General features: G+C 55.5%; 46 protein-coding genes, 1 pseudogene and 2 riboswitches. Of the genes and pseudogenes, 14 read left to right on the forward strand and 33 right to left on the reverse strand.

From position 1 onward, the window contains the following. The 3 genes from AB3175_RS12420 to AB3175_RS12430 all read right to left on the reverse strand — a co-directional run. The coding region (locus tag AB3175_RS12420) for a hypothetical protein (RefSeq protein ID WP_367361264.1) at nucleotides 1-362 on the reverse strand (362 nt) is incomplete at its 3' end. Beyond that, on the reverse strand, nucleotides 355-1,623 hold the full coding sequence (locus tag AB3175_RS12425) for an AAA family ATPase (RefSeq protein WP_367361265.1): 1,269 nt from the start codon (nucleotides 1,621-1,623) through the stop codon (nucleotides 355-357). The genes AB3175_RS12420 and AB3175_RS12425, both read right to left, overlap by 8 nt. A 289-nt stretch (nucleotides 1,624-1,912) precedes the next feature. Beyond that, nucleotides 1,913-4,771 (reverse strand): SNF2-related protein, encoded by a 2,859-nt coding sequence (locus AB3175_RS12430; RefSeq protein ID WP_367361266.1) that lies wholly within the window; start codon nucleotides 4,769-4,771, stop codon nucleotides 1,913-1,915. Between the two features lie 219 nt (nucleotides 4,772-4,990). Between AB3175_RS12430 and AB3175_RS12435 the strand changes: the two genes are divergently transcribed. Then, on the forward strand, nucleotides 4,991-5,440 hold the full coding sequence (locus tag AB3175_RS12435; protein ID WP_367361267.1) for a CBS domain-containing protein: 450 nt from the start codon (nucleotides 4,991-4,993) through the stop codon (nucleotides 5,438-5,440). 105 nt (nucleotides 5,441-5,545) lie between these two features. Here the strand turns inward: AB3175_RS12435 and AB3175_RS12440 are convergent, their stop codons facing one another. The 21 genes from AB3175_RS12440 to AB3175_RS12540 form a co-directional block, all read right to left on the reverse strand. Further along, nucleotides 5,546-7,084, reverse strand: a complete 1,539-nt coding sequence (locus tag AB3175_RS12440; protein ID WP_367361268.1) for an ATP-binding protein — start codon at nucleotides 7,082-7,084, stop codon at nucleotides 5,546-5,548. A gap of 141 nt (nucleotides 7,085-7,225) precedes the next feature. Continuing rightward, on the reverse strand, nucleotides 7,226-7,792 hold the full coding sequence (locus tag AB3175_RS12445) for an MORN repeat-containing protein (RefSeq protein WP_367361269.1): 567 nt from the start codon (nucleotides 7,790-7,792) through the stop codon (nucleotides 7,226-7,228). 5 nt (nucleotides 7,793-7,797) lie between these two features. After that, entirely contained in the window at nucleotides 7,798-10,713 is a 2,916-nt protein-coding gene (locus AB3175_RS12450; protein ID WP_367361270.1) for a hypothetical protein, read from the reverse strand. Nucleotides 10,714-10,777: 64 nt separating this feature from the next. Continuing rightward, nucleotides 10,778-11,845: an iron-containing alcohol dehydrogenase family protein gene (locus AB3175_RS12455; RefSeq protein ID WP_367361271.1), complete on the reverse strand. Its 1,068-nt coding sequence runs from the start codon at nucleotides 11,843-11,845 to the stop codon at nucleotides 10,778-10,780. A gap of 204 nt (nucleotides 11,846-12,049) precedes the next feature. Then, complete coding sequence (locus tag AB3175_RS12460) at nucleotides 12,050-12,238, reverse strand: PEP-CTERM sorting domain-containing protein (RefSeq protein WP_367361272.1); 189 nt, start codon at nucleotides 12,236-12,238, stop codon at nucleotides 12,050-12,052. 980 nt (nucleotides 12,239-13,218) lie between these two features. Further along, complete coding sequence (locus AB3175_RS12465; RefSeq protein ID WP_367361273.1) at nucleotides 13,219-14,385, reverse strand: ABC transporter permease; 1,167 nt, start codon at nucleotides 14,383-14,385, stop codon at nucleotides 13,219-13,221. Continuing rightward, the gene (locus AB3175_RS12470; protein WP_367361274.1) at nucleotides 14,385-15,542 is read right to left on the reverse strand and encodes an ABC transporter permease; all 1,158 of its coding nucleotides are present in this window, start codon (nucleotides 15,540-15,542) and stop codon (nucleotides 14,385-14,387) included. Before AB3175_RS12470 ends, AB3175_RS12465 begins: the two co-directional genes overlap by 1 nt. Continuing rightward, on the reverse strand, nucleotides 15,517-16,236 hold the full coding sequence (locus AB3175_RS12475; protein ID WP_367361275.1) for an ABC transporter ATP-binding protein: 720 nt from the start codon (nucleotides 16,234-16,236) through the stop codon (nucleotides 15,517-15,519). The genes AB3175_RS12470 and AB3175_RS12475 overlap by 26 nt, the downstream gene beginning before the upstream one ends. Nucleotides 16,237-16,244: 8 nt before the next feature. Next, on the reverse strand, nucleotides 16,245-17,462 hold the full coding sequence (locus AB3175_RS12480) for an efflux RND transporter periplasmic adaptor subunit (RefSeq protein ID WP_367361276.1): 1,218 nt from the start codon (nucleotides 17,460-17,462) through the stop codon (nucleotides 16,245-16,247). Nucleotides 17,463-17,831: 369 nt separating this feature from the next. Continuing rightward, complete coding sequence (gene groL, locus AB3175_RS12485) at nucleotides 17,832-19,472, reverse strand: chaperonin GroEL (RefSeq protein WP_367361277.1); 1,641 nt, start codon at nucleotides 19,470-19,472, stop codon at nucleotides 17,832-17,834. 18 nt (nucleotides 19,473-19,490) lie between these two features. Further along, on the reverse strand, nucleotides 19,491-19,778 hold the full coding sequence (gene groES, locus AB3175_RS12490; RefSeq protein ID WP_367361278.1) for a co-chaperone GroES: 288 nt from the start codon (nucleotides 19,776-19,778) through the stop codon (nucleotides 19,491-19,493). A 305-nt stretch (nucleotides 19,779-20,083) separates the two neighbouring features. Further along, nucleotides 20,084-20,590: an Hsp20/alpha crystallin family protein gene (locus AB3175_RS12495; RefSeq protein WP_367361279.1), complete on the reverse strand. Its 507-nt coding sequence runs from the start codon at nucleotides 20,588-20,590 to the stop codon at nucleotides 20,084-20,086. A 28-nt stretch (nucleotides 20,591-20,618) separates the two neighbouring features. Then, nucleotides 20,619-21,023, reverse strand: coding sequence for an Hsp20/alpha crystallin family protein (locus tag AB3175_RS12500; protein ID WP_367361280.1), 405 nt, complete (start codon nucleotides 21,021-21,023; stop codon nucleotides 20,619-20,621). A gap of 20 nt (nucleotides 21,024-21,043) precedes the next feature. Further along, nucleotides 21,044-21,454 (reverse strand): Hsp20/alpha crystallin family protein, encoded by a 411-nt coding sequence (locus tag AB3175_RS12505; protein WP_367361281.1) that lies wholly within the window; start codon nucleotides 21,452-21,454, stop codon nucleotides 21,044-21,046. A 456-nt stretch (nucleotides 21,455-21,910) separates the two neighbouring features. Beyond that, the gene (locus AB3175_RS12510; RefSeq protein WP_367361282.1) at nucleotides 21,911-23,668 is read right to left on the reverse strand and encodes a murein L,D-transpeptidase; all 1,758 of its coding nucleotides are present in this window, start codon (nucleotides 23,666-23,668) and stop codon (nucleotides 21,911-21,913) included. A gap of 73 nt (nucleotides 23,669-23,741) precedes the next feature. Next, on the reverse strand, nucleotides 23,742-24,446 hold the full coding sequence (locus tag AB3175_RS12515; RefSeq protein ID WP_367361283.1) for an FHA domain-containing protein: 705 nt from the start codon (nucleotides 24,444-24,446) through the stop codon (nucleotides 23,742-23,744). Between the two features lie 3 nt (nucleotides 24,447-24,449). After that, nucleotides 24,450-25,253, reverse strand: a complete 804-nt coding sequence (locus tag AB3175_RS12520) for a Stp1/IreP family PP2C-type Ser/Thr phosphatase (RefSeq protein WP_367361308.1) — start codon at nucleotides 25,251-25,253, stop codon at nucleotides 24,450-24,452. A gap of 15 nt (nucleotides 25,254-25,268) precedes the next feature. Continuing rightward, entirely contained in the window at nucleotides 25,269-27,725 is a 2,457-nt protein-coding gene (locus AB3175_RS12525) for a CHASE2 domain-containing protein (protein ID WP_367361284.1), read from the reverse strand. Between the two features lie 339 nt (nucleotides 27,726-28,064). After that, a complete protein-coding gene (locus AB3175_RS12530) occupies nucleotides 28,065-29,867 on the reverse strand; it encodes a protein kinase (RefSeq protein WP_367361285.1) in 1,803 nt (600 codons plus the stop codon). A gap of 67 nt (nucleotides 29,868-29,934) precedes the next feature. Next, entirely contained in the window at nucleotides 29,935-30,780 is an 846-nt protein-coding gene (locus tag AB3175_RS12535; protein ID WP_367361286.1) for a chemotaxis protein CheX, read from the reverse strand. 120 nt (nucleotides 30,781-30,900) lie between these two features. Then, a complete protein-coding gene (locus tag AB3175_RS12540; protein ID WP_367361287.1) occupies nucleotides 30,901-31,272 on the reverse strand; it encodes a response regulator in 372 nt (123 codons plus the stop codon). A 521-nt stretch (nucleotides 31,273-31,793) separates the two neighbouring features. Between AB3175_RS12540 and AB3175_RS12545 the strand changes: the two genes are divergently transcribed. Further along, complete coding sequence (locus AB3175_RS12545; RefSeq protein ID WP_367361288.1) at nucleotides 31,794-32,291, forward strand: cyclic nucleotide-binding domain-containing protein; 498 nt, start codon at nucleotides 31,794-31,796, stop codon at nucleotides 32,289-32,291. A 67-nt stretch (nucleotides 32,292-32,358) separates the two neighbouring features. On the opposite strand, the gene AB3175_RS12550 is transcribed toward AB3175_RS12545, so the two are convergent. Then, the gene (locus AB3175_RS12550) at nucleotides 32,359-32,721 is read right to left on the reverse strand and encodes a response regulator (RefSeq protein ID WP_367361289.1); all 363 of its coding nucleotides are present in this window, start codon (nucleotides 32,719-32,721) and stop codon (nucleotides 32,359-32,361) included. A gap of 211 nt (nucleotides 32,722-32,932) precedes the next feature. On the opposite strand from AB3175_RS12550, the gene AB3175_RS12555 reads away from it, so the two are divergent. Next, nucleotides 32,933-33,808, forward strand: coding sequence for an EamA family transporter (locus AB3175_RS12555; protein ID WP_367361290.1), 876 nt, complete (start codon nucleotides 32,933-32,935; stop codon nucleotides 33,806-33,808). A gap of 221 nt (nucleotides 33,809-34,029) precedes the next feature. On the opposite strand, the gene AB3175_RS12560 is transcribed toward AB3175_RS12555, so the two are convergent. Both AB3175_RS12560 and AB3175_RS12565 read right to left on the reverse strand, forming a co-directional pair. Next, nucleotides 34,030-34,524 (reverse strand): zinc ribbon domain-containing protein, encoded by a 495-nt coding sequence (locus tag AB3175_RS12560; protein WP_367361291.1) that lies wholly within the window; start codon nucleotides 34,522-34,524, stop codon nucleotides 34,030-34,032. A 160-nt stretch (nucleotides 34,525-34,684) separates the two neighbouring features. Then, nucleotides 34,685-35,941, reverse strand: coding sequence for a M48 family metallopeptidase (locus tag AB3175_RS12565; RefSeq protein ID WP_367361292.1), 1,257 nt, complete (start codon nucleotides 35,939-35,941; stop codon nucleotides 34,685-34,687). Nucleotides 35,942-36,258: 317 nt separating this feature from the next. Here AB3175_RS12565 and AB3175_RS12570 point away from each other — a divergent pair, with 317 nt between their 5' ends. The 8 genes from AB3175_RS12570 (at nucleotide 36,259) to AB3175_RS12605 (ending at nucleotide 43,939) form a co-directional block, all read left to right on the forward strand. Next, on the forward strand, nucleotides 36,259-37,839 hold the full coding sequence (locus AB3175_RS12570) for a DEAD/DEAH box helicase (protein WP_367361293.1): 1,581 nt from the start codon (nucleotides 36,259-36,261) through the stop codon (nucleotides 37,837-37,839). 426 nt (nucleotides 37,840-38,265) lie between these two features. Next, on the forward strand, nucleotides 38,266-38,397 hold the full coding sequence (locus AB3175_RS12575) for a hypothetical protein (RefSeq protein ID WP_367361294.1): 132 nt from the start codon (nucleotides 38,266-38,268) through the stop codon (nucleotides 38,395-38,397). Beyond that, nucleotides 38,394-40,241, forward strand: coding sequence for a bifunctional homocysteine S-methyltransferase/methylenetetrahydrofolate reductase (locus AB3175_RS12580; RefSeq protein ID WP_367361295.1), 1,848 nt, complete (start codon nucleotides 38,394-38,396; stop codon nucleotides 40,239-40,241). Before AB3175_RS12575 ends, AB3175_RS12580 begins: the two co-directional genes overlap by 4 nt. A gap of 144 nt (nucleotides 40,242-40,385) precedes the next feature. Beyond that, the gene (locus AB3175_RS12585) at nucleotides 40,386-41,225 is read left to right on the forward strand and encodes an MBL fold metallo-hydrolase (RefSeq protein WP_367361296.1); all 840 of its coding nucleotides are present in this window, start codon (nucleotides 40,386-40,388) and stop codon (nucleotides 41,223-41,225) included. A 110-nt stretch (nucleotides 41,226-41,335) separates the two neighbouring features. After that, a complete protein-coding gene (locus AB3175_RS12590; protein ID WP_367361297.1) occupies nucleotides 41,336-41,740 on the forward strand; it encodes a response regulator in 405 nt (134 codons plus the stop codon). A gap of 63 nt (nucleotides 41,741-41,803) precedes the next feature. Beyond that, a complete protein-coding gene (locus AB3175_RS12595) occupies nucleotides 41,804-42,103 on the forward strand; it encodes a hypothetical protein (RefSeq protein ID WP_367361298.1) in 300 nt (99 codons plus the stop codon). A gap of 37 nt (nucleotides 42,104-42,140) precedes the next feature. Beyond that, the gene (locus AB3175_RS12600) at nucleotides 42,141-42,968 is read left to right on the forward strand and encodes an HDOD domain-containing protein (protein WP_367361299.1); all 828 of its coding nucleotides are present in this window, start codon (nucleotides 42,141-42,143) and stop codon (nucleotides 42,966-42,968) included. After that, nucleotides 42,962-43,939, forward strand: coding sequence for a diguanylate cyclase (locus AB3175_RS12605; protein ID WP_367361300.1), 978 nt, complete (start codon nucleotides 42,962-42,964; stop codon nucleotides 43,937-43,939). The genes AB3175_RS12600 and AB3175_RS12605 overlap by 7 nt, the downstream gene beginning before the upstream one ends. Before the next feature lie 355 nt (nucleotides 43,940-44,294). On the opposite strand, the gene AB3175_RS12610 is transcribed toward AB3175_RS12605, so the two are convergent. From AB3175_RS12610 to AB3175_RS12625, 4 genes and pseudogenes are all read right to left on the reverse strand, one after another. Continuing rightward, on the reverse strand, nucleotides 44,295-45,158 hold the full coding sequence (locus AB3175_RS12610) for a cation:proton antiporter (RefSeq protein WP_367361301.1): 864 nt from the start codon (nucleotides 45,156-45,158) through the stop codon (nucleotides 44,295-44,297). A 359-nt stretch (nucleotides 45,159-45,517) separates the two neighbouring features. Further along, nucleotides 45,518-45,580: riboswitch (Fluoride riboswitch) on the reverse strand. A gap of 116 nt (nucleotides 45,581-45,696) precedes the next feature. Then, entirely contained in the window at nucleotides 45,697-46,017 is a 321-nt protein-coding gene (locus AB3175_RS12615) for a hypothetical protein (RefSeq protein WP_367361302.1), read from the reverse strand. 278 nt (nucleotides 46,018-46,295) lie between these two features. Beyond that, a pseudogene (locus AB3175_RS12620) lies at nucleotides 46,296-47,054 on the reverse strand (phosphopyruvate hydratase); the annotation flags it as partial. A 53-nt stretch (nucleotides 47,055-47,107) separates the two neighbouring features. Beyond that, a complete protein-coding gene (locus AB3175_RS12625; protein ID WP_367361303.1) occupies nucleotides 47,108-48,781 on the reverse strand; it encodes a dynamin family protein in 1,674 nt (557 codons plus the stop codon). A 91-nt stretch (nucleotides 48,782-48,872) separates the two neighbouring features. Next, a riboswitch (Fluoride riboswitch) is annotated at nucleotides 48,873-48,941 on the reverse strand. Between the two features lie 109 nt (nucleotides 48,942-49,050). Here AB3175_RS12625 and AB3175_RS12630 point away from each other — a divergent pair. Further along, nucleotides 49,051-49,713 (forward strand): hypothetical protein, encoded by a 663-nt coding sequence (locus AB3175_RS12630; RefSeq protein ID WP_367361309.1) that lies wholly within the window; start codon nucleotides 49,051-49,053, stop codon nucleotides 49,711-49,713. Nucleotides 49,714-49,715: 2 nt separating this feature from the next. Next, complete coding sequence (locus tag AB3175_RS12635) at nucleotides 49,716-50,363, forward strand: acetate--CoA ligase family protein (RefSeq protein ID WP_367361304.1); 648 nt, start codon at nucleotides 49,716-49,718, stop codon at nucleotides 50,361-50,363. Between the two features lie 298 nt (nucleotides 50,364-50,661). On the opposite strand, the gene AB3175_RS12640 is transcribed toward AB3175_RS12635, so the two are convergent. After that, nucleotides 50,662-50,970 carry a hypothetical protein gene (locus AB3175_RS12640; RefSeq protein ID WP_367361305.1) on the reverse strand — a complete coding sequence of 103 codons (309 nt, stop codon included), beginning with the start codon at nucleotides 50,968-50,970 and terminating at the stop codon, nucleotides 50,662-50,664. After that, the gene (locus tag AB3175_RS12645) at nucleotides 50,967-51,443 is read right to left on the reverse strand and encodes a hypothetical protein (RefSeq protein WP_367361306.1); all 477 of its coding nucleotides are present in this window, start codon (nucleotides 51,441-51,443) and stop codon (nucleotides 50,967-50,969) included. The genes AB3175_RS12640 and AB3175_RS12645 overlap by 4 nt, the downstream gene beginning before the upstream one ends. Before the next feature lie 307 nt (nucleotides 51,444-51,750). Here AB3175_RS12645 and AB3175_RS12650 point away from each other — a divergent pair, with 307 nt between their 5' ends. Then, complete coding sequence (locus tag AB3175_RS12650; protein WP_367361307.1) at nucleotides 51,751-52,455, forward strand: hypothetical protein; 705 nt, start codon at nucleotides 51,751-51,753, stop codon at nucleotides 52,453-52,455. The last annotated feature ends 475 nt before the right edge of the window (nucleotides 52,456-52,930 follow it).

Consider the following 52,930-nt stretch of genomic DNA (forward strand, 5'->3'; position numbering starts at 1 on the left):
AGGGCTTGACTGTCCAGGAGATACCATCTTTCAATATGAGGATCCGGAACCGCTGAGATAATCTCCGGATAAGAGATGCCGCTGGAGGCATTGAGAAGTTGCTGCTTCCTTTTCACAAAGCCATTGCAGTTTCCGTCCGATCCAACGATCAGGACATCGGCATCAAGATAATTTCGTTTTTTCGCCTGTTTGAGAAAATCCTTATAAGCGCGGATGGAACCGCCGCCTCGTGCGCTGAGAACGCGAAGGTCGAAGTCGCGGATATCTTTTCCTTCATCCTCGATCAAGCGTTCGACAATGGAGGGTATGAAGGACTCCTGGGCCGTATCCTCGAGAAAGAAAAAGATTTTATATTTAGCCACCGAAATCCCCCCGCACGATTTCCTCTTCGAGGTATTGCTCAATGTTTCCGGAGCGGAACAGCGGGCCGAGTGTCGAAAAGGGAATAAAGACCGTTCCGGTTTCCGTCCGTTGGCATACCAGCAGGTCTTTGTCGCTGAAGTAGGTCGGCAGAATGGGCGAGTGGGTATTGATGAGAATCTGCCGATTGTTGTCGGCGGCATTTTTTAACAGTTCCGCGATATTTTTCAATCTTCTCGGGTGAACGCCGTTTTCCGGCTCCTCGTAGCCGATCATGGTTGAGCCGGTCACCGGAGACAGGACCGCCAGCAGTCCCAATACCCGCAGGGTTCCTTCCGAAATCAGACGATTTGAATAAAAGGCATTGTCTTCACACAGTCGAAGAAACAATTCCGCCTCATCGGTGCGTTCGATTTCCAGGTCCTTCAGCCGAGGTAGGATCTGCATGGCGGCAAGTTTTACCGCCTTGAACTGAGGGGGGTGCATCTCCCGAAGGGTAAAATAAAAGGCCGCCAGATCTTCGCCGCGAGGCCCGATGTTGGTCACTTTGGCGACGGCATTGCCCTGACGCATCAGTTCACGGGGTTCCAGAAAATAGAAATGGCACCGGGACAGCTCTTCGCGGAGCGCCGTGATATGAGGGTAATGCGGCGCATAGAGAGACGTCGATGCGATGGCATAGTCAAGTCCGATATCGTGGAATGTCGGATGCGCCTGCCCTTCCATGCGTAGGCTGATTTTGCCGTTTACTTTTTCGATAAAAGGGGTTCGTGTTTTTTCAGAGCCGTCTCGTCGCAGTGCGGTAAGGCGTTCATTCATGACCCGCACTTGACCGGAGCGAGAAGAGATTTGAAGGTCAATCTCATAACGGAGAAAACGGTGCGTGATGATGCTTTTTCCCTGGGGTGCAGAATCGGCGCTCTCGATGCCGCGCCTCAATTCCCGGATGCGCGCCTCAACGTCACGAACAACGGGATCGCTGATTTCAATATCGCCGATGAAGGATACATCATGATATTCTTTTTCCTTCAGTCCTGAAATTCCTCCGGATGCATAGTGAACAACTTCCAGGGGAACGCCGCGATGCTCGGCAAAAGCCTCTTTCAGATTTTTCTTGGTGACCATCTTGGAAAACAGATTCAGCGCATCGAAGAGATTGCTTTTACCGGCGGCATTCGGTCCGAAAATCACGACAAGATTGGGCAGACCGACATCTACGTTTTTAAGTGATTTGTAGTTGATCACCTGGAATCGTCTGATCATATTCCATCTCCCTTTTTATTATCCCGTTCTGCTTTTCCGTACTTGCTGTCAATCTCAATCCGAATGGCTTAAAACCTAATCACCTTTTTTATGCCCTGCACAATCTAAAGTCAAACTAATGTCAAGCTAAATATGCTGCTCCAGATTGAAGTGAATTTCTGTTTTCATATTTAACATCAATGATTTCCAGACGAGGCGTCGGTTTATTTCCAAGCTGATTTATAGATTCAGTATCCTATGGAAGGGAGACTTCAGCTTGGTCTTTAATACAAGCGATATTGTGCTGATTCTAAGACTTCAATGACCAACATATTAAAAAAAGCGGTAGGACGGTTTCCCTTTGCCTCAACTTGCCCTCAATCTGTGCGATGAGCGCTTCCCGCTGCCGGTCCACATCATCCTGGGCATCGAATAGCGACCGGCGCTTCTGGTTGCGCTGGGATTCCAGAACCTTGATCTGCTTCTGCCCGGCAAGCTTTTCCTCCAGTGTACACGCAGCGGTGGCGGCGCGGCGCGCCTCTTTGATCTGTTGATCCAGTTCTTTTATTTCTCGCTCCAATCCCACTTTCAGATCATCGGCCCAGCCGTCGAGTTTTTCCGCTTCGGCTTCGAAAAAACGGGCATTGCGCGCGGAAATCTCTTTCTGAATAACGGACTGACGCTGTCGGGCGGCATCCTCTAAAATTGCCATAGGGGGCGGTTCGGATACATAACCCGTCACCTGAGCCGGTATGCTGAGGAGACGAACGGCCGTTTCTTCTTCCAGCATGTGACCCTGGTCGGTCAGGGCGGTCACGATAAGGTGGTCTTCTGCCTGATCGAGGGATTCAATCGTGAAGATCGACGCCGTCAACCAGCCGGCCCGGCCAATAAGGGATTCCAAAACGGAGACCTTGCCGTCATGGCTGGAATAATCGAAGGCAAGTTCGGCAGGTCTCAGTTCCCGGCTTTTGGCCCGTTCCAGCAGTGCTTCGGCAAGGGGATGGGTCCGTCGGTAGAGATGGGCCTCTCCGGAGCGTCGCGGCAATTCATAGAGGCCTAAAGGGATCTGCTCCGCCTTTTCGGGAAAGGGCGGAGTGTTCAATCGGAAAACCCCATCGGCCAGGAACTCGGCATGCCCGTTCAGCTCATGGCGGGTCAGCTGCATGAGCTGACGTTCGAAATGATTCAGGCAAGCCCTGGAGGCTTCGTCACGGATTCTGAGCTTTTCCCTGACCTCATCATCAAAGTTTTCCAGCAGCTGCTTACGTGTGTAGGCCATGGCCTCGTTGATTTCCATAGTGAGTTCGAGCTGAAGCTGATCGAAAGCGTTCTGAATTTCTTCCGGTTTCCGGCAGCGTTGATAAATGGCGGCGATGCGCTTTTCGAAATCCACCCCGGACTCGATGGCGCCGAGGACTTCGTCACTTGCGCCGAAAACTCCTTCGAAGAGCTTGAACTTTTCGGAAAGAAGCTCAAAAACCCGCAGATCGGCGGCATTTTTGCGATTGAGGAAGTTGACCACGACCACGTCATGCTGCTGGCCGTAACGGTGGCAGCGTCCGATGCGCTGTTCAATCCGTTGCGGGTTCCAGGGGAGATCGTAATTTACGACGAGGGAGCTGAACTGGAGGTTGATGCCTTCGGCCCCGGCTTCGGTGGCGATCATGATCCGGCCCTGCTCACGGAAATAATCAACCAGCGCCGAGCGCAGATCGGCGGTGCGCGACCCGCTGACCCGATCCGTACCCTGATGACGTTCCAGCCAGTCCAGATAAATCTTACGGGAGGATTCGTCGGCATTGGAGCCGTTGAAAAGGACAATTCCTTCTGAAAAGGGGCTGTCTGCAAGCAGGCGTAACAGGTAACTCTGGGTACGGCGCGATTCGGTGAAAATGACGGCTTTTTGTGCCGCGCCGATTTCGGTTGCCTTGGCAAAGGCAATTTCCAGTGCTTTTAACAGAGCCTTTCCCTTGGCATTGTGCTCGATCGATGTAGCCAGCCGGGCAAAGGCATCGAGATCAGCGATTTCCTGTTCAATGATTTTCCGATCTTCCTGGGAGAGGGATTCTGCTGGCTCATCTTCACTCCATTCATCGGCCGTTTCTCCCAATGCTTCATAATCCTGCCCGAGTTCTTCTTCGAACGATTCGGGAAAGGAGTCCTTTCGGATCTTGGCTTTAAGTCTGCTGGACATTGAAACTAAAGCGCCCGCAATGGCGAAGGTGGAGGATGCCAGAAGCTTGCGCAGGACCAGCGTCATCAGAGAACGCTGACTTGGCGGCAGGGCTTGCAGGTTGTCCCTTTGTAGATATTCCGAAACCAGGTTGTAGAGTCTGTCCTCACTTTCTTCCGGTGTAAATTCCTGAACGATGGGCAGCCTCTGAGTGTATTTGATGTAGGGCAAAACCTGCCGCCGCAGCGTGCGATGACAGACCGGTTTCAGCCGTGTTTTGAGAGTTTGGAAGACTTGCTCTTGATTGAGCTTGGTGAACTGTTCCCGGAAACTTTTCAGGTCTCCGAAGGTGTATTCGTCGATGAAGCTGACCAGACCAAAGAGCTCCAGCAGGGAATTCTGCAGCGGCGTGGCTGTGAGAAGCAGCTTGTCTTTCCCGGCCAGGGCCGTCTTCAATGTGCTGGCGATCACATTGGAGGATTTATAGACGTTGCGCAGGCGATGCGCTTCATCAATGACCACCAGATCCCAGGGAACGGATTGGACATCGCTCGCCTTGCTTCTGGCAAAGTGGTAAGAGCAGATAACAATTTCCGGCGCCTCGAAGGGACGGAATCGGCCCTGCCTGCAATGATCATTGTATGATTTGGACTCCAGCAGGCGGCAGGGCAGGAAAAACTTGTCCGTCAATTCCTGATACCACTGTTTCCGCAAATTGGATGGAGTTATGACGAGAATGCGACGCTTATGTTCAGCCCACTTCTGAGAAAGCACAAGACCCGCCTCGATGGTTTTACCCAGCCCCACTTCATCGGCCAGTAAAGCGCCCTTGGAAAGGGGCGATTTAAAGGCAAAAAGGGCTGCATCGATCTGGTGGGGATTGAGATCAACCTGGGCATCGACCAGGGTGGCGGTCATTTTTTCCACACTGTCCGGAGGAAATCGGCGGGTCAATTCGTAAGCAATATATTTTGCCTGATAGTCGGTGAACATCAGAGATCTGCTTTCCTGTGGGGTGCTTATTCAAGCATTCCCGTTTTGCCAGCACAGGGGACGCATAGCACAAATATGTAAAGATAACAACAAAATAGATTCCATGTTCCTGGCGGTCTTGCTTTTTCCCTGTGATCCTGTTTCCCGATTTGATGTTGTGCCAGCCGCCTCTTGCCTGTATAATGCTAATGCGTTTACTATTTTTATGGAGGTGACGAGATGCCGATCGGAGAAATTTGCAACCGCGATGTGGTCATCGTGAGGCGGAAGGACAGCATTCTGGACGCGGCAAAACTCATGCGCCAGTATCATGTAAGAGGACTGGTCGTCGTGGAAGACCGGGACGGCGAGGTGGCGCCCGTGGGGATCGTCACCGATCGGGATCTGGTCGTGGAGCTGATCGCCAAGGAAGTGCCGCTGGACAGCGTTTTCGTCGAAGATGTGATGAGTCCCGAGCTGTTTTCCGTGTCGGAGAGCCGGGGCATCTGGGATACGATCCAGTATATGCGGGGAAGAGGGATCCGGCGGGTCGTTGTTGTCAATGAGAGGGAAACCCTGCTGGGGATCCTCTCCATCGAGGATCTCCTCGAATTGCTGGCCGATGAACTGTCCGACCTGGCAAGGCTTTTCGTGAGGGAGCGCGACCGGGAAAAAGAGACCAGGGAATGAAAGTAAGCGATCAGCAGCCTCGGATCGTCCCGTCACGTAACGATTGCGGCGTGCTGGTTTACAGTTTGGAGGTTTACGATTAGCGCCTTTTAGCTTTACGATTACTTAACGATCCCTGCTTTTCAGGCGGTAGCGGGTGGAGCGGCCTCCTCCCAGCTTTTCCGCCAGGCCCAGATCGACCAGCAGCCCGAAGTCGCCGGCGGTGATCGGGCGGGAAACGCCGAATGCCGCCTCGCACTGGCGGCTCGTCAGCTCCTGCCCTTCGGCCAGCCATTGCAGCATCTTCCGCTGCCGCTCATTCAACTGCGCCTCCACGGCCGGGGAAACTCTGAAGTGCCGCTCCGGAACGCGCAGGAGATCGATGTCTTCGCCGGGCCCCGGAAAGGTGACCTGGAAATATCCCATGTCCGTGCTCAGAAGGGGCAGATCGAGCCCGTGGTTGAGCATGTGGTCGCGCATCCGGCGGAAGCCGCTGCCCCGCTCCTCGATGCGGTGAAAATAGGAGAGGCACTGGGCCAGGACGGGATTGCGCGAACAGGGCCGGTACCTGCCCCGGCGCAAGCTGGCCAGGGTGATCGGTCGGGGCGGGAGGCCGGGGCTGGAAATCACGACCCGGTCGGGAAAGACTTCGAGGATGATCTTGCGGCCGGCGTCTTCGTACTGCCGATGCGCCACGGCATTGACCAGCGCCTCGCGCAGCCCGTCGACGGGATATTCGTCAAGGCGGATGCGGTTGAGGCCGACCACGCGCATCGGGTGGCGGGTGTTGCGGTCGATGAAGCCGATCGCCCGTTCAATGACCACCGGCATGGGACCCCGGATGTCCTCGTGGTCCCGCGGGTCCCCGTCGGGCACCGCGCTCCTGTAGGCGTCCGCCAGGATGCGGCATTGGGGAAAGACGGCCGAGGGGTCTTTGGCCAGCAGGACAATTCCGGCGGCGGTGGCATAGTGTTCGCCGGAGGAGGAGTCGTACCAGGCCAGCCCTCTCAGGATCGCACCGGCGAGGAGGTCCTCCTCGGACAGCTCGCCGGGGCTGCACTTCTGGGCCGAGGCGAGAAGGGTGCGGGCGACGTTCATGTCGAGATCGCACCAGCGGACCCGGTCAAGGGGGCGGGATTCGAAAACCGAGGTGGCCTCGATGGTCGATTCCGCGATGTCATCCTCGTCGCTCGTCGGTGAAATTTCGTACCGATCCCGAAGCAGCGCCACCAGCGCATCCCGGACTTCCTTCTGGAGTTCGATGATATTGCCGAAACCTCGGCATTCCAGCCCGTCCGCATCGAGTTCCTTCAGCAGCCCGGCGGTTTCCCCTTCCCTCCGGATAGAGCGGTCGCCCTTGATGAATGCGAGGATGGGAAGCCCCCTTTCCCTGGCACGGCGGTACTCGGCATGGGGGATGGAGAGTTCGTGCGCCGCCGCTGCCGATTCAACTCCAATGAGAAGCAGGCAAACCTGGCAGCCATCGAGGCATTGCAGGCATCCCTCCAGGGCTTTGCCCGGAGAGGCCGGCTCGCAATCTGAGAGGAGGGGTATGCAGGAAGCGGAAAGAAAGGGGTCCGTGTTCATCAGGTTCTGGAGGATCAGGCGTTCGTCTTCCAGTTCCATCGAAACCGAACCGACGTAAATGCGGAGCTTCGTTGTCATCGTGATTCGTTCTTTCCCGCTCTTTATGCTGTTTCGTCACGGGGACGGGTCCGTCGGCATCCCTGTGAAATCCGTGGGTCATCCGATTGGCCTTTCAGGACAGGCCGTTCATTCATCGGAAAAGACCGGCGGGAGAACCGGTCACGCTGTAAATTTGAATTTATCGCCCTCCCATTGACCATTATATTGAGAACCGTCGGGAAAGGTCAAGATCCCCTTTCCGTAAAACTGGTCTTCCTTCCATTCTCCTTCGTACCGGGAACCGTCGGGAAAGGTCAGGATTCCCTGCCCGTGGAACTGGTCGTTTTTCCACTGCCCTTCGTACCTTTTCCCGTCGGGAAGGGAAATGACTCCCTGTCCTTCTTTCCGGCCGTTTTTCCACTGCCCTTCGTAGCTCGTTTCATCAGCCAGGATCAGGGTCCCCGTTCCCTCGATCGCGCCTGCGCTCCATTCCCCTTCATATCGGCCGCCGTCGGGAAGGTTCAGGATTCCCCGGCCGGATGGAAGCCCGTTCTCCCATCTGCCCGAGTATTCGCTGCCGTCGGGCCATTTGAAGGAGCCATCCCCTGAAAAGCGCCCCGCCGAAAAATGTCCTTCATAGCTGCTCCCATCTGGATGGGCGTAGAGGCCCTTCCCCAGGTGGGAATCCTCGCCCCACTGAAACTCGATGCCGCCGTTTCCGGAAAATAACCTGATGAGCTTTTGCAACGTTTCTATTTCCCTCGAATCTTCTTGTCGGCAAACTGGCCGTTTCGAAACTCGCCGATGTATTTTCTTCCATCCGCGAGGATCATGATGCCCTGGCCATGGGGAAGGCCCTTTTCCAGTTCGCCCGTGTACTTCCTCCCGTCGATCAGGGTCAGCGTTCCCTGGCCGTGATACTGGTTGTTCCTGAACTCGCCTTCGTAGCGGTCGCCGTTGGGGTACTTGAGAATGCCCTTCCCACTTGACAGGCTGTTTTTAAACTCCCCGGTGTACCGTGTTCCGTTGGCCAGGGTTAAGGTCCCCCGGCCGTCGTACTTGCCCCGCTTGAATTCCCCTTCGTATCTCTTTCCGTCAGGGTGGATCTCGATCCCCTTGCCGTCGGCCAGGTTGTTTTTCCAGGTCCCCATGTAGGTCCGCACCTCCGGGACGATCAGAATGCCTTCACCGGACATGACATCCCGTTCCCACTGGCCGGCGTAGGAGGAGCCGTCCGCGGAAGTCTGGGTCCCCCGGCCGTTTCTCTCTCCGGCACTCCACTCGCCGACGTACCGCCCGCCGTCCGGATAGGCCATGACCCCCAGGCCGTCGGGCAGATCCTCCTTCATCTCTCCCTGGTAACTTCTGCCATCCTCATAGACCCGGGACCACTGCCCCTGGGAAAGGACGGAATCGGTCCCCGTGGACGCCATCTTCCGCTGCAGGGAAAGGTTCCGGGCATCCGCTTCGGCCAATTGCCGCGCCAGTTCGGTAATGGTTTTCGACTGGTTCTCGATGGTGGTTTTCAGCTCTGCCGCGCCCTCGCTTTCATGCCGTTCGGAGGATTCGAGCCGTTCTTCAAGGGAGTTTTTCTCAGCCTCCAGAGCGTTGCACCGGTCTTCGAAATCCGCAGCCGATGCTGATGTCTCCCGGGTGGCCGTCATCTGCACGGCGAGCTGTTTTTTGAGATCGGTGATCGTCTTTTTCTGGTTCTTGACGGTGGTCTTCAGCTTGGCCGTGCCGGCTTCGTTTTTCTCCTCCAGGGTGGTGAGCTTTTCTTCAAGGGAGATTTTTTCGGCTTCCAGGGTCTTGACTCGGCCTTCGGCGTTTTGAACGGCGGCGGCTTCGGCCTTCTGCGCCGCCCCGGCCTGCAGGGCGAGCTGTTTTTCCAGCCGGGCGATGGTTTTCTGATGGCCTTCGAGAGACATCTTCAGCTCGGCCGATTGCCTGAACATCTGCTGTTCAAGGCTTCTGACGTTGCCTTCCAGGAGGGTTTTCTCCTCTTCCAGGATCCGGCACCGGTCATCGGTATCCGCTTCAGCCGGCTCTTCAGACTTCTGCGCCAGGGCTCTGTGCGCGTCAAGCTGCCGCTGAAGCTCTGAAACGGACGCGGCATGCTCTTGGAGAGCATTTTCCAGCTCCGCTTCAAGCGCTTTCAACCGCTCTTCCAGGGTGTTGACCTTTTGTTCCGCCGAACGCTTTCCCGACTCCAGGGCCCTGCATCGCTCCTGTGCGGCGGCGGCATCCGCTTCGGCCTTCTTGGCGGCTATGTTTTGCAGGGCGAGATGCTGCTGAAGGTCTACGATGGTCTTCTTGCTGCTATCCAAGGTGGAGTCCAGCTCGACGGCGAGAATTTCCATCTGCCGCTTCAGGCATTGAACCTCTTCCTCCGCGGCATTTTTTTTCTTTTCGAGGGTTGCGCATCGGGAATCCGCCTGGGCGGCGGCGTGGTCGGCCGCCGTCTGTGCCGCCTCGATCTGCGACGCGAGCTGTTGCTGAAGCTCGGCGATGGTCTTCTGGCTGTTTTCGATGGTGGAATTCAGCTCGAGGGCGAGGATCTCCGCCTGCCGTCTCAGGACGGTGACCTCTTCTTCCGCCGCAACCTTTTCCGATTCCAGGCCTTTATAGCGGTTTTCCGCCGCTTCGGCGGCCTCCGCTTCGGACTTCCGGGCGGTGTCAATCTGGATCGCGAGCCGCTGCTGAAGCTCGGCTACGGCCTTCCGGTGATCCTCATGGGCGGCCTCCATCCGGGCGGCGCTGATTTTTTCCTGCTGCTCCAGGGCGCATACCTTCTCCTCCGCCTGAAGCTTCCCGGCTTCCAGGGACTTGCAGCGGTCGTCCGCCGCCGCCGCAGCCGCTTCGGCCTTCCGGACAGCGGAGCTCTGCAGATCGAGTTGATGCTGAAGCTTCGAGAGGGCTTTGTGGTGATCTCTGGCGGTGGTTTTCAGCTCGGAAGAAAGGGCTTCCGCTCTTTCCTCGAGTGCTTTGAGCTGTTCCTGTGCGGCGGTTTTTTCGCTTTCGAGGGTCCTGCAGCGGTCCTCCACTTCAGCCGCCGCGCTTTCGGCCTTTTGCGCCGCGGCGGTTTGCCCTTCGAGCTTCTGCTGAAGCCGGGAAAGGGCTCTTCTGCCCACTTCGCGCTCGGACTCCAGTTCGGCCTTGAGCGCTTCCGCCTGCCGTTCGAGCGTTCCGGCCTTTTCTTCCGCGGAAGTTTTTTCCGCTTCCAGGGCCTTGAAGCGGGCTTCGGCCTCCTTGGCGGCTAGGGTGTCCGTCTTTTGTGCAAAGCGGGTTTGACGGGCGAGCTGCTCTTGAAGTTCGGAGATGGTTCTGTGCTGGTTTTCAATGGTGATTTTGAGTTCTGCCGACTGTTCGCCCGCTTTTTCGACTCTGGAAGAACGGCCTTCCTTCCAATCGTTGAGGTACCTGGTCCCGTCGGAAGAAACATATTCTCCCGCTCCCTCCGGCAGGCCCCGAAGCCATTCCCCCTCGTAGGAGCTGCCGTCGGACCAGACATACGTGCCCCGCCCGGAAGGAAGCCCGTCGAGCCATTGCCCTTCATAGCGGCTCCCGTCAGGCCACGTGAAAGCGCCCGCCCCGCTGAACGGCTTATCCCGCCATTCGATGCGGTACGGATTTTCCGCAGAGGATCCAAGAACTAAATGCTGCAGCACGATTGATCGCCCCAAATCCCTGATAAGAGAGTAGGATTCGGATTCTCTGCTTTCCGGGGTCTGCCTACATCCTGCGGTAGAGTTCCATAGCCCTTTCCCGGGTCATGAGATTCGCCCAGTCGGGACCAAGGCAATTCTCCCAGAGGGGAACAAGGCCCAGGGCCGTCGTCACCATCTTTTCCAGAGAAGCCGAATCGAGATCTTTTGTCACATTGCGGGGAAGCGGGATGTCATGCTTCTCCATCATCTGACGGAACTCCCGGACGCCCTCGGGGTAGATGTCTTCCAGTTGGTCAAAGGCGATGCAGCAGCCGACGCCGTGATGAATCCCCAGGACGAAGGAGAGTCCGTAAGAGAGGGCATGACAGGCCCCCACCTGAGAATACGCAATGCTCATGCCACCGAAGTACGAAGCCATCATTAATTTGTCGTCTTTTTCCGGCGAATCCTCGAGGAAGACCTGTCGGCACAGATCGCGGGACTTCTCCCCGTAGGCCTTGCTGAACTCGTTGATGAACGTCCCGTGGAGGGATTCCACGTCATGGATGTAGCAGTCCATACCGGTGTAGAACCATTGATTTTTTGGCACCCCTGCCAGCAGTTCGGGATCGAGGAGAATCTGATCGTAGAGGGTGTAGTCGGAATTGATCCCCAGTTTCTTTTCCGGTCCCGTGAGGATGGTTGTCCGGGAAATCTCGGCCCCCGTTCCGGCGAGGGTGGGAACGGCCGCATGGTAGACGGCGGGGTTCGAAATCAGGTCCCAGCCCTGGTAATCGGCGGAGGAACCGGGGTTGTTGAGCATGAGCGAGACGGCCTTGGCGATGTCCATGGCGCTTCCGCCGCCGATCCCGACAATCCCCGCCGGCGTGACGGGCGAATAGGCCCGGATCCGGGCTACCAGCTCGTCGATATACTTCGTCTTCGGCTCGTCATCGACATTGACCCGCAGAAGCAGATCCTTCCCTCGCAGCGGAATCCGCCCTTCCAGCGGTTTCCCCGTAAAGACGTCATCGACGACAAAGACCATAAAAGCATCCGCACCAACCCGCCGGTCCTTCAGGACATCGTCCAGCTGGTTGAACGACCCGCGTCCGAAAATAATATTGGGGACAATCCGAAAGTTTCTATACATGGGGTATTGCCTTTCTTTGATGGGAGTGTTCTTAGTTTACTGATCGGGAGTATAGGGAAAAACTGTTTGGAATGTCAATGAAATGATCTGATCAGGAAATCTCGTCAGGTTTGTATCGGCATCAGCGGCCAATAAATCCAGGTAATAAAAAAGGGCAGAGCCACTTGGCCCTGCCCTTCTGGAATAAACCACTTATGTGTCTCGTTATTTCTTAAACTTTCTTCCAACTCCTGCCAAACCAACCAGACCGAGTCCAAGAAGCAGCATTGTGGTCGGTTCAGGTACGGCAGTACTGGTTCCGAGAAGACTTAAATGAGAGATGGCCCCCTTTCCTGTCCAGAAACCGTTTACCTCAATCGTTTCTGTACCGTCCCAGCCGAGTGCTGCTTCCAAATCGAAGATATACCACCAAGGATCTATTTTAGGCCTTGACCATCTTTTACTTAAAGATAAGCTCCTCCGGTCACGTCAATATAAATCCATTAACAAATTGTATCTGTCCTGAACTTTCACTAAAAGAACCTTCATAAGAGTCTTTTAAGAGAACCTTCTTCCACACGACTACCCATGGAGTATTCGACTTTGTAATATTCTGTTAAAGCCGGTAAACCCACTATCGAGGCCACCCCACTTGCGCTAGGATTAAGCCCAATTTTGCCTTCCCCATCGAGAACTGTTTAGAACTCCGGATGTAGGCGTAATGGTAATTGTATCAGCGATTGCTTGGGATATGAAACCAAACACCATAACACCATCAAAAGTGTCTTGACTAATATCTTTACCTTTTTCATATTATCACCTCTTCTCTTGTTAAACTAAAAACGCAATACCAGTGCCAAACAAATAACTGATTGATTATATGAATATATTTCTGTTGTAGGTCTTAATGGGGAAGATGGAATATGTAAAGAATCCCGACAATCTGCTGGGAACAAATATTACTGGCTATCCATATTAATCTTATTATAACAAGGTATTATCGATGTCTTCCTCTTCTCATGGCAATTTCATTAGATTATATCCTCTTGATTATAAAGAGGATTAATATCGCTCCAAATAGTGTAAAGTATCCCGACATATTTTCCGGAAGTATCAACGATCATGATATTTGGGAGTAACAACGTGCAGATAAATTCTTTGTTTCTTTAAGCATGTTATCAGGATGACCTTATACGCGGATGAGGTTCTGAAAGGGTTTGATCCGTATAATGATGACATATCGTACTGATTATCTGTGAATTTCTAGTAATTGTAAAATAATTTTACACCATGACTGTTGGCCGGAGGCATTTCGGTGAATGAATCATGGCCGTGACCGGCCTGGCGGCAGGCGATGATGGCCGCAACCGTCCCTGAAGGGAGACGAAGCCCTTTCATCCCGTCCGCAGGGCGTCCACGATCTGCATGCGGGCGGCCCGCAGGGCCGGCAGGACGCCGCCGACGAACCCCATGGCCAGGGAAAAAATCATGGAGAAACCAATGATCCCCGGCGTCAGGGAAAAGCTGAAGGCCAGTTCGGAGAAGGTCTGGAAATTCATCGTGGATACGGTGATCAACTGGAGAAAGGATGCGAGGAAGAGGCCCACCACCCCGCCGAGGAGGCCCAGGAGAAGGGACTCCAGCAGGAAGGCCAGCAGGATGCTGCGCCGCTGAAATCCCAGGGCCCGCAGGGTGCCGATCTCGCCGGTCCGGTTGGCCACGGCGGCGTACATGGTGATCATGGCGCCGATCATGGCTCCCAGGGAAAAGACCAACGTCAGGGTCAGGCCGACGATCCGCAGGAACTTGGCCATCATTTCCGACTGATCGGCATAGTACTTCGTTTCTCTCTTGACCTCGACGGTGAGGCGGGGATCTCCTTCCAGGCGCTCCCTGATGGATTCGAAGGCCCCGGAGTTGCGCAGGCGGAAGATGGTCGAGGAATAGGCGGGGCGGCGGAAGGCCGCCATGAGCTGGTCCGCGTCCCCCCAGATTTCCGAGCTGTACCCCCGGTTTCCCGCATCGAAGACCCCCACGATCCGCCAGTTCCGCATGCCGCAGCACAGGCTTTCGTTCAGGCCGCCCCCCTGGAAGCGCTTGGCGATGCCGGAGCCGGCCATCATCTCCAGGGAACCCGGCCGGGGCAGGCGGCCGGCCATGAGCTTCACCTGGGGGCGGAGGGGCAGGGAGGAAGGGCCGATGCCCCGGAGAACGACGTTGCCCGGATCGCCGCTGACCCGTTTGGGCAGCGTCACCAGGACGACGAGTTCCTTGGCGAAGAGGGGCCGGCCGTCGGGACCTAGGGCGATTTCCCGTTCCGTTTCGAGAATGGCCGCCTGATCGCGGGGGACGCCGCTCTGGACCTCCGAGACGGAGCCTTTCCGGATGGCCACGACATTGTCGAAAACCCCCGTTTCCACCAGCGTCGTCTGCAGCCCCTCGGCGAGCATCAAAATGGCGGCGAAGACAAAGACCACGAGGGCCATGCCGGAGATCGTCAAGGCGGTGGTCAGCCGCCTTGTCCAGAGATTCCGCAGGGTGTAGCCCAAGGGGAGAGCCATCAGGCGATCCTCCTCAGTCCTTCGGCGATGCGGATTCCCATTGCCCGCTGGAGGGGGATCAGGGCGGCCACGACGCCCACCAGGAGGGCGGCGGCCAGGTCCAGGTAGAGCGTATTCGCCGATATGTTGAAGATGGGGAAATAGGTTCCCAGTTTTGTCTTGATCAGTGCGGCGGCGGGATAGGTCAGGGCGATCCCCAGGGCGCAGCCCGAAAGGGTGATGACCAGGGATTCTCCCAGGATGAGGGCGGCAAGGTGCCTGGCGCGGAACCCCAGGGTTTTCAGCACGGCATATTCCCCGAAGCGCTCCCGGGTGGTCATGGCCATGGTGTTGGCCACGACGGCCAGGATGATGATGATGACGACGAAGGAAACGATCTGAATGGCCACCACGATGGCCCCGGTCATGGCGATGAACCCGAGCTGGAAGGCCTTTTCCGTCTCCGTCAGGGTTTCCGCCATGGAGTTCCTGAACATCCGGTCGATGGCGGCGGCCACTTCCCCGGCCACTTCGGGGCGGTTCACCCCCACCATGTAGAATCCCACCTGGTCCGCACGGCCGGGGGCCGCTTTTTTCAGGGTCTCGTTGAGATAGTCCCACTGGAAGATGAACTGCGTCTCGTCCACGCTTTCATCCCGCCCCCGATAGATGCCCCTGAGCACGAAATCCCAGTTCCCCGGAAAGATCGTTCCCTTGAGCGTCACCGTGTCTCCCGGCCGCCAGCGGTATTTTTCCGCCAGCTTGCGCCCGGCGACAAATCCCTTGCGGTCCCGGAAAAAAGCGGCTTTTTCTTCCGGGGAGAGGGTGTACTCGGGATAAAGGCCCAGATAGGTTTCCGGATCGACGGCAAAATTGGCGAAGAAGTTCTTCTCGTCGATGTAGATCCCGCCGAACCAGTTGCCCCAGGAGACCGTCTGGACGCCGCTGACCTGGCGGATTTTTTCCTTGTAGGAGAACGGCAGTGGGAAGATGAGGGAGATGGCGTTGCGCGTCACGAGCCGGGTGGCCGACGAGGCCTCGACGCCGGCGTACCAGGCGCCGATGAGGGTGCGCAGCAGCCCGAAGGCCAGGATGGCGACGGCGACCCCGAGGATGGTGAGCCCGCTGCGGAGCCGGTTGCGGAAGGCGTTTCTAAAGAGGAGACGAAAGAGCATCATTGGTCAGGGTCCCCTTCTCCAGATGCCGGATGATCCCGGCCCTTTCCGCCGCCCGGGGGTCGTGGGTCACCATGATGATGGTCTTGCCGGACTCCTCGTTGAGGCGCTCCATGAGGTTGAGGATCTCCTCCGCGGAATGGCGGTCCAGATCCCCGGTGGGTTCGTCGGCAACGAGAACCGCCGGATCGGTGATGACGGCCCGGGCGATGGCGACCCGCTGCTGCTCCCCTCCCGAAAGCTGGCGGGGGTAGTGATCGCTGCGGTCGGAAAGGTTCACCACCCGCAGGGCCATTTCCACGTGCTCCTGGCGCTCCTGGCGCGACAGGGATGTCAGGTAGAGGGGGAGCTCGATGTTCTCATAGGCGGTGAGCACGGGGATCAGGTTGTAGAACTGAAAGATGAAGCCCACATGGGTGGCCCGCCAGCGGGCCAGCTCCGCCTCCTCCAGGGCCGATATGTCCAGGCCGCCCACGAGGATCGTCCCGCTGTCCACGGTGTCGATGCCGGCGATGAGATTGAGCAGGGTGCTCTTTCCCGAGCCCGAGGGGCCCATGAGGGCCAGAAATTCCCCTTCGGCGATGTCGAAGGAGATGTCCTCCAGCACGGGGACGGGGCGGCTTCCCCGCCGGTAGGATTTGCTCACGCCCCGGATGGAAACCATGGGCGGGGCGTAAGGGCGATCTTCGTTCCCCATGGCCGGCCTCACTTCTCCCGGATCTGAATGCGCGAACCGTCCCGCAGGCGGGCTGCGGGGTTGAGGACGACGCGGTCGCCGGGCTTCAGGCCGTCAAGGACCTCGATAAGGTCGCCGAAGGATTCGCCCGATTTCACCGGGACTTCCCGGACGCGATCACCTTCAATTCTGAAGGCCAGGAGACGTCCGTTCCGCCTGGCCAGGGCGGAGGCGCTCACCGCCGTGCGCAGGCGCTCTTCGTCCGGACGGGGCGGACGGGAGAGGAAGGCGACCTTGGCGCTCATTTCCGGCAGGATCCGGGGATCGGGATCGAGAAAGCGGACCTTGACCAGAATGGTCGCCTTGGTGCGGTCGGCGGTGGGAACGATCATGTGGACCTGTCCGCGGAAGCGGGAATCGGGCAGGGCATCGAGCTGAATTTCACAGGGTTGGCCGGTCTTGACGAGCTCCAGGTTGGATTCGGCGACATCCGCCTCCACCTGCAGGGAGTTCAGATCCGCGATGGTCACGACCGCCGCCTTGGCGTTGGCCGCCGCGCCCAGGGGCGTGACGATGTCGCCGATGTCGGCGTTTTTCGTCAGAACGACGGCGTCGAAGGGGGCGCGGATGAGGCTGTAATCCAGGGAAACCGAGGCGGCCCTCAGGGCGGCCTCCCCCGCCGTCTGCGTCGCTTCCGCAGCGGCCACGGAGGCCCTGGCGCTCAGGTAACGGGCCTCGGCCGAATCGAATTCCGCCCGGGAAATGACGTCCCGCCGCAGAAGTTCCGTCTTTCTCTGGTAATTCTTCGTCGCGTCGTTCAATTCCGCCCGGCTCGAAGCTGTCCGGGCGCGGGCGGTGCCCAGGTTGGCGGCGGCCTGATCGCGTGCTGCCCGGGCATCATCAGCCTCCAGCCGGGCGATGATCTCGCCGGCCCGGACCCGGCTTCCCTCCTCCACCGAAAGGGCGACGAGGCGCCCCGTAATCTTGGCGGCCACGGCGGCCTTCCGCTGGGCGACGACGTAACCGCTGGCGTTCAGAAGGGAAAAGGTCTGGGAGGGATAGATCCGGGAAACGCCGGCGGCATCCACGGAAACGGCGGGAACAAGGCGCCCCGTGACGTAGAGCAGGACAAGGATCGTCAGCAGCAGGGCCGCGGCGACCCAGTACAGGGGAGCGATCCTTCGTTTTTTTTGCGCCGCCCGGTCGGACTTGTCAATTTTCAGCCGGGTGAGGTCTTCTTGGGCCATAGGGGAAATTCTCTCAGCGTAACGACCCGATGGCGGCCGATGTTTTTACGTTCATCGGGTCCTGGATTGGAGGAGCGGATCACCTTTTCCGGGGGATGATGACGCGAAACCGGACGAGAAGATCCCCGCGGCCGGTGCTGGTGAGGATCGGCATGCCCCTGCCGACCTGAAGAATCTCGTTTTCGTCACACACGGGCTGACTCCCCCCGACTGCTGATAAGCCTTCTCTCCAGATGGACCTGAAGGATATCGCGTTTTTTTTTGAGACGCAACGACTTCATGGAAATTCACGGGGTTCTCCCCAGAAAAAAACCTCCCCGCCATGGAGGCGGGGAGGTTCTGTAAAAAGGGGTAAAGAAACCTGCTGTGTTAGTAATCCATGTCTCCCATGTCGGGGGGCATCATGCCGCCGGGCATCCCGGAGCCCTTTTTCTGCGGGGCTTCCGCAATCATCGCCTCCGTCGTGAGGAGCAGGGAAGCCACGGAGGCCGCGTTCTGAAGGGCAAAACGGACCACTTTGGTGGGATCGATGATCCCCGCTTCCATCATGTCCGTGTATTCGCCGGCATCGGCGTTGAACCCGAAGTTGCCGGACTGGCCCTTGACCTTCTCCACGACGATGGATCCTTCATAGCCGGCGTTCGCCGCGATCTGGCGCATCGGCTCCTCAAGGGCCCGTTTGACGATGGTCAGGCCGTGCCGTTCGTCTTCATCGGCAAACTCGACGCCTTCCAGGGCCGGCAGGCTCCGCAGCAGGGCGACACCGCCGCCTGGGACGATGCCCTCTTCCACCGCCGCCCTCGTGGCATGAAGGGCGTCCTCCACCCGGGCCTTCTTCTCCTTCATTTCGATTTCCGTGGCCGCACCGACCTTGATCACGGCGACGCCGCCCACGAGCTTGGCCAGACGCTCCTGGAGCTTTTCCCGGTCGTAATCGGAGGTGGTTTCCTCGATCTGGGTCCGGATCTGCTTGACCCGGCCTTCGATGGCGGCGTGGCTGCCGGCGCCGTCCACGATGGTGGTGTTGTCCTTGTCGATGTGCAGCCGCTTGCAGGTTCCCAGGTCGTCAAGTGTAATGCTTTCCAGCTTGATGCCCATTTCTTCGGAGACAACCTGTCCGCCGGTGAGAACGGCGATGTCCTCCAGCATGGCCTTTCGGCGGTCACCGAATCCCGGCGCCTTGACGGCCGCGCACTTCAGGGTTCCCCGGATTTTGTTCACCACGAGCGTTGCCAGGGCTTCGCCTTCCAGGTCTTCGGCCACGATGAGCAGGGGCCTTCCAGAGCGGGCGATCTGCTCCAGGATGGGCACCAGGTCCTGCATGACGCTGATTTTCTTCTCGTAGAGCAGGATGTAGGGGTCCTCGAAGAGGACTTCCATCTTTTCCGGATCCGTGACGAAGTAGGGGGAGACATAACCGCGGTCGAACTGCATTCCTTCCACGATTTCCAGCGAGGTTTCCATGCTTTTCGCCTCTTCGACGGTGATGACCCCTTCCTTGCCGACCTTTTCCATGGCCTCGGAGATGATTTCACCGATGGTGATGTCGCTGTTGGCGGAAATCGTTCCGACCTGGGTGATCTCCTTTTTATCCCGGATGTCCTTGGAGATCTTCTTCAATTCGCCGATCAAACGCTCCACGCTCTTGTCGATTCCCCGCTTGAGCGACATGGGATTCATGCCAGCGGCAGCCATTTTGGAGCCTTCACGGTAAATCGCCTGGGCGAGGATCGTGGCCGTCGTGGTTCCGTCACCGGCCATGTCCGATGTCTTCGACGCGACTTCCTTGACCATCTGGGCGCCCATGTTTTCAAATTTGTCTTCCAGCTCGATTTCCTTGGCGACCGTGACCCCGTCCTTGGTGATGGTCGGCGCTCCCCAGGATTTTTCGATCACCACGTTCCGCCCCCGGGGGCCCAGGGTGACCTTGACGGCATTGGCCAGGGCATCCACTCCCTTCATGACCTTTTCACGGGCAGTCGTGTCGTATTTGATTTCTTTTGCAGCCATTTCGTTTCCCTCCCTTACCTATTCGATTACGCCGAGAATATCGTCTTCCCGCATGATCATGTGTTCGACGCCGTCGATCTTGACCTCCGTGCCGGCATAGCGGCTGAAGAGGATCCGGTCCCCTTCCTTCACGTTCAGGGGGATGCGCTTGCCCTCATCGTCCCGCCTTCCCGGACCGGCGGCAATGACCTTTCCCTCCTGGGGTTTTTCCTTTGCCGTGTCGGGGATGATGATGCCCCCGGCTGTCTTTTCCTGGTTTTCCGTCCGCAGCACCAGGACGCGATCATGTAATGGTACGATCTTCATTTCCTTTCCTCCTTAAACAAACAAGAATATGATTCCCTATCGGATTGGCATGCCCGGCATGCCTGTTTTTGCTGAGTACTGCAGAATTTCCATGCGGCGTAAGCAGGCATTAAGATAATCACGGAATGCCTCTTGTCAACAAAATGAGGGGAATTTTTTGTGGGGGTATTTTGGGCTGCCGGTTCTGCCCCGCGCAGAACGGGGGCAGAACCGGAAATCCTGCTGCTGCGGACTGGCCGGTCAGGCCGGGTGGACGGGATGGCTCAGGGGGCCATCCCGAAGGCATGCACCGTTTGGTGATGCGGTTATTCCGTGGAGATCGGAATTTTCTTGCCCTTGGTCTGGGCCTCCTCCGTTTTGGGGAGCTTGACGGTAAGGACCCCGTTTTTGAAGGCGGCCTCCACCTTTTCGAGATTGATTCCCCTGGGAAGGGGGATCACCCGGTGGAAGGAACCGTATGTCCTTTCCAGGCGGTAATAGTCCTTCCCCTTGTCTTCCTGTTCCTCCTTCTTCTCGCCTTTGAGCGTTACGGCATCGTCGGAAACCAGGACCTCCACATCCTTCTCGTCAATGCCGGGGATTTCGGCCGTGATGGTCAGCTCTTCATCGCTTTCCCTTACGTCGATGGAGGGGGTGAAACCGGCATAGCGATCTTCCAGCGCGCCGAAGGGCTCAAGGTCGAACCCACGGAAGAAATCATCGAAAAGCTGATTCATTTCCCGCTGCAGCGAGTAGAAAGGATGCTCTTCCTCGCGCTTTGCAGGCGTCTCCGTTTTCCTGCGGAGAGAGGGTAAAAGACTTCTGGTTGCCATGGTTCGTTCCTCCTTTATTGAAAGTATTTTATCCTGCCTTGATGGCAATTTTCTTTGCCGCGACAGGGGCCGCCTTGTGCAGGACGACTCGCAGCACGCCATTTTTCACGGACGCTTCAATCTTTTCCCTGTCCACGTCTTCGGAAAGGGTAAAGGTCCGCTGATAATCACCGACTTCATATTCCGCATAGTAGAGGCGTCGCCCCTGGCTTTCCTGCGGATCAACCGTTCCATGAATTTTCAGAACGTTCTTGTCCAGGATGACTTCGACCGAATTTTCATCAACACCGGGTACGTCTCCAATCAGAACCATTGTTTCCGGAGTTTCGTAAATGTCCACCTTGGGTACGAAAATCCGCGTGTTCCGTGTCCGTTCCGATTGAGCGGGCTCTTTTGCCGGCTGCTTTTCGTAGTTTTTATATTCCTGATCCATGAGATATCGTCCCTCCTCGGCTATTCGGATTTGATGGCTATTTTGCGGGGTTTGTCTTCTTCCGCACGGGGCAGATGAATCTGCAGGATTCCCTTTTCATAGTTTGCTTCAACCTTTTGCTGATCCACATTGAAAGGAAGCTGCAGTCCTCGGCTGAAACGGCCAAATCCCCTTTCCTGGCGATGATAGCGGCAGCCTTCCTCCAGGGGCTCCGGTTCCCTGGATCCCTTGATATAGAGAAGATCTCCCTTGGTGGTTATCTCGATCGCACCGGGATCCATTCCGGGAAGCTCCGCCCTGACCAGGACGTCGTCCTCGCTGATCCACACATTGATCGGCGGATGCTGCTGGTCGTACTCCTGGGTCAACCCGGAGAAGAATCTGTTCATGTCCTTTTGAAAGCGCGTCATTTCGGGAAACATGTCCAACATCCGTCCCATTCTCCAAATTCCAGGTCCAAACATTTCGCCTTCCTCCTTATTTCATTTTATAAAAATCTTATTCTGTTCGGACATCCTCAACAACCATGCGCACAACATCTTCCCGATTCGTGGAATTTCCCTTTCCCCGGTCCCATCAAGCCGGGGAAAGCATTTTGAAACGCAGAGTGTTCGTTTTCAACAATGTCCTGATATCGTTCAGATATTTACGTTCCGATACTAATATAGTCACCAAATTTCCGTTGTCAAGGCAGGGAGAGAACAGGGATTTTCCCAGTTCCCCGGGTAAGCCTCCAGGATCATATTCCTGGTGCAGCACCGCCTCGGGTAGAGAAAGGCGAATGTCGCCTCGGGGGGGTATGAAGGGGAATTGAAGAGGAAAGCGGCACCGTTGGCCGGAGGGCCACGGTGCCTGAAAGGCGAAAGGCCGTTGGAGAGCCGTTATTCCTAACTGGAGCCCGATGCCTCGGCGCCCGGTCGGAGCTGACGGTTCTGATTCTGGAACCGTTCGAGTGAAGCCCTGAGCAGTTTGAGGTTTCCCGGAATGTTGTCGATGTTGTACAGATCCGCGCGGAAATTCAGGTTTCCCTCGCGGTCGATCCAGACTGTTTTATAAACGATGTGGACGGGAACGGCCTTGGGAAGCATCAGGGTCTTGTTCTTTCCTTTCCGGATCTCGGCCTGGAGGCTCCGCATCGACCACGGGTTGTTGGGCGAATCTTTCAGCAGGTAGGAGGCGAGATCCACGGGCTTTTCGATGCGGATACAGCCGTGGCTGAAGCTGCGCCGGTTCCGCGCAAAAAGGCTCCGCGTGGACGTGTCATGGATGTAAATATCCGCTTCATTGGAAAAGACGAACTTGACACGGCCGAGGGGATTGCCCGCTCCCGGTTCCTGCCTCAGGAAGTAGGGGAAATGATCCTTGGAGTATCTCGACCACTTGACGGATTCCGGGGCAATGGGACGGTTTTGATAATATCCGCCCGCGAAAACCTTCATGTTCTTTCCCGAGAGATATCCCGGGTTCTTCTGGAGCTTGGGAAGATACTCCTCTACCGCGATGCTCCTGGGGACCCGCCAGTAGGGGTTCAGTTCGATCGACGTAACCCGGCTGCTCAACAGGTTGGTTCGCTTGTCGGTCTTGCCGACGATGGCCCGGATGTTCATCACCACGCTGCCGTTTTCCACCACTTCGAGATTGAAGGCCGGTATGTTGATCAGAAGATGGCGGTCTCCCAGCTCCGAGGGCAGCCAGCGCAGCCGGTCCAGGTTGACGGCGACCTGGCAGATGCGGACTTCCAGGGGGATGTTCAGCTCCCGAAGCGTGGATGGACCGACGGCACCGTCCTGCTTCAGGCCGTATTGCTTCTGAAACTGGGCAACGGCGGCTTCCAGCGACCGATCAAACAGATCCTCGGGTGTTTCCTTCAGGGAATCGGGCTTCTCCGAAACCGCCATCAGCCGGGTTTTCAGCAAAGGGACCCGCTTGTCGCGCATTCCTTTTTTCAGGGTGCGGCCCGCCGGGATGGTCGGCCATCCGCCATTTTCAGCTATATCAATGTAATTATTCAGAATATCATGAAGCTTCTGGTAATAATGAAAGCGGGGCGCCAGTTCCTTGAGGGTTCCCTCCAGTTCTCCGCTCTCCAGGGCCTTGCTGAGCGTTTTGACGAGGTCCGTATGCCGCGGTTTGTAGACCCAGCCGGGATACTGCTTTTGATGATTGATCCTGCCGCCGGAGTAATGCGCGGCATAGGAAAAGAAGGCTTCCGTCAGCAGCAGGTCCAGGTCGATCAGGAGATCGGGGTTCAGGGGCTGATCCTGCTCCTTGTCCCGGGAAATCGTTTCCATGAGAGATTCGATGCGCTCGATGCCGTAATCCTGGGGGTACAGAGCTTCCCGGTGGGAGCGTTTCAGGAGGTGGAGCAGCTTCTCCGCCAGCACAGCCGATCCCTCTTCCCCGACCCAGGCCGGCCGGCCCTTCCGCTCCAGATAGAGGATTTTCATGAGCCGGGCGGTGTCTTCATCGTTGTAATCAAAATTCAGAAGAGAACGTCCCTTGGCGTTTACGATCCTCTGCAGCAGGCGGTCTGAAACGGCGTCAGGCGGACTGACGGCGTCCTGCATCCCCGTGGTGATCGACCAGGTCAGGACGACCCCGATCAAAATCAGGAGCTGGATAAGACGGGCTTTTTTAAACCTCACGGATAATCCTTCTTCATACGTTCGTTACGGCCGCGGCTCTTCAGCCGTCTGCGGAACCGGGGACGGCCATCCCCTATTCTTCCTTGACATAGAACTGCATCTTCAGACCTGCCACTTCCACAAGATCTCCGTCCTTCAGGTCATAACGGGAGTTCATTTCCTGTCCATTGATTTTCATGGATTTACCCCCGGAGGGATTGATGAAGTAGCCCTCTTTCCTCCGGTTGACCAGCGCGGCCACTTTGGGGGCGAAAAAGCCCCTGAGATGGATACCCGCACCGTCTTCCTTTCCGATGGTCGTCACCCTCTCCTTCAGGAGATAATCCCTTCTGTCCGCGGATCCGTTCACGATCACGAAGCCCCCCAGGACGTCAGGCTTGTTCTTGCCCGTGGCGGCCAGAAGATTCTTCTGATCCTGCGGTGCGATCACCATGGTTTCATCCATGGATCTTCCCCTCAGGGTCGCGTTCCGGGGATCCGTGTCCCTGTTTCGGTCGGAAATCACTTCCAGGGTGTGAATTCCTACCAGGACCATGTCGCCGTTGAAAATTTCGCTTTTGAAAATTTTCTGCCCGTTGACATATGTTCCATTGAGGCTGTTCGTATCCTCAATGAAGAGGGATTCCCCTTCATTCGTGAACTTTGCATGATGCCCGGAGACAGCCTGGTTGTCAATCACAATATCATTGTCCGGCTTTCTGCCGATGGTTATGACATCTTGCTCGAGGGGGATTTCCTTGACAACGGCTCCTTTGAATTTCAATAAAACCTCCGCCATTCTTTACCTCCTGAACCATCTAAAAAATTTGAGAACCGACGCAAACCGGCGCTTCTTGGCAAGGTAACCCGTAACAACGGTGATATTGTCCTTCCCGCCCTTCTCGTTGGCCATCGTGATCAGCTTCTGGCACGCTACAGAAGGGTTGTCCAGGGATGCCGCCGTAAGCAGAATCTCTTGATCGGAAATCATCCCGGACAAACCGTCGCTGCAGAGAATCAGCACATCGCCCTCCGCCAGAGTCATCTCATCCAGATCGACATCCACAAAGGGTGCAATTCCCAGCGCCCTTGTCAGAACATGCCGAATCGTGGACTGTTCCGCTTCTTCTTTTGAGATCAGGTCATGCTTGACCTGCTCATATACCAGGGTATGATCGTCGGTCAACTGTTCAATTTCTCCTGCCCTGACCAGGTAAATCCGACTGTCTCCCACATGGGCGATGCTCAGTTTTCTGCCCTGGATCATGATGGCCGCCAGGGTTGTTCCCATGCCATGCAGCTGAGGATTGCTCTTTGCCGCTTCATGAATGGCCTTGTTGGCCAGCTGAATGGCGGAGCAAAGCTGATTGGTCTCATCCGAATAGTTTTCATTGTAACAGGAGGCAATCAAGGGGGCTTTGCCTTCTCCGGACTGCTGGAAATAATTCCGCAGAACGTCCACAGCCATTTTACTGGCCACTTCTCCGGATGCGTGTCCTCCCATGCCATCCGCCACAGCCAGAATCCCCCGCTTGGGGTCCAGAAAAAAGTCATCTTCGTTGTTCGGTCGGATGAGCCCTTTATCGGTTTGGCCGGCAATATTCACTTTCAAGATCATCTCCTAAATGTTGGCATAAACGGCGAGGTCAGAGACGAATTCGCCGCCATTCTGGTAGCGCTTCTCCAGGTCCTTCTCGATGGCTTTGTCCACGATGTCCGCAAAGAGCTCCGGCAGGTGAGGAGCCCGCTCCCTGAGAGGCTTGGGAGCCGTTGAAGTGATTTTGTACATGAGGGTCCCGATGCTGTCTCCCTGGAATGGCTTTTCCCCGGTCAGCATTTCATAAAAAACGACGCCCAGAGAAAAAAGGTCCGAACGGCCGTCGATCTTCTGGCCCGAAATCTGTTCCGGCGACATGTAGCTCGGCGTCCCAAGGACGGCGCCCGTCTGGGTCTTCGAAGAGCTCATGACGCGGGCGATTCCGAAATCGGCGACCCGGATCTCGCCATTATTAAGGATCATGATGTTCGAAGGTTTGATGTCCCTGTGCACAACCCCGTTTCGGTGGGCATAGTCCAAAGCGCCGGCCACGAGGCCTACGATCCGGACGACTTCCGGGATCGGCAGGAGGCTTTCCCGGCTGCAGTATCTGACAAGGTCCGTTCCGTCCAGCAGCTCCATGGCCATGTAGGCGAGATCGGAATCCTCCCCCACGTCATAGATGGTCACAATGTTGGGATGGGATAGCTTTCCCGCCGCTTCCGCCTCCAGGAAAAACCGCTTCTTGGTTTCCAGGAGCCTCTCTTCCTCAATCTCTTCATAGCGCAGTGTCTTGATCGCCACTTCCCTGTTTATCTTCGGATCCTTGCCCAGGTAAACCGTCCCCATGGCTCCGCGTCCAAGCTCCCGGCTGATCTCGTAGCGTCCAATCGTCGGCTTGATTTCGGTTTCCTGCAGAATGACTGTATCATCCTTTCTGCTCCCGGCGGGCTGATGGTTGATGGTATCGCCCGCCAGTTTGATCCTCTGGATCCGGTCATTGATGTCCTTGAAGCTGCCGGCCTGGGCAATGTGGTTGTAAACGGCGGAAGCCTTTGAGAAAAGCCGCTTTCGTTCGAAGTCGAGTCCGAGATTGTACAGGAGCTCTTTCGTGGCTTTGTCCTCAACAGGGCACTTCCGGAATGTATCAAAGGCCATGTCCAGCATTCCCTGGCCCTGAAAGGAAAGCCCGAGCATTTTGCTGGCTTCCACGCTGTCCGCCTCGATGCTCTCCCGTGGGCTTTCGGAAAGGAGATAGTTCCGGGAGGCCGTAACGAGATATCCGAGAATCAGGACCAACGCGGGATGGACGGGTTTTATCCAACAGCCGTGGCCGGCGAGGAGATAAACGGCCGACCCGCACCAGAGGGCCAGCATGGCCAGCATGGCGGCGGCGCTGTACAGGAAGTTCAGCCTGGAGGTGATCAGGATGACCAGGCATCCGAACAGGACCATGCTTCCCAGTTCGAGCCAGATGGCCCATGAAGGCCGCGTGATGTGCTTCTGGTAGAGAATGTTGTTCACCGTGCTGGCGGTCCCGAGCCAGGACGGGGTGTCGGGCCCGATGGGGGTGGCCTGAAAAGATCCCAGGCCGGTGGCGTTGAGGACAAGAATCGCAATCCTGTTTTTAAAGACATCGGGCCGGACTTTGTGGTTGATGACATCCACAAAGGAATAAACAGGGACATCCCCGCCGTAATGGATCAGCATCTGATGCCTGTCAAAGGTGGGAATGCGGGCGCTGCCGATTTCCAACCCGTTTTCCAGGCGGATGTGCTCCAGGTTGTATTTGAGGAACTTCAGGGTCAGCTGCAGGGCGAAGGAGGGGTAATAGCGATTTTCATAATGGATGAGCAGCGGTTCGCTGCGCACGGCGCCGTCCTTGTCGGGCTCCACGTTGGTGTGCCCCAGTGCCAGGGCCGGTTCCGCGAAGGCAGAAAGGGGCGAAATCAGTTCCCTGGCGGTCAGGTTCGGGGCCGTCGTGCTGAGCTTCACCGAATTCCGCATCAAATAATCGGGCAGGGCCTCCACCGCCGCGAGGGAGCCCCCCAGGACAAAGGACAGGGGGAGAACGACCTGGTTGCTCTCAGCGATGGCTGCCGCTAGTATGGTGTCTTGATCCAGCCGCTCTTCCGCTTCTTTCAGGCTTGTGTAAAGCTGTCCGTTGCGGACGCCCTTTGATTCCAACCCGTTGAGAAGATTGCGAATCTCCTCAAGTCCCTGGCCTTGGTCCTTTTCGGAAAGGGGAATGGCAACCCCGATGACCCTGGTTCCGTAAGCTTTCAGTGTGCTGATCATCTGGGCGAGGTGTCCCCTGGACCAGGGCCAGCGGCCGATGGCGGCAATGCTGTTGTTGTCGATCCCGATGATGACGACATTGGATGCCGGGGTCTTATCCTTCAAGGCGGAAATGGCATCATAGGCCTTGTATTCAAGTCGTTCCGTGGGGGTCCAACGCAGGATGCAGGCACCGGCCAGCAGAATGACAAGGAAAACAACGATGACCACATCTGCAGCGATCGAATTTTTAAGCCGGATCATAATTCCTCCTGGTTCTTGTCCCACCCGCTTCGTAGTAAAGGGAGCGTCTCCGGTGATGGAAATTCCAACAGAAGCGTCAAAATATGATGTTTCATGAGAGGGACGAGGCGTTCGGCATTTTCCTGCGGATGTTCTTCCCTTCAGGTGCTGTTCTATGCAAAATGTGACCCCAGATATGAGCAGAGGCCCCATAAATTTTTTTGTGCCGATCCATCCTGGTTCTTTTATGATCCATCCATGGGATGCGGATTGCGGCAGAAGGCATAAAAAGGGGTGGAAAGCGGGTGCCCGTGCAATTCGGCGGGCCCCCGATCAGGGGATTCAGAGGGCGGAGTTTGTTCAATGGATCAGGACATTGAGATCGTCGATGATGGACTGATAGTCCTGATACCGGTCCTCCGGCTTCTTGGCCATCATCTTTCCTATGATATCCGATAGATCGCTTGACAGGATGGGGTTTCTCTTCTTCAGGGGAACCAGCTCCTCATGGAGGTGCTTGAACAGGATCGCTTCGACGTAGTCGCCTTCAAAGGGGGGAACGCCTGCAAAAACGTTGTAAAACGTGGCGCCCAGGGAATAGATGTCACTTCGGCAGTCCAGCGGCTGGCCCATAATGGAGTCCGGAGAGGCGAAAAGGGGTGAGCCGACCAGGCCCTCGGCCTTCTTTTTTCTGCCGGTTCCGTCATTGACGATGGCGACTCCGAAGTCCACGACCTTCAAGATGCCCTGGTCGTCAATCATGATGTTGGCGGGCTTGATGTCCCGGTGGACGATGTTCTGCCGGCTGACGAAATCCAGCGTCCGGCAGATGGTGATGAAGTGTTCCAGCCCTTTGGCGGTGTTGAGATTATTGCGGTCCTTGATGATGTCTGCCAGGGTCCCCCCATTGATCAGCTCCATGGCGAAGTAGAGGACATCCTCGACCTGGTCGATGTAGTAGATCTGTGCGATGTTGGGATGGGTAAAACGGGAGACGAGGCGCGCCTCCTTGACAAACATGTCTCTGTAGGACGCGATGGAGGAGAGATTGTAGGAGATGACCTTGAGGGCCACGTTCCGTTCAAGGACAACATCCCATCCCTTAAAAACACCCCCCATGCCTCCGGCGCCGATAAAAGACACCGCCTTGTAGTTTCCCAGTTTCTTTCCCACCAGGCTGCGATAAAACTTGATTTCCAGCGCCTTTTCGCTTCTGGGCTCGCTGGAATGGTTCAATAGCGGATCGGCAGGCGCCTTCCTGTTGTCCGCCATCCGGATGATCATGTCGGCGTGAATTTTTTTCTGGATGGGCCTGTCCACCTCTGCAGATGGCTTTTTGACTGCGGACTTTTTCCCCTCCTCCTTCAGATTGACGACGTAATCGTATGTTTCGATCCAGTCGATAGACTGCTCCGTTTCCACCCCTATTTCCGCCGACAGCTTGTGGTTGTTGATGGAAATGTGCCGGATGTGGCTCTCGACGACGCATGTCCCGCAGGGCAGGGAGAACCGGATGTAAAGGGCCATGCCGAGCCGCCCGAGCAGGGAGGTTTCTATCAGCAGGCCCTGCCTGCTGATGTTTTTTATTCGTCCCGGAAGCCAGAGAATGGAATCGCGGGATAGTTCGATGTTCACCGTCTGTTTGGGGACCAGCCTTTCGCTTTTCCGGCACTCGGCCGGCGGCGGCGAAGAAGCGGCCTCCGGGGGCGGGGCAATGGATTGGTGAAACCCTTCGCCGGGCAATGCGGATATTCCCGCCCTGCCGGTCTTGGCGGGCAGTGTTTCAGCGATGCGTTTCATCAGGACGTTCGGGGCCCCGCTGTCCGGCGTATAGACGATGAAATCGGCGGCCCCCATGCCGAAAGCCTTCCCGGCGTTCCCTTGATCGTGGACGGGCACGAAAAAGACAAAGGGAATTTTCTTCAAGAGGGGAGTGTGCTTGATAAACTCCAGGAATTCATAGCCGCTGGAATCCTCCAGTTCGCTGTCGCAGATGATGAGCGCTACGGAATTGTTGGAGAGCAGATTCAGGGCGCTGCTCATGGCGGTGGCGGTAAGCACCGGGTATCCGGCCCCGAGGAGAGATTTGCAGACCACGTTCAGAAATTTCTTGTCGCGGTTGACTAACAGAATGTAGCTTCTAAGGTCCATAGATCTCGACATGAAGATATCCATTGGAAGTCACTGTTTTGAAGTGCAGGGGTCCTGGTGCATGGGCCTTGGATCGATCTCAGGACAGGGTCGTTTTCGGTTTGATGCAGACATGCAGGGCAAAGGACTGTGTCCCGACCTGGAAGATCAGCACGGCGACGGAGGTGTTCTGCAGATAGCCGATCTGGTGGCCGGGGCCGACGACGACCGAGGGAAGCGATATTTCGAAATGGTACGGTGTTCCCACAAATTCCTTTTTCGTGGAGCCGCTGATCATGTTTATGATTTCGCTGACTCCGTCATGGATCAATTCCGCATCGATTTCCCCCTCTTCCATTCCCATCATCTTCGCGACGATCGATTTGGCCAGATCCCAGTAGAACGTGACCACGAGCGTTCCCTCGGCATTGCCGGAAAGCCCCATGATGCCGGAAACGTCACCGAAGATTCTGATGGTATTGGAGAAGTAGACTTTCTTGAACTCCACATGGATGGAGGCCATGGTCTGCAGGATATGGCAGGTATTTTTGATGAAGGGGTCCAGGTATTCGAATTCCTCTTCGAGGGGCTCCCTGCCGGGGATCAGGTATCCGTTCATGATGTGCCTGCAGGCGGGCAGGGGATCGGACAGGGACAGGACTTCCGTTGCTCCGGCGATGATGTAGGGTTGCGACGGGATGTCTTTTTTCCGCGCGTTGATGAGAATGATGGGAATATTCTGAAAATTGCATGCATACCGAAGCTTGCAGATCTGCTGCACAACGTGTTCCTGGTTTCTGCCCATTTCCAGAATGATCATCTGATAGCCGTTGAGGGCGATCCCGTCATGAAATTGTTCATATTGAACATCGTCGTTTCCCCCGAACAGCCCGGAAACAACTTTTTCGACCTTTGGACTGCAGTCAATTCCAAGTATTCTCTTCATAGAATCCATCTCCATTTTCTGTTTCTGGTAAATTAGCCGGACCGCCTGATGGATTTCCGGGAGCTGTGACCCGGCCCGTCATGCCATGGCGCTTCTGAACAGATTCTGTGTTCAGGGGAGTCAGTGTTTTTCCAGCACCTGATGAATGGCATCGGTCAGCTGATCCGCGGTAAAGGGCTTGGTGAGATAACCCTGGGCGCCGGCGCGGATCGCTTCCTGTATCCGGTCTTCTTCAGATTCCGTCGATATCATCAAGACGGGAATCTTTTTGAAGCGATCGTCGCCGCGCATTTTTCTGATGACGTCGATGCCGCTCACAAGAGGCATGTTCCAGTCCAGGAGAACCAGATTGATCTCGCCGCCGCTTGCTTCCAGAAGGCTCAGCGCCTCCCTGCCGTTGCCGGCCTGCACGGCTTCGAAACCAATCGATGCGGCTGTCTTTTCGATAATGCCGCGTATTAAACGTGAATCATCTGCAACAATCGCTTTCATCCCTCTTCCCCCTTTTGCATAGTCGTGTTCCTTATTTTTTCAGAGCAATCACCACATCGGGATTGACTTTTCGGATGATGACCCTAAACTGGGCATGACGTCCATTGCGGTACGGTCAAGGTCAAACAATGTTCCCAAGGCTTTTCCGGCTAAAGCATCTTTTTCCTTCATGCTATAACTGTTCCGCCTGTGCGGTCCGGCCGGGTCGGGTATGATATTTGTCTGCCTTCATGGTCACGAATCTTTTCCGTGATCATGACCTACAGGGTGCGGATCGGATGCAGGGCCGCCGTCCGATGCGATCAGGAGAAGATGGCGGATGTATGATAAAAATCACCTTCGGAAGTCATCGACTTGACGACTGAACATTCTCTCTCCGGGTGGAAGGGAGAGAAAGAATGACGCTGTACGTCAATAAATCATGTCCTTGTCTGTTTTGTGCCGAGATGATGGCGGCGCTCGTCAGGGGGCCGGATCGGCTTGAAGCGCAGGCCGCCGTGCAGGGAAGGGAGATTTAACGGGTGTTGAACGTGAACCGTTCGGAAGGGATGATCCCGGCGGTATCGTCCCTCGAGGAAAGAGCGGAGCTGCTGGAGCGCAGCCAATGGATGCCGGAACTGAGCTGGCGGCAGGTGGAAAATTTAGCCCGCTATCTCCAGGGAGCCAGAACGGTCAGGGGCGGCACGATGATTCACGAAGGCTCCCGGGAGGCGTTCATGTGTATCCTGGCGGAGGGGCGGGTTCACATCATCAAGGAGGATGTGGAAGGAAGGGAGAAGCTGCTGTCTGTCATAACGAGGGGTCAGACCTTCGGCGAAATGTCCCTCTTTGACGGGGAGCCGCGCTCCGCTTCGGTGAAGGCTGCCGAAGATACGACCGTGCTGGTCCTGACCCGGGCGAATCTTCACCGGCTTATGGAAGAGGCCCCCATCCTCGGGGCAAAAATCCTGTACAAGCTGGGCCGCCTGATGAGCCAGAGGCTGCGTATGACCAGCGGGAAACTGGTGGACCACCTGTGACGGGAAGCGGCATTTTTCCTCCACAGGCCCGGAATGGCGGAATGTTTAGCCGCCCCGTTTCGAGCGTTCAGTTCCCGGCGGGAAACGCAGGTGAAATATGTTCCAGTGCGGCCTGGAGTTTCTCCAGGGGAAAGGGTTTTCTGAAATAGATGTCTGCACCGGCTTCCTGGAACTTTTGCACCTCCAGGCAGCCGGTGATCCCGATAATGTACATGTGGGGATATCGGAAACAAATCTGTTTGCACAACTCAAAACCGGTCATTCCGGGCATCTGAGCATCGGTTATGACAACATCGTAAGGACTCTGCTGCAGCATTTTCAGAGCTTGCATGCCGTTGTTCGCCTTGGCGGCGGAATAGCCCCAGAGGGAGACGCTGGATTCCAGCAGATCGACTATTTCCATGTCATCGTCAACGATTAGTATGTTCATGTTCCGTCCTTTTTTACGTGGATTTGTTCCGGCTCTGATGCCTTGGGAACCCTTTGCGTCCAGGATGGGATTCTTCTGCAACGTTCTCCCGTTGAGATGACTTCTTAGAATGATGCTGAAAAATTTCCTATCAAGGAAAAGCTTATTTTAGAGGATTTATGTCCTTATTTTTTTCTAAGGGAATGGATGAGAAAAGAGACATTGGAGGAACTTGTCCGCTTTAAGTTTCCTGCTATCCTTAATCGCCGCCCTGAGCCTGGCAACGTCCGACGCCTTGACCAAGCGATTTTTCAGTGACCGGCCCGCCTATGAAATGGGGCTGATCCGCCTGGCCTACACGCTTCCCTGGCTGATCGGCGCGTCGTTCTTCATTTCACCCGCCCGGACGGATGCCGTTTTCTGGGCCTGTGTCCTGGCGGGCCTGCCCCTGGAGGTGCTCGCCTTCCTGTGCTACATGAAGGCCCTGAAAGTGTCCCCCCTCTCCCTCTCGGTGCCTTTCCTGGCCTTTACGCCCGGCTTCATCCTCGTCACCGGCTGGTTTCTTCTCGGGGAAACCGTCCGGATGGGCGGGTTGGCCGGAATCCTTATGATCATCGCCGGTTCGTACTGCCTCAACATATCTTCCTTCAAGCTGGGGGCTTTGCAGCCCGTGCTCGCCGTTTTCCGGGAGCCCGGCTCCCGGCTGATGCTGCTGGTTTCCTTCATCTATGCCTTTACGGCCACCCTGGGGAAGCTGGCCGTTCTGCACTCAAGCCCGAGCTACTTCGGCATTGTTTATTATCTGATCCTCACGGCGCTGATGTTGGCGGGCCTGGCCTTCACGGGGAAGAGGCCGGACAGGATCCTGAGAACGCGGAATCCTGGAATGGCACTGGTTCTTGGCGGAATGGTGGCCGTGACGATCTTCAGCCACATGCTGGCTATTTCGTTGACCCAGGCGGCTTACATGATCGCGCTGAAGAGGACCAGCCTCCTGTTCGGCGTGCTGTACGGAGCCTGGTGGTTTCGGGAAGAAAAGATCGGGGAAAGGATGACGGGAGCCACGCTCATGGTGACGGGAGCCCTCCTGATCGGTCTGACCGGTTAGCCGAGGAGCGTGTCCCGGGGGCTGAGGGCATCGTCATTGCCGGTTTCGGATGAATATGCGTCCAGGATGGTTGCATAGAACTCCGTCATCCTGGAGGCGCACAGCCGGCTGCAGAAGGCGGGCGCCGTTTGAAGGGCGGCCTGCCGCCAGCGTCAGAACGGATCGGGCGACCCCTCCGATCTGCGGGATGGATATATTCGTGAACATGCAGACTTTCACCGTCACAGATCGTAGAGCGTTTCATCCACCCTGGGCTGAGCGCGCCGGCTGGTTCCCCTGGTCGTTTTCTGCGCGAGGGTGAACGGATCTTCCGAATCCAGGAGGTCAGCCATTTCCTGTTCGATCTGTTCCGGATCTTCACCCCGCTCCATCCGGCTCAGGGCTTCTTCCATGCCGTCTCCCAGCTGAAGGCCCGTCAGGTCGGACAGCTTCCGCATCAGGCGGACCGCCTGGCGGGGATCCTCCTCATCGATTCCGTCCATCTCGCCGGCCAGCATGTTCATCGCCTTTTCCATCCGGCTTTCGTCGATGGGGGGCATATCGTCTTCCGACGGCTCCTCGCGGCCGCGTGTTATTCTGGCAAACACCGACATCTGGCGCGTCAGGGGAACCGTTTTGCAGGTGGGACAGCTGGGAATCGTTTCCGTGTCGACCCTTCGAGAAAAAAAATTGTAAACCGTGTTGCACTGCGGGCAGTAGAATTCGTAAATCGGCATGACTTCTCCTCGCATCATCGAAATGTGTGGGGATATTTTAGTGCTTGGATGTGAAAAATCAAGTTCATCGAACACCGTCGGACCGCAAAAGCCGGTCGCCCGCGGCAGGAAAGCCTTGAAGGTCCCGCCTTTTCCAGGCATGGGCGGATCGTTTTCCGGTTCACGGCTGCCGGGGCATCAGGCGGGTGATCCGTTCCAGAAGCGGCGGGTGGGAATAGTGAAACGCAACGTACAGGGGATGAGGAAAGAGATTGGACAGGTTGTCCCTGGCCAGGCGCTTCAGGGCCGAAACCATGGGGGCTGATGTGCCCAGGATGGCCCGGCTGAAGTCGTCCGCTTCCCGCTCGAACCGGCGGAGCACCGCGGCGGCAAGGGGGCTTAGAAAAAAGAACAGGGGGCCCGTCAGGATTCCGATGAGCAGAAGCCCGGCGTACGTCACGGGCTGCGGAAAGCCGAAGGTGGCATAGAGCAGGGGCCAGTCCAGCAGGAGGGAGAACAGGTAGAACATCCCCAGCGAGGCGGCTTCCATGAAGATCAGCTGCTTGAGGATGTGCCGTTTTTTCCAGTGCCCGATTTCATGAGCCAGGACGGACAGAATTTCCTGCTGCGTGGAAGAAGCGAGAAGGGTGTCGTACAGGACGATCCGCCGGGTTTTTCCCAGGCCGGTGAAATACGCGTTGGTGTGGCGGCTCCGCTTGCCTTCATCAACCTGATAAATTCCCGATATCTCGAGCCCGGCCCGATTCGCCAGATCCATCACGGCCTCTTTCAAATCCGTATCCTGGATCGGTTCGTAGCGGTTGAACAGGGGGGCGATCACCACCGGATAAAGCCATAACATGAGCAGCTGAAAGGACGCGAACACAAGCCAGGACCAGATCCACCAGGATTTCTCGGCGTAGTGGAGCAGCGACAGGAAGGCTCCCCCCAGCAGGCCCATGAGGATCGTGGAAATGGCGAAGTTTTTCAGGAGGTCTGCCAGCCATAGCCGGAAGGTCATGGTGGTGAATCCGTAGTGCTTTTCGATCCCGAAGATTCGGTAGAGGTCGAAGGGGAGGCCGAACATGCCGCCGGCCAGCGCCAGGGTGCCGAAGAAGACAAGGCCTGACAGGACAAAGGGAAGCTGCATGCCGGCAAGGGCGCCGGTCAGCCAGGGCAGAACGCCGCAGAAGAGAACGGCCAGCGTCAACAGGTCGCCGGCGATTTCCTCCAACGTGGCCAATCGGGATGACTCCACCGTATAATCCGTCATCCGGGAAAGGGTGCCCTCATCGATTTCGCCGTGAAGCATTTCCGGGACGCGCCGTCCATGGCGCTGCAGATGGCGGATATTCAAGAGGGTTAAGCCCTCTCTCAGCAAAACACGGAGAAGAAACACGATCAGGAAAGCCGCCAGCAAGGCGTTAAACTGCACCATCGGTCCCCCAACACCCCTCTATTTTTTCGTTCCGCCCTGTGTGGCGGTCAACAGCAGGTTTTCGTCATGCTCGACCGGCGCATCGGCTCCCGCGCCGGTTCTCTTCAAGCCTGGCGCCTTAGATACCACCTTTGAATCCGAATTGGAATAAACATTGAGCAGCCCACTGCCGCCCCTGCAGCCGGCCCATCGTTCACGCGCGGGAGATGCAAAATTAGATATTGAATGTTGTCGGATTTGGTGACATGATCACTCGTTGAAAAATGATATCCCAATAAACCTCAAAGAAAGTGAAACGATAGCTGCCAAGGATGCCTATGGAACCCAACCTGGAAAATTCTGAACCCGAATTCACAGAGTCAAAAGAGAGTAACTTGAATCCCGACCGGGAAGAGCCGGTCCTGGAGCCGGCCGACACCCTGGCGGAGGTCCGTCTCGAAGAATTGTCTCCGACCATGCAGGCCGCCGCAGCCAACGCCGGCTGGACTTCACTGATGGAGGTCCAGGCAAAGGCGATGCCCTACATCCTGGCCGGACGGGATCTCATGATCCAGTCCAAAACAGGCAGCGGCAAAACGGGCGCCTATCTCCTGCCCATCCTGGAGCGTATCAACCCCCGGGATGCCTTCTGCCAGGCCCTGATCCTCGTTCCGACGCGGGAGCTGGCCCTTCAGGTTTCAAAAGAGGCCCTTCTGCTGAGCGGGAATTCGGGAATCCGGACCGCCGTAGCTTACGGGGGCGTGGGGTATACTCTCCAACTGGAAGCTTTCCGGGGAGGGGCGCAACTCGTTATTGGAACGCCGGGAAGGATCCTGGACCACCTGATGAGGGGCTCGTTGTCCCTTAAGAGGCTGTCGATTCTCGTCTTCGATGAGGCGGACCGCATGCTTTCCATGGGGTTCTACCCGGACATGAGGCGGATTCAGGAATTCATCCCCCGAAAGATCAACGGTTACCTGCTTTCGGCCACCTTTCCCGCGCACGTCCTTCGCCTGGCGGGTGAATTCCTGAGGAAGCCGGAGCTGCTGAGCTTAAGCCGGGATTCGGTTCATGTGACGGAGACGGAGCATATTTACTATGTGGTTCCCGGTATGGGCAAGGAGCGCTCCCTGGTGCGGATTATCGAGGCGGAAAATCCCGTTTCCGCCATCATCTTCTGCAACACCAAGTCCACGGTCCATTTTGTGAGCGTCGTACTGAAGCGGTTCGGCTATGATGCCGATGAGCTGAGTTCCGAGTTGACCCAGAAAGCCCGCGAAAAAGTGATGGCGAGGATTAAAAACGGGCTTCTCCGGTTTCTGGTGGCTACGGATGTAGCCGCACGGGGCATCGATATCCCCGATCTGTCCCATGTCATTCAGTATGAGCCCCCTGAGGATCCCGAAGCCTACATTCACCGCGCCGGCCGCACAGGCCGCAAAGGCGCCAGCGGTACGGCCATTTCTCTTGTCGCGGAAATGGAGCAGTTCCGGTTGCGGGACATCGCGAAGTCCTTCAGCATTAACCTGCAGCAGAGGACTCTGCCCGCAGACGAGGAAGTGGAGGGCATCGTTTCCCAGCGTGTCACCGCCCTGCTGGAGGCCAAGCTGAGAATGCGGGACTGCCTTCAGGTTGAACACATGCAGCGCTTTCTTCCCCTGGTTAAAACTCTGCTGCAGAACGAGGATGAGATGGCCCTGATCGCCATGCTTGTGGACGATTTTTACCAGGCCATCCTGAACACGCCGCCCCCCCAGCCTCCGGAACTGACCGCCGCGGAGGAATCCGAGCAGATCGACACGCCGCCCGTCCCGACTTCCGGCGAACAAAAGAAGCGGCGTCGGCGCAAGCCGTCCCGAAGCTCTTTCCGGAAGCCTCCGGAAGGGGGAGAATCGCCCGAACCCGCTGAAAAGGGCTGATCCTGACGGGCCTTCGGGGCTCCACCAGCATCTCGGGCAACCGGCAAATCCCCGAGCAGGTTGCCTCCTGCGGCACGGTTTGAAGCAGCGCCTGACCGTCCGCGCGGGGGCGTTCCCTCCTTTCCCCTCAAGCCCTTCCGCAACCGGTTTCTCTTTGCGGAGGGGTGGCCTGTGCCGTAGTATGTGAAAATCCTCACCGAAACGCCTTCTTCCCGGAGCCAGGGGCACGGAAGCTGCAGTTCAGGGAGAAATACCGGATTCCGGACGAGTACTTCCAACCCCTGACCAGGGCGCACTCTGCGCCGTCTTTCTTGTCGGCACCACCCATCGATCCGTTGCGAGGTTGCAGGAATCTCGTTTTGAATTGCGGCTCACGATGAAGGCAACAAGCGGGATTTTTATTTTACAGGCCGGGGAAAAAACGCTATGAAAAGAGGAAATTCCGGCGGCAGCAGGAGGCTGCGCTCTTTAGCCGCCGTGTCCGGCAGGAAGTCGGTTGACCTGTACGGCGCATGGATGCGGAATGGGAATCTGGCGATTTTCGAGGTGACACGATGAGTGCTCTGCAGAATATTCTTTCCCGGCTGGTCGAGACCCCTCTGATTTTTGATGGGGCGATGGGAACGATGATTTATGACAAGGGTGTTTTCATTCAAACCTGCTACGACGAATTGTGCCTGACGAGCCCCGGACTGGTCCGGGAAATCCATGAACAGTATGCGAAAGCCGGGGCGGAGGTGCTGGAAACCAATTCCTTCGGCGCCAACCGGATCAAGCTGCGTCCCTACGGGCTGGCCGAAAAGGTGGCCGAGATCAATCGGGCGGCCGTTAAGCTGGCCCGCCAGGCGGCCGGACAGGACTTGTATGTGGCCGGTTCCGTCGGGCCCTGTACCCAGGGCGGCCAGGTGATCGCCGGGGGCGAGATTGCGGAAGTCGAAGCCGCCTTCCGGGAGCAGGTGAAAGCCCTGGCCGGGGAAGGCGTCGATCTTGTGATTCTGGAAACCTTTTCGGATTTGAAGGAACTGCAGCTGGCCGCCCGGATTGCCCGGGAGGAGGGGGTGCCGGTCCTGGCCTCCTTTGCCGTCGACGAAGAAGGCGAAACGGCTGCCGGAACGCCGGCGGAAAAGCTGGCCGCCGCTCTTGAAGCCGATCCCCATGTGGATGCCATCGGCCTGAACTGCGGCACCGGCCCGGCGGGAATGTACGAAGCCCTGCTGAAGATCCTGCCCGTGGTGAGCAAACCGGTGGTTGTGATGCCCAATGCCGGAATGCCGAGGACCGTTGGCGGCCGAACCCTTTATCTGGCCAATCCCGAATATTTTACCGAATACGCCAAGAAGTTCATCGAACTGGGCGTCCGCGGGATCGGCGGCTGCTGCGGCTCCACTCCGGAGCATATCGCCACTGCGGCCCGCGCCGTCCGCGGTCTCAGCGGTGTTCGGAGGCACATTGAAGTCGTCTCCCGCCGGCCCGCTCCGGCACAGCAGAACATCATCCCCACAGCGGAGAAATCGCGACTGGCGGCAAAGATGTTTTCCGGCCGGAAGGTGACGTCCGTGGAGATTCTTCCCCCCCGGGCCAGCGACTTCAGCAACATGCTTGCCAAGGTCCGCCGTTGCCATGAAGCCGGCATCGACGCCATCAATATCCCCGATGGCCCCCGGGCCAGCGCCCGGGTATCGCCCATGATTACGGCCCTGGTCATCCTCAAGGAGGTGGGAATCGAACCGGTGGTTCATTACTGCTGCCGCGACCGGAACCTCATCGGCATGCAGAGCGATCTGCTCGGCGGATACGCCGTCGGTCTGACCAACTACCTCATCATCACCGGGGATCCTCCGAAGCTGGGAAATTGCCCGGAGGCGACGGGCGTCTTCGATGTGGATGCCATCGGCCTCACAAAAGTGGTTTCCAATCTGAATGCCGGATGGGATATCGGGGGCAGCCCCGTGGACCCGCCCACGGGCATCCTGATCGGCGTGGGCGCGAACCCCTGCGCCGTGGATCTGGAGCGGGAAATAGACCGGTACTTCCAGAAGATCGAGGCCGGTGCCGAATTCGCCATCACCCAGCCCGTCTTTGATGCGGAAGCCCTGCTGCGCTTTCTGGACCGTGTCGAACGATACGCGAAGCGGATACCCGTTCTGGCCGGAGTGTGGCCGCTCCTGAGTTATCGGAATGCGGAATTTATGAACAATGAAGTTCCCGGCGTCGTGGTGCCGCAGGAGATCCTCCGCCGCATGGCCGGATGCGGGTCCGGGGATGAAAGCCGGCACGCGGGAATCGAGATCGCCAGGACCATCTGTGCGGAAATCCATGACCGGGTTGCCGGTTTTCAGGTGTCCGCCCCCCTGAACAATGTCGAAATCGCCCTGGCCGTATTGGGGAAAAGCGAAGGTTAAGGGGCGGAAGGGAAAACTTTTTTTGTATGGAAATAATTTTTTGACACTGATATGAGAAAGGGGAATCATCCAAACGAATTAAAGAGTTAATGGATCAGGGTTCCCAGGGGTATAACGACTGAATAGGACCAGAGTGAAAGCGAAATGATTGTTCGATGCTGGGGGGCAAGGGGGTCCATTCCCGTTTCCGGGAAAGAATATCTGAAGTATGGAGGCGATACAACCTGTATCGAAATTCGGACGCAGCAGGGAGAGGTTATCATCGTCGATGCCGGCTCCGGGATCCGGGGGCTTGGGAACCTCCTGCTCAAAGAGCGCCGCTTCGACTACACCCTGATCTTTACACATGCCCACTGGGATCATCTGATCGGATTTCCCTTCTTCAAGCCGATCTACCACCCGGGAACGCGCATGACGCTCATCGGTTGCCCCTTTGTCCAGATTTCCGCCCGGGAGATGATCTCGCGCATCATGGCGCCGCCGAACTTTCCCCTCACCCTTGGAGACGTCTGCGCCAATCTGGCTTTCCGGCCGGCCTGCGTTGAACCCTTTGACATAGGTTCCATGCGGATAACGCCCGTTCCCCTGAGCCACCCCGACGGCGGCGGCGGCTATCGTTTTGAGGAGGCCGGCAAAAGTTGCGTGTTATTGACAGACAATGAATTGACCCACCGCCATCCCGGCGGGCTTCTTTATGAAGATTATCGCCAGTTTGCCGAAGGGGCGGATTTGCTCATCCATGATGCGGAATATACCGAGGCGGACTATCTGAAAAAAAAGGCATGGGGCCACACCGTATATAGGGACGCTCTGCGCCTGGCTCTGGATGCGGGTGTGAAGAAACTGGGATTGTTCCACCACAACCAGGAGCGGACGGATTCGGAGCTGGATTCCATCGTGGAAGACTGCCGCAAGGCCATCCTGCTTGGCGGGCATCGGCTGGACTGCTTTGCTCTCGAACAGGAAATGGAGATTTCCCTGTAGAATAAACGGAATGCGGCACCGGGAGTCGATCATCAAGCCGCTTATTCACAAGCGCAATGGCAGCGGCCGCAGGGATATGTCGGAGCGTTCGAAAGAACAGGAGGTTGAAAATGCCGCAGATATTGATTGTAGAAGATGATGATGAACTCCGGACCGTTTTGAAAGAGGTCCTGGAGCAGGAAGGATATGGGGTGTGTGAAGCGTCGGACGGCAGGGCCGCCATGGAAATGCAGCGCCTGACAGGGGCCGATCTCGTCATTACGGACCTGATCATGCCGGAAATGGATGGAATAGAAACCATCATGGCCCTGCGGAAGGGATTCCCCTGGGTAAAAATTATCGCCATGTCCGGCGGACACCGCGCCGGTCCGAGGGCCTTTCTCAACCTGGCCAAGGCGCTGGGTGCGCATCGGACGCTTCACAAACCGTTTGTTTTCCAGGATATGCTGGAAGCGGTTGATGAACTTCTGGAGGAAACGTCCTGGGACAGTCCGAAAGGCCGCGTTTTGTCCTGAGGAATCCGCAGGCGGCAACCTGCGGACAACCTGCCGGGAAAGCGAAAGGAGCTGGGAAGTTTCATGCGCAGAGTGCCTTCGGAAAAGCTGGAGCCGGGGATGATCCTGGCCAGGCCGATCCTGATGAAAAACGGAATGGTCCTGTTCGGAGAGGGGACGGAATTGACGGACGGCTATATCGAGCGGATTCGAAACATGGCCGTTGAATCCATCCAGGTCGAAGGCAGCGCCCCCTTGACCGAACCGTGGGAAAAATTGATGGAGGAACTGGAGGCGAGATTCCGTCCCGTGGAGCAGCAACCCTACATGAAACTGTTGAAGAAGCTGGTGGAAGAGCAGATCACCGAGCATTACCAATCATGAGGACCTGCTGACGGAATCCCGGGGATAAGGCCATTTCATGGATATCAGGATATTGCGCCAGAAGATTGAAAAGATCGAAATGCTGCCCACCGTTCCCGACGTGATCAAACGCCTGGCCGTGATCATCGGGAATCCAAAGATTTCGCTCAGCGAAATCAGCAGCTTTATATCCAGTGACCCGGTCCTTACCAGCAGAATCCTGAAAATGGTCAATTCCGCCATTTTCGGGTTTCCGGGAAGGATTTCCTCCGTCACGCACGCGGTGACGCTGCTGGGCTTCAATGTGATCAAGGGGCTGCTGATGGGGGTCACGGTTCTGGATCTCATGGAAACGACCATGATCGGCCTCCGGGAGCATTCCATCGGCTGCGCTGCCGCGGCGCGGACCATCGCGGCCAGGAAGGGGCTGAAGAACACGGAGGATGTGTCCGTGGCCGGATTGCTTCATGACCTCGGCAAGGTGATCCTCCTGCTGCAATTTCCCCAGGATTACGGGATGGTCCTGAAGACGGCGGAACGGAAAGGGATGCTGGTCTACGACGCTGAACAGGAGCATTTTTCGGAATCGCATGCGACAGTGGGTCTGTGGCTTGCCGAAAAATGGCAGTTTCCGAAGCATCTGACGGATGTCATTGCCTTCCATCACAAGCCCGGCCTGGCAAAGGACGCCCCCATGGAGACCGCCATCGTCCATCTGGCGGACATCCTGACCCGGGGCATGGGCTTCGGTTATGCCGGCGACGCCCTGGTTCCGGCGGTTTCCCCCGCTGCCTTCGAGCAGCTCAATCTCAGCGAAGAGGATATCCGGGATGTTCTGCGAACCATTGATTCCATGAAGGGAATGGGGGATGACCTGGGATGGTGAGCAGAAAAACCATCGTATTGATCGGCGGAAATCCGGATACGTTCATCCTTCTGGAGCGCGAACTGTGCGCCTCTTATTCCGTTGTTTTCTTCAAGGGGATTCAGCAGGCCCTGGATTTTCTTTACACAAACGTGCCGGATCTGGTGTTGATCGAATGGCAGGAGAATGATGAGGCGACGGCGGATGTCCTTCGGACGTTCAAGGCTGAACCTCTTTTCCGACAGCTTCCCTTTCTTGCGATTCTGGGTGAACCAAACTCAGTCCTGAATTGGGATATCCTGCCCGTTGAGGATTATCTCCGCAGAAAGGATCTCGAAGCGGAGGTGCTCAACCGCGTTGAACTCTGCATCCTGCGATCCGAACGGCTGCTGGAGATCAATCCTCTCACCCGGCTGCCGGGAAATATCTCCATCAACCGTGAAATCCAGTCGCGCCTGGACCGGGGTGAGGAGTTTGACCTGGCCTATGCCGATCTGGATCACTTCAAGCCCTTCAACGACAAGTACGGTTTCAGCCGGGGCGACGAGGTCCTCCGCGTCATGGGGCGTCTCATCCTGAGCATTGTTCAAAGCCGGCAGCCCCGGGGCAGCTATATCGGGCATATCGGAGGCGATGATTTCATTTTTATCATGGATGTGGGCCTTGCGGAAGCCGTTTCGAAAGCCATTGTCGAAGCCTTCGATCAGATTATTCCGACCTTTTATGATCCCGATGACCGGGGACGGGGTTATATCGAATCCGTGGATCGGCAGGGGCAGATAAGGCATTTTCCCCTGATGACCGTCTCCATCGGAGGGGTGACCCATCGCCGCGCCCATGGGCTGTCGCACTATGGGGAGCTGACCGAGGCGGTCTCCCAGATGAAGTGCTACGCCAAATCACAGTCCGGCAGCTGCTTCCGCTCGGACCAGCGTGCACCCGTCCCTTCAGGTTCCCATGGTCCCCTGTCCTCCAAGATTTCCCTGCCCTGAATTTCGTGCATCCGGCATAAGCATACGTTCAAAAAATCGCTTTCCTTCCGAAGCCATTCCCTTTGGCTTGTGCGCCGGCCCTGAAGATTTCTAAAATCAAAGCGTTTCAGCAGATATTCGGGACATTTGATGGAATACCGGTTGAAAGTGGCACTATTGGCATGCCGGTCTTTCTAGAGACCCGCCTTGCTGTAGTCCTTCCTTGTTTTTCTCTTTTGCTTTCTTGTTTGAATGCAAGACTTCAAATACAAAGTCGGAGTCAGCTTTTTCCAAACGGATGATTGAATTCCAGTGAAATTTGCAACTCCTTAAGTGATTATCAACCAGAAGTTTATCAAGGAATACATATCGAGATTTACAGTTTGTTTGTAATATCTTTTTCGTCTGGCGCCTGATCATCCAGAATCGGTGCTTCCAGCAGATGGCTTGGCAGAAAATATCTGTTCGCGATTAAAGTGGGAATCACGGCACTGGCGATGACTGCCCCGACGATAAATGAATATTGTTCCTTGGTGATGATGTCGTGAGTTAAGCCGTACAGAGCGGAGATGGTTCCGAATGTCAGCCCGGTGGACATCAACAACGTGTAGTACCATTTTTCCTTGGTGTCCTCCCGGAAACGATGGATGGCCGGATACAGGCCAAATATCTTCGTAACAACTTTGCTTCCGAAAAGCGCCAGAAAGATACTGGGCATAGCGATCAACGCCGGTATGGATACCAGGGCGCCGGCTCTAAGAAAATAGAGAGGGGTTAGAAAGCCGATCGTCAGTGTCCTGAGTCTCCTGACAAAATGACCGTCTTCTTCCATGGTTTTCGCCAAGATCATCCCAAAGACATAGGCGGGCAGCACGGGTTCGCTGCCAGACCACAAAGCCAGGACCCCCATGGACAGCAAGATGAATAAAACCCACTTGGCTCGAATGGCGGCAGTCTTATAGGCGAATCGTTTGACGATGAAATCCGTCATCGGGCGTAGGGTAAAAATCAACAGGATCGTTACAGCAATGAATAATATCGTTCTATAGGTAAAAGGCGCAAATATCAACCCCAGGGCGATGACTGTCACCAGGTCATTGACGAAGCAGGCTCCCAGGATGCCCTTGCCGAAATCGGTTTTATTGAATCCGTATTCGAGCATCACGGCGTAGACGACAGCCATGGAGGTCGTCGATAAAGCGATGCCGCACAGCAAACTCGCTTCTAACCCCCACCCCATGAGGTAGTATGAAATCAGAAAACAGCCGATGAAGGGGAGGAGAATCCAATCAATCCGGGATGATGGACACTTCCTTGATCTTGGATTTCATGACGTCAGGATTCAATTCCGCCCCGGCGAGAAATGTCAGCAACATGGCACCGGTTCCCGTGCAGAACTTCATCCAGTCTGCATTCTAGATCAAGTTTGTCGAAGCAATCAAGATGAAAAGCCGCGAAACCGATGAGGGACCCGACGATGATTTCCATCAGGGCGATGGAGATTTTCAGGCGGTTGGCTAAAACGGTGGACAAGACGGCGGCAAAAAACCAGAATGCCGCGACGAGATAAATCGTTTCATGCAGTGACTCCTTATTAAGAATTTTGCAGGAGTCATCAGCAATAAAAGCGGTTATAAGGTGAACCCCATCACCTGTTCAATAGAAGTGAAATCAAACAACGCGCGCCATTATGCAAACCCGAGTGTTTTTGTCAAGAGTAGATATCATGATCATCAATCGAGTCGCTCGCTATTATGAAGAGATGTAAGGAAGGGCCGTTAAGGATCCGCTACCAGTAACCCCGTGCCGTGCATTCGCACTGTGAATGTCAAGGTATGCCGTGATTCTGCGGTGAAATAGGCATATAGCTGCTTGCCTACATCGGGATAAAGGGCAAGGTCGGGTAATTTCTTCACGGAAACCCAGGCCACATCCAGGGAACAGGTGGCTTCCTGTTGCACCCGTCGAATACCGTGGATTTCGGTAACCTCAAAAACGATGTGCAGTGTCCGTGGGTATTGTTTTCCAGCAGGGGCTTCTCCGATCAGGATGACGTCGCCAACGGCGACGTTTATCCCAGTCATAGGAGCCATCTTCATGCTGCATCTTCTGCGGGTACGCCGCCGTCTTTGAATCTTCCCGCGGAGCGCCGAGCCCGTTCAGGATGGATAAGGCAAAAAACGTGTCCGAACCGTTGGGTTCCTCCAGTTTGTAAAAACAGTACCCCCCCTCGTGACACCGTCGGTCCAGCACGTAATCCAATATTTTCTGTTGCATATAGATTACCATTCTTAGGCATTCAGCTGAAGATTTGCCAAGGCAATCAAAAGGTTGTTGATCCGTCCGGTATGAGTGGATCCCATAACCAGCGGTCCCTTTATAACCCGCGTTGAAAAGGATTTCCAAGGAGAGCCGCTTTGCCCAGCTCGGCTTCAATTTCCAACAAACGGTTGTATTTGGCGATGCGTTCGCTGCGGCAGGCGGAACCGGTCTTGATCTGTGCGCCTCCCATAGCTACCGTGAAATCGGCAATAATGGCGTCTTCCGTTTCACCGGAACGATGGGAAACGACATATGCCCAACCAGCCTTACGACAGAGATTGATCGCTTCGATGGTTTCCGTTACGGTGCCGATCTGGTTGAGCTTGATCAGGACGGCATTGGCTGTTTTCTCCTGAATGCCGCGGGCAATGTATTGGGTGTTGGTTACGAAAATATCGTCCCCGACAATCTGAATCTGATCCCCCTGTTCCGCCGTTTGCCTGCTGAAACCCTCCCAGTCGTTCTCGGCAAGGCCGTCTTCAATCGAGACAATGGGATATTTCTTGATCTAGTCTTTATAGATCGCAATCATCTCCTCGCTGTTTTTTGTCCCCTAGTTTGATTTTGTCAGGCAATAGGCGCCGTCCCCGAAAAAAGAACTGGCGGCAGGATCCAGGGCAATGGCAACATCCTGACCAGGCGTGAAACCAGCCGCTTCAAGGGCCTGAAGAATCAGCTCGCAGGCCTCTTCGTTGCTCTTCAGGTTTGGGGCAAATCCGCCTTCATCGCCCACGCTCGTGGCATATCCCTTTTTCCCCAGGATGTCCTTCAGGGCGTGAAAGGTCTGGGCGCCTTACCGTAAGGCCTCGGCAAATGGTGTCTGGTGGGTCTTGCAGGCTTCATGGAAGGCCGTCCCACCCTTTTCTCCTAAGATTCCAGGCGCTCCGACGCCTCCTTGAGTTCCTCCGTGATCCGTCGAATTTCCTCGCTCTGGCCTCCTGTTTTTGAAAGAAGGGCATCGATGGTTGCCAGTTCATCCCGCACGTAACCGACAGCCTGTTCCTTCATGGAATCAATGGCGGCATTGATTCGTTTTTCCCACTGGTATGCCAGGCGGGAGAGATTCATCTCCACCTCCCGCGGAAGGCACCGGACAAAGTGCCGTTCGAAGGCTTTGCGAAATAAAAACATGGGAATAAGAAACCAGATCAGATCGAGATGAATGTCAAAGGATTTCGTGGCGATAATATCGGGATGCTCCGGTTCCGCCACGTCGATGCTCCAGTCCACCTCAGCCAGGCGGATGCCCAGCACCTTCTGGATGTTCTCATCAAGGAACCTCCGGAAAGCGGCCAGGGAACGGGAAAAACTCGCGTGAGATTTCTTCAGGGTTCCAAAAAAATGTGGAGACTCGGATCGTGAGATTTTCCACATTTCTTCCGTCATGACTTCCGACGTCCACGCTTCAAAGTGCCGCGACAGTTGCCAGAGATTCCCCTTCCAGGAGGGGATGTCTTTTTCCAGTCTGGCTGTGGTCTTTTCTACAAGGGGTCCGTAAAAGCGGTCCAGGTAGGCCTTGAGCATGGGGCGGGTCTGCAGTGCGTTTTCACGGGCGATAAGTCCAAGCTCCTCCCGCATGAGTTCCTCGTTGACCTGTTCATTGAGGATCTGGGCCCGCAGTCCCTCCCGATCCGAATCGGCCTGAAGAGCCGTCTGCAGGGCGATGTCCAGGTAGCCCAGGATGCTTCGCAGAAGGGACTTGGTCTTGTGCCGGAGGATCCGCTGGAATTCGCTGTCCCGGTTGCTCGACAGGCTCTGTAGTATTTCCCGCTCAATTCGCTGCTTATGATGTTCCGTATCGACTTGCGTGGAATAGAGGTAAAGGGGGAAATCCCGATTTAGTTCCCGCTGAAGGGTCTGGTGGAAAAAGGCGATCACTTCGTCCTGCTGCTCCGTCGAGAGCAGGTCCGTCTTGGTCAGCAACAGCAGGATGTTGGGGGTGTACTGGGTCAGCTCCCGAATCAGCTCCAGGTCGTTTTCCGAGAGGGGCCGGTCGGAACTGACGGCCATCAGGGCTGCACCCACTTCGGGGAGCCAGTTTTCCGAAGTCGATTTATGGCAGGCGAAAACACTTCCCAAACCCGGGGTATCCACCAGTCGGAGACCGGCATACGGCATCAGAGAGGGAAGTTCGATGTCCACCACTTCGACATTTCGCCGATTGTTTGGATTTTTCGCTTCCGATGTATAATCGGGAAGATCTGCAAGGGCCACCTCGGTAACGGACCTGTCGAAATGGCGGACTTGTACCCGCTCCTTTTCCCCGTATTGCAAGCGGGTAATTGCCGTCGTGACCGGGATGGCGCCGACGGGAAGGACTGGTTTGCCCAGAATACTGTTGAGAAAGGAACTTTTTCCTGCCTTGAACTGACCGAGGATGGCCACGTCGATGGGCCTGTTCTGGACTAGAAGGCTTTCGGCGGCCTCCAGCGGACGATTTAGTGAGGCGATTTGAAAATGGGTGCAGACCTGCCGGAGATAATGGAGGACAGGCTCCACGGAATGAATGTGTCGGGGACGTTCGTCGGGCATCCGATCCATAAAAAACTCCTGCGGTTATTCCACGACAGGAGTTGTCTTGATAAATAGATCGTTCCCTGTTCAAATCTCCTGTCGTGGGATGGATCACTTCATCCACGTAGGAGTCATCAGCCCTAGGGTGGGCGGTTCATTACAGGTGAACTCCATCACCAAAATTTTTTGTATCCCAGAGTCGTCGAACGTGTCAAGACGGTATTTTCCAAAGCATTACTTCTGAATGAAAATTCGAAGCTATTCTTCTCACATAGATTACTCAAAGGAGGCCTACCATTGTCCTTACCCAAAGAAAAGATAGCGCAAGTAAATTTCACACCGGTTCCCTTGCCGGCAATCACGAAATTTGGAGAGGCGCTTTTCGTCAGGCGGGAATTCTGGAGGTTACGTCCGCAGAAGAATTGATTGACACGGCAAAAGTGCTCGATTCCTGTGCTCTCGCCAGGGGAAATCACATTGCGGTTCTTTCCGGCCAGGCAGGTCCTGGAATCATAGCAGCAGATGCTCTGGAGGCATATGGATTAAGTCTCTCGCCGTTCTCTTCGGCAACGAAGGAAAAGATCAATGAGTACCTTCCACCCATCGTCATCCGCACCAATCCGGTTGACATGGGCCCTGTGTGGTATAATCCGAAAGCCATGTTCGATATCCTCAATGCAGTGCTCGAAGATGAAGGCATCGATGGCGCCATTTTCATCAACTTGTACGCGTCGGCGAATCTTTCCCTGGCCTCTGCGATGGCAGAGCATATTCAGAATATCGATGCGTTTAAAAAACCGGTAATCAGTGTTATTACATCGCCCCCCGGTGTTTGGGACGAAGGGATCAAAGGGCTCGACAGGAAAAAGGGTATCGCTATCCTTCCTACCCCTGAACGGGCCGCGAAAGCCATGAGCAATCTTTGGAAAGCCAATCTATTGTCAGCAAGGGAGAACTAACAATGGAACGATTATTACTCGGTGTTGAAGCTTTCGACTTTCTTGATAAGGAAGGGATTCCCATACTGAAAACCGTACTTGCAAAAGATGAAAATGAGGCCGTGATGATAGCTTCCCAAATAGGTTTTCCCGTCGCCCTCAAGGTCTCCTCTCCCGACATTGTGCACAAGACGGAAACCGGAGGAATAAAGGTCTTTCTCAAGGATGAGGATGATGTGAGGACAGCCTTTACGGACATCGTTCATACTTTTACCTCCAATCATCCTGGGAAAAGGCTGGAGGGCGTTATTGTCCAGAAGCTTGGCAAGGGGCTCGAACTGATCGTTGGGACCATGACGGACCAACAATTCGGCCCGGTGATCATGTTTGGATTGGGTGGAATCTTTGTTGAAGCCCTCAAGGATGTTTCATTCAGGCTCATTCCTCTTGAGGCACGGGATGCGAAGGAGATCATGGAAGATCTCCAGGGTTATAAAATCTTGAAGAATCCCAGAGGAGAAAAGGTCGACCTTGCGGCGGTGGAGAACTTTATCCTGCAAGTTTCCCATCTAGTGGAAAAACATCCGGAAATCCGGGAAATGGACTTGAACCCGATATTTGCATCCCCAAAAGGCGTCGAAGTCTGCGATGCCCGGATCAAAATCGGGTAGAATTTGTGGGGAAATGTTCAACCATGCGGGGGCGCCTACTTGGGTGATCCCCGTTTTACTTCTTTGATTATCTACCCTACAGCAGAGCTCCAATGGATATCGGACATTACGCCAATCCACATCAATTATTTTCATTCCTTTGACTCGTAGATCCCACACGTTCCGGTGCCAAACATTTTATGAAAAAACATTCCGGCTAAATTCATCAAGTTCTTCCTGCAAGCGTTGAGCCGACGCATCTTGCTTATGTAGTAGATTTCAATACACAATAGACACAGAGGTTAATGGCGAACTGCCTTCAATGAAGTAGATAAAACGCAGTGATCAGGCCGCCCCCAATGACGACAGACAAGAGAATCATCTGGGATAGCTTCTCAGCAACCCGATAGTCTGGCTTGATTGTTCCTGAGAAGACAAAGCCCAATATGACAAAAAGTCCAAGGATGATCATTCCATGGGTTATCCAGTGGTGGCCAGTGGCATCAGCCATGGCTTTCTTTAATGAAGGTGTCAGTTCCTTAAAAATCACCAGGAAGGCATTGAGAATATTTACAAAGCCGGCAGAAAGAACAAACCCGATAGTTGCTTTATCCAATGTATTTTTCATGGCCCTACCTTCCCCATACAGCCCATAAGAACCCCTCTGCTGATGACCGCTCCCGCGCCTTCCATGGCAAGGCCAATGAGAACGATCAGTGAAGTGACAATGAGAGTAAGTCTCCGGTTTTCAGGGATTAAGAGATTGTTTCGATAGGTAATGACAGGCAGAAGAATACTCAGAACGAGCAGGGAGAAGAAGAAATGTTCCTTCCACTCCATGAAAAATGAATGTGCCCATTCCCATGGTCCATTAAGGATGATGGCCTTATCATGGGCATAGTGAACAATATACCACCATCCTCCGATAACATAAGAAACGACCATGGACAAAGCCAAACAGAGGCTTAGCCCTCGAATTGTGGGGATATTTTTTTCACTCGCATTCAGGACGTAGACAAAAAGGGCCACCGCCAGGAGAATCCCCAAAACGCCGAAAAGGACGTGAACCATGACAGAAACCTGCACTCCAAATAGTGACATAGCGCCCTCCTTTTACGGAATTGACTGCCTCTATTATTAGCCTGGGAAACTGATTAAAAATATACGTTTATAATAGTCCTGATAATTTTTCTGAGCAAGTAACTTTTTTCTTTTGATAGATTTGGTAGAATTGGCCTCTATAATGGCTGCAGAAATTTGGCGTAATATGATAAATTTTCTTTAAGAGAAGCAAAGGAAGTGGTCCCATTTCGCAACGAGAAGCCTGGAATGGAAGTGAGGCCGTTTTTTATGCAAGGGTGAGTTCTTGGTCAGGTTCCATCAATTGACGAGAGAAAGGAAAGGGCTGATGACACTGTATACTGCCGAAGAACTTAAACTGGGCGATGGAAAAAACGGACGGCCTATTCTTTTTGCTTACAGAGGTAATGTATACGAAGTATCTCCCGAAAGTAAGTTATGGAAGAATGGACTTCACATGGGCAGACATATGGCCGGAACGGATCTCACAAAAGACATGGAAATTTCTCCGCACGGTATAGATGCACTGTCCAAAGCTAAGTTGTTAGGAAAGATAGTCGCCAGTCCTTTGACTTCGATTGAACTTCCCCACGCATGGGTTGCCTTATTGCTTTCCAAACATCCCCATCCCATATCCTCTCATTTCCCTATTGCACTTTCTGTCACCGCTGCACTGTTTTCAATCGTCAGCATCTTATTTGATTTACGGATCACGGAGCTGGCTGGTGTCTTCAATCTGATTGTAGCTACAATTATAATGCCTTTTACTATTCTGACAGGCTATCTCAGCTGGCGTTATAATTATCAACGTAAAAATTCATTTGAATTCAAGGCAAAGATTCTCTTATCTATTCTTCTTCCATTTTCCATGCTGGGCGTCCTTTGTCTATTTGGATACCAATACTTTTTTACTGACTCATATCCTACAGGGCCGATTCATGGACTTTATCATGTACTGGTAGTAACTACGGCCCTGAATGTTGTCGCACTTGGCTATTTTGGCGGCCGCATTACATTTCCAGATAGACGGTGATAGAATACATCTGTTCAGCCTGACATAAAGGAAGGGTCAGAAATTTCCATGCCTTATCGTCCATATTTCAAATGGTAATAGATGCTTTTTTTAATTGCTCAGAGTGCATCCTCTGTAGATGTATCTCACACTTTCCGGTGCCAAACATTTTTAAAAAAACGTTCCGGCTAAATTCATCAACTTCTTCCTGAAAGCGATAGATCTTCAGCCTTGCTTGATATGAAAGATTTCAGGTTCATCCGGTCGATGCGTACATTCATATTGAAAAAAATGGACATACACCCCAAGAGGAAATTGTTCGAAGATTGGTAATGACAACCGAAAATTGACCACCTGTGATAATCGAATTTTGACCACCCAGAGCAGTGTTTATACTTTGGGATGACGGGCAGGTCATCCCCTGTCTTTCTTATTGATCGCCGGTAAAACATAGGGAGCCGGGAGGCGACCGGAGTTTTACCGGCGAAACGTCGCT

Source organism: Syntrophus sp. (in: bacteria) (genome assembly GCF_040768185.1).
GTDB classification, from domain to species: domain Bacteria; phylum Desulfobacterota; class Syntrophia; order Syntrophales; family Syntrophaceae; genus Syntrophus; species Syntrophus buswellii.

Bases quoted from the DNA above. Each gene is read 5' to 3' on its own strand.
- AB3175_RS12595 (WP_367361298.1), top strand. From the start codon at position 41,804: ATGCGCAGAGTGCCTTCGGAAAAGCTGGAGCCGGGGATGATCCTGGCC.
- AB3175_RS12440 (WP_367361268.1), bottom strand. From the start codon at position 7,084: ATGACAACGAAGCTCCGCATTTACGTCGGTTCGGTTTCGATGGAACTG.
- AB3175_RS12430 (WP_367361266.1), bottom strand. From the start codon at position 4,771: ATGTTCACCGACTATCAGGCAAAATATATTGCTTACGAATTGACCCGC.
- AB3175_RS12505 (WP_367361281.1), bottom strand. From the start codon at position 21,454: ATGTTGGACATGTTTCCCGAAATGACGCGCTTTCAAAAGGACATGAAC.
- AB3175_RS12585 (WP_367361296.1), top strand. From the start codon at position 40,386: ATGATTGTTCGATGCTGGGGGGCAAGGGGGTCCATTCCCGTTTCCGGG.
- groL (WP_367361277.1), bottom strand. From the start codon at position 19,472: ATGGCTGCAAAAGAAATCAAATACGACACGACTGCCCGTGAAAAGGTC.
- AB3175_RS12535 (WP_367361286.1), bottom strand. From the start codon at position 30,780: ATGAAGAGAATACTTGGAATTGACTGCAGTCCAAAGGTCGAAAAAGTT.
- AB3175_RS12650 (WP_367361307.1), top strand. From the start codon at position 51,751: ATGACACTGTATACTGCCGAAGAACTTAAACTGGGCGATGGAAAAAAC.
- AB3175_RS12470 (WP_367361274.1), bottom strand. From the start codon at position 15,542: ATGATGCTCTTTCGTCTCCTCTTTAGAAACGCCTTCCGCAACCGGCTC.
- AB3175_RS12455 (WP_367361271.1), bottom strand. From the start codon at position 11,845: ATGTATAGAAACTTTCGGATTGTCCCCAATATTATTTTCGGACGCGGG.
- AB3175_RS12525 (WP_367361284.1), bottom strand. From the start codon at position 27,725: ATGATCCGGCTTAAAAATTCGATCGCTGCAGATGTGGTCATCGTTGTT.
- AB3175_RS12495 (WP_367361279.1), bottom strand. From the start codon at position 20,590: ATGGCAACCAGAAGTCTTTTACCCTCTCTCCGCAGGAAAACGGAGACG.
- AB3175_RS12605 (WP_367361300.1), top strand. From the start codon at position 42,962: ATGGTGAGCAGAAAAACCATCGTATTGATCGGCGGAAATCCGGATACG.
- AB3175_RS12580 (WP_367361295.1), top strand. From the start codon at position 38,394: ATGAGTGCTCTGCAGAATATTCTTTCCCGGCTGGTCGAGACCCCTCTG.
- AB3175_RS12540 (WP_367361287.1), bottom strand. From the start codon at position 31,272: ATGAAAGCGATTGTTGCAGATGATTCACGTTTAATACGCGGCATTATC.
- groES (WP_367361278.1), bottom strand. From the start codon at position 19,778: ATGAAGATCGTACCATTACATGATCGCGTCCTGGTGCTGCGGACGGAA.
- AB3175_RS12625 (WP_367361303.1), bottom strand. From the start codon at position 48,781: ATGGATCGGATGCCCGACGAACGTCCCCGACACATTCATTCCGTGGAG.
- AB3175_RS12475 (WP_367361275.1), bottom strand. From the start codon at position 16,236: ATGGGGAACGAAGATCGCCCTTACGCCCCGCCCATGGTTTCCATCCGG.
- AB3175_RS12570 (WP_367361293.1), top strand. From the start codon at position 36,259: ATGGAACCCAACCTGGAAAATTCTGAACCCGAATTCACAGAGTCAAAA.
- AB3175_RS12610 (WP_367361301.1), bottom strand. From the start codon at position 45,158: ATGGGGTGGGGGTTAGAAGCGAGTTTGCTGTGCGGCATCGCTTTATCG.
- AB3175_RS12515 (WP_367361283.1), bottom strand. From the start codon at position 24,446: ATGGCGGAGGTTTTATTGAAATTCAAAGGAGCCGTTGTCAAGGAAATC.
- AB3175_RS12560 (WP_367361291.1), bottom strand. From the start codon at position 34,524: ATGCCGATTTACGAATTCTACTGCCCGCAGTGCAACACGGTTTACAAT.
- AB3175_RS12615 (WP_367361302.1), bottom strand. From the start codon at position 46,017: ATGAAGATGGCTCCTATGACTGGGATAAACGTCGCCGTTGGCGACGTC.
- AB3175_RS12550 (WP_367361289.1), bottom strand. From the start codon at position 32,721: ATGAACATACTAATCGTTGACGATGACATGGAAATAGTCGATCTGCTG.
- AB3175_RS12500 (WP_367361280.1), bottom strand. From the start codon at position 21,023: ATGGATCAGGAATATAAAAACTACGAAAAGCAGCCGGCAAAAGAGCCC.
- AB3175_RS12530 (WP_367361285.1), bottom strand. From the start codon at position 29,867: ATGTCGAGATCTATGGACCTTAGAAGCTACATTCTGTTAGTCAACCGC.
- AB3175_RS12645 (WP_367361306.1), bottom strand. From the start codon at position 51,443: ATGTCACTATTTGGAGTGCAGGTTTCTGTCATGGTTCACGTCCTTTTC.
- AB3175_RS12590 (WP_367361297.1), top strand. From the start codon at position 41,336: ATGCCGCAGATATTGATTGTAGAAGATGATGATGAACTCCGGACCGTT.
- AB3175_RS12425 (WP_367361265.1), bottom strand. From the start codon at position 1,623: ATGATCAGACGATTCCAGGTGATCAACTACAAATCACTTAAAAACGTA.
- AB3175_RS12575 (WP_367361294.1), top strand. From the start codon at position 38,266: ATGAAAAGAGGAAATTCCGGCGGCAGCAGGAGGCTGCGCTCTTTAGCC.
- AB3175_RS12465 (WP_367361273.1), bottom strand. From the start codon at position 14,385: ATGGCTCTCCCCTTGGGCTACACCCTGCGGAATCTCTGGACAAGGCGG.
- AB3175_RS12640 (WP_367361305.1), bottom strand. From the start codon at position 50,970: ATGAAAAATACATTGGATAAAGCAACTATCGGGTTTGTTCTTTCTGCC.
- AB3175_RS12435 (WP_367361267.1), top strand. From the start codon at position 4,991: ATGCCGATCGGAGAAATTTGCAACCGCGATGTGGTCATCGTGAGGCGG.
- AB3175_RS12480 (WP_367361276.1), bottom strand. From the start codon at position 17,462: ATGGCCCAAGAAGACCTCACCCGGCTGAAAATTGACAAGTCCGACCGG.
- AB3175_RS12565 (WP_367361292.1), bottom strand. From the start codon at position 35,941: ATGGTGCAGTTTAACGCCTTGCTGGCGGCTTTCCTGATCGTGTTTCTT.
- AB3175_RS12635 (WP_367361304.1), top strand. From the start codon at position 49,716: ATGGAACGATTATTACTCGGTGTTGAAGCTTTCGACTTTCTTGATAAG.
- AB3175_RS12600 (WP_367361299.1), top strand. From the start codon at position 42,141: ATGGATATCAGGATATTGCGCCAGAAGATTGAAAAGATCGAAATGCTG.